The sequence below is a fragment of the Mesorhizobium sp. M1348 genome, from assembly GCF_040317925.1.
In the GTDB taxonomy this organism is placed as follows: Bacteria; Pseudomonadota; Alphaproteobacteria; order Rhizobiales; family Rhizobiaceae; genus Mesorhizobium.
Map to the genome: position 1 here is coordinate 1 of NZ_JAMYLH010000019.1, position 55550 is coordinate 55550.

Genomic DNA, 55550 nt, shown 5'->3' on the forward strand with positions numbered 1-55550 from the left:
CGCCACATCGGCCACCTCGTTGCGACGATCGAACCCGGCGAATGCAAAAACTACTTCGCAAACGCCGGATACGCTTCCGTCAAAACGTGAAAGACTCTAGGACAATTGGAGGAGCGGGATGCACGGTTCAATTCGACCGCATCCCGCTCACTGTGCAGGACAACGGACATGAGCGAGATTCATGCAGGCGGATCCGCCGGCGATGCGAGCCCGGCCGGCCATAGTGCAGCCGATTGGCTGTCCTTTGCGGCCGCGCCGACCTTCGCAACCATGGCGCTGCTGACGCTTCTCGGCGGAGCGCCGGATATGATGTGCTCGACCGGCCAAGAGGCGTCACCGCTGGGCGGCATGGTCCCGATGTACCTGCTGATGAGCGCCTTTCATTTGGGACCTTGGCTGAAGCGGGTTTCCGGCCCGCGACGCCGCCGCAAATAGAGCTGTACCGGCCGACAAAGGCCCGTTCTGGTCGGGAAGACATCCCTCACCAGATCCACTCGCCCCTTCCCAAAACCGCTACCGCATCGACAATCCGGGTAAAGCTCGAGCGGGCGCGGCCGGCCGTGTGCCTGGCGCGCAAATAGCCGTGCACCAGTCCCGGCTCCTCGAACCACCAGGCGCGCCCGCCTGCAGCAACGATGCGATCGCGATAGGCTTCGCCGTCCGACGACAGCGGGTCGCATTCGGCGGTGATCACGATGGTGGGCGGCAGATTGGCAAAGTCGGCGTCGGCGAGCGGCGACAAGGTGAGATCGCCGGTGCGGTCCTCGCCACCGGTCCTGATGTCCTTGTAGAAAACGAGGTCGCGCACGTTAAGCATCGGCGCTTCCGCGTGGGTGACATAGGAACCGGCGGAGCTGTCGCCGCCAAGGCCGGGATAGACTAGGATCTGGCCGATCGGCTTGCGCGCATGGCCGCGCGTCGCGTGGCTGACGGACGCGGCGAGATTACCGCCGGCACTGTCGCCGCACAGCAGGATAGGCCGTTCGTAAGTGGTCGACGCCCATTCGAAGGCGCTGATGGCATCGTCGAAGGCGGCCGGATGAAGGTGTTCCGGCGCCAGCCGGTAGTCGACCGAAACCACTTCGTAGCCGGTGCGGCTGCAAAGCTCGGCGCAGAGGTCGTCATGGCTGTCGAGCCCGCCGAGCATAAAACCGCCGCCATGGAAATAAAGCACCATCGCCGCCGTTTCCGGCGCCGGAGCGCGGTAGATGCGGATTGGAACCGGATGCCATGGCGTGGCAATGGCGGTGGTTTCCGCCGTGACGCCTTGGGGATAGCCGGCAAAGAACTCGCGGCACATCCGGTTATAGATCTCGCGCTGCTCGGCGATAGTGTAGTCGATCGTATCGGGCGGATAATAGGAATTGGTCCGCTCGATGAAGGACCAGGTCTCGGCGTCGATGAGCTTTTTGTAGTCGGTCATGGGCGCTGAATGGATCGCAAAGAATCCGCCTGAACACCCTTGCGGGGGAGATGCCCGGCAGGGCAGAGGGGGGTGTGAAGGATCGCCATCATCTCCTCAGCGTCATTTCCCCTTCCACACCGGATCGCGTTTTTCGGCAAAGGCGCGAAAGCCCTCGAGATTGTCCTCCGAGCCGTAGAGCGCGTCAACCGTCGGCAGTTGCCGGCGCGTCACCCGGTTCATGGCGTCCTGGAAGGTCAGCGATTCTGCGACCCGGGCCGTTTCCTTGATCGCAGCGAAGACCAGCGGCGGGCCGCTGGCAAGCAGCCGGGCGATCTCCCAGACGCGGTCCTCCAGCGTGTCCTTGGGCAGCACTTCGTTGACCAGGCCCCAGCGATGCGCCTCGGCGACATCCATCCAGCGGCCGGTGAGCAAAAGGTCCATGGCGACGTGATAAGGGATGCGCTTCGGCAATTTGATCGTCGCCGCATCGGCCAGCGTGCCGGCGCGGATTTCGGGCAGGGCGAAGGAGGAATGATCCGACGCATAGATGAGGTCGCAGGACAGCGCCAGTTCGAAGCCGCCGCCGACCGCCATGCCATTGACGCAGGCAATCACCGGCTTGTTGAGATCGCGCAGTTCCTGCAACCCGCCGAAGCCGCCGACGCCATAATCGCCGTCGACCGCGTCGCCGCCGGCCGCGGCTTTCAGATCCCATCCGGCGCAGAAGAACTTGTCGCCGGCGGTCTTGACGATGGCGACGCGCAGGTCGGGATCGTCGCGAAACGCCTTGAACGTCTCGCCCATCAGCCGCGAGGTCTTCAAGTCGATGGCATTGGCCTTCGGCCGGTCGAGCGTCACTTCGAGGATCGTGCCCTCGCGGCGGGTGGTGATGATTTCAGCCATTCTTCTTGTCTCCCAGCACCAGCAGCGCATCGGCGATCCAGGCGCCCTTGCCCTCGGTGCAGACGATCAGCGGATTGATGTCGAGCTCCTCGATTTCGCCGGCATTTTGCTGCACGAAGCCGGCAATGCCTGATATCGCATCGATTGCCGCCGCGACGTCGGCCTTCGGCCGACCGCGATAACCGTCGAGCAGCGGGAACAATTTCAGCCCGCGCAAAGCGGCCTCGATATCGTCGGGGGTCGCCGGCAGCATCAGCGTGACGCTGTCGCGCAACAGCTCGACCAGCACGCCGCCGGTGCCGAGCGTCATCACCGCGCCGAACATCGGGTCGCGGGTGAAGCCGACCAGCAGCTCGGCGACGCCATCGCGCACCATGCGCTCGACATAAAGCCCGGTGCCGAGCGGGCCGAGGTCATGCGCCGCGGTGCTGACGGATTCGGCATCCCTGAGGTTGAGCCGGACCGCATCGAGCTCGGATTTGTGGATGACGCCAAGGGCCTTCAGCGCCACCGGGAAGCCGAGCGCCATCGAGGAGATCACAGCCTCGACCGCATTGCCGGCGCGCTCGCCCTTCGGCACGGGGAGCCGGGCCTCGATGAGCCGCGCCTTCGCCTCGGCCTCGTCCGGCGTGACATGGTCGCCGGCCGGCGCGCCGGACGCCGAGGTGTCGATCGGCTGCGCCTGCGGCTCGCGCCACGCCCAGCCGATGAAGGCTGCCGCCTGGGCGGCGTCCATGGCCTCGGAAATGCCGAACAGCGGCACCATGCCCCGCGCCATCAGCCCGGCGGTGTATTCCTCGGGGAGGTTCTCCGGCAGCGAGGAGACGATCGCGCCTTGCGCGCGGTTGGTCTTCAGCGCCGCTTCGAAGGCGCGCAGCGTCGCCCACCAGTCGGTGTCCGAGCAGCGGTCGGGGCGCGGGAAATCGAGCACCAGCATGTTGAGGTCGAAGCCGCCAGACACCATGGCGGTGAAGGTGGCGGTCATCGCCGGCTCGTTGTTCCAGATGAAGGTGTGGTAGTCGAGCGGGTTGGCCACCGCGACCAGCGGCCCGAGCGTCGATTTGACATGCGCGCGGTGCTCGGGCGTGAGTGGCGGAAACGTCACCCAGCGGCCTTCGGCGCTGTCAGCCATCACCGACGCCTCGCCGCCCGAACAGCTCATCGACGACAGCCGGTAGCCGGGCAGGGGTCCGGTGACGTGCAGCAGCTTCAGCGCCTCGATGAAGGCCGGGATCGAATCGATACGGGCGATGCCAAGCCGCTTCAGGAACGCGCCGGACGCTGCGTCCGAGCCGGCCAGCGACGCGGTATGCGAGACGGTCGCCTGCCGCGCCTGCTCGGAGCGGCCGACCTTCATGGCGATAACAGGCTTTTTCAGCTCGCGCGCCCGTGCCGCCAGCCTTTCGAAGCCGGCTACCGAATCGAAAGCCTCGATATGCAAGCCGAGCGCGGTGACACGGTCGTCCTCGATCAGGCCGAGCGCCATTTCGGAAAGCCCGGTCTGCGCCTGGTTGCCGGCGGTCATCAGAAAGGCGATCGGCAGGCCGCGCTTCTGCATCGTCATATTGATGGCGATGTTCGACGACTGGGTGATGATGGCAACACCGCGACCGCCTTCTGGCAGCCTGATGCCGCCATGCTGGTCGGGCCACAAAAGCGCGCCGTCGGTGTAATTGATCAGCCCATAGCAGTTCGGCCCGATGATTGGCATCCGGCCCGCCGCCGCGACCAGCTCGGCCTGCAGCCGCTCGCCGTCCTCGTCATAGGCCTCGGTTTCGAGGAAGCCGGCGGCGAAGCAGACCGCACCGCCGGCGCCGCGCTCGGCCAGCGCCTTGACCACTTCGATGGTCAAGTGCCGGTTGACGCCGATGAAGGCGGCATCCGGCGCACCGGGCAACTCGGCCACCGAGCGATAGGCCTTGCGGCCGGCGACTTCGTCCTTGCTCGGATGCACCGGCCAGATCTCGCCGGCAAAGCCCATCTTGATCGATTGTGCGACGACGGCAGCCGCCTGCGCACCGCCGAACACTGCAATGGAGCGTGGACGCAGGAGACGTTCAAGTCTGTGCATCGATCAGCCCCCGAACGGGCGCAGCAGCGCCCGCGAAATAATGTGGCGCTGGATTTCCGACGTGCCTTCCCAGATGCGCTCGACACGGGCGTCGCGCCAAATGCGTTCCAGCGGCAGGTCGTCCATCAGCCCCATGCCACCATGGATCTGGATCGCCTCGTCAGCGACGAAGGCAAGCATTTCGGTGGCCTTCAGCTTGGCCATGGCCATGTCCTGATCGGTGACGGTGCCCTGATCGTACTTCCAGCCGGCTTCGAACACCATCAGGTCGGCGGCTTTCAACTCGGTCGCCATGTCGGCGAGTTTGAACGACACGCCCTGGAACTTGCCGATCGGCTGGCCGAACTGCTGGCGCTGCGCGGCATATTCGATGGCGTGGCCGAGCGCCCGCTCGGCACGGCCAAGGCAGGTGGCGCCGACTTGAAGGCGGGTCGCGCCGAGCCAGGAATTGGCAACGTCGAAACCCTTGTGGACCTCGCCGAGGACCTGGCTTGCGGGCAGCCGGCAATCGTCGAATTCGAGTATGGCGTTGGTGTAGCCGCGATGCGAGACGTTGCGGTAGCCGTCGCGCACGGTGAAACCCTTGGTGCCCTTGTCGACGAAGAAGGCGGTGATCTTCTTGCGTTTTCCACGCGAAGACTCTTCCTCCCCCGAGGCCATGAAGACGATGGCGAAATCGGCAATGTCAGCGTGGCTTATGAAATGCTTGGTGCCGTTCAGCACCCAGTCGTCGCCGTCTTGCACGGCGGTTGCCTTCATGCCGCGCAAATCGGAGCCGGCGCCCGGCTCGGTCATTGCCAGGCAATCCCATTTTTCGCCGCGAATGCACGGGAACAGATACTTCTCGCGCTGCTCCGGCGTGCCGGCAAGAAGGATGTTCGAAGGCCGCGCCACGCAGGTCCAATGCAGCGCGTAATTGGCGCGGCCGAGTTCCTTTTCATAGAGCAGCCAAGTCACCGTATCGAGCCCGGCGCCGCCGACAACGGCCGGCATGTTGGCGGCATAAAGGCCGGCTTCGATCGCCTTGGCCTTGATCTCCTCGATCAGCTCGCGGCGCAGCACGCCGGTGCGCTCGACCTCGCGCTCATGCGGGTAAAGCTCGTTCTCGACGAAGGCCCGCGTCGTCTCGACGATGAGCTTCTGCTCCTCCGAAAGACCAAAATCCATGGTCTCAGCCTTTCTTCCTTTTCTTCGGCTTTTCAGCCTTGGCCTTCTCGGCCGCCTTGGAGGCGGTGGGCTTCTTGGCCGCAAGCTTGGCCAGCTGCCTGGTGTAGTCCTTATGCAAGGCGCCGGCGCCCCAGCCTTTGCCTTTGTTCTGCTTCGACAGTGCCTCCATGATGGAGACCAGATTGTCGTCGCGGATCTTTTCGAGCTCGCGGATCGACAGACCGTGCGCCTGGTCGTCCGACTGGGTCGCGATCAGCTCGACCAACTCGTCGTTGAACTCCGGCACGTCCATCAGCTTGGTCCACGGCCATTTCAGGCACGGGCCGAACTGCGCCATGAAGTGGCGCATGCCGGCCTCGCCTCCGGCGACGCGATAGACCTGGAACATGCCCATCTGCGCCCAGCGCAGGCCGAAGCCATAGCGCATGATGTCGTCAAGCTCCTCGACCGTGCAGATTCCGTCCTTGACCAGCCACAGCGCCTCGCGCCAGGCCGCTTCGAGCAGGCGGTCGCCGACGAAGGCCTCGATCTCCTTGCGGATCACCACCGGCTTCATGCCGATCGAGGCATACATCTCCTTGGCGACTTCGATCGCCTCGGGAAAGGTCTGTTCGCCGCCGACGATCTCGACCAGCGGCAGGAGATAGACGGGGTTGAACGGATGGCCGACGACCAGCCGCTCCGGATGCTTCTTCATCGCCACCTGCATGTCGGTCGGCTTGATGCCGGAGGTGGAGGAGCCGACAATTGTGTTGGCCGGGGCATAGAGGTCGATCTCGGCCAGAACGCGGTGCTTGAGGTCGAGCCGCTCCGGCACGCTTTCCTGGATGAAGTCGGCATCGGCCACCGCCTCGGCGATCGTCTTGGCGAAGGTGAGCTTGCCCTCTTTCGGCAGACCTCCGGGCAGCATCTGCTTGTAGGCGCGTCGCGCTCCCTTCATCACCTCGCCGACCTTGCGTGACGCCTCGGGATCTGGATCGAAGATCGACACGTCGATGCCGTTGAGCAGCAGCCGCGCCACCCAGCCGGCGCCGATGACGCCGCCGCCGATGGCGGCCGCCTTGTTGATGATGCTCATGCGGAGGCTCCGGTTCTTGTCCTGGCTGTTGCGGGGTCGGTGAGGGCGACACGCTCGCCGGCACGGATCACGGACGCGTCATAGGCCTTGCGCGCGAACACTTCGAGCACGAAGGGCCGGAAGAAATCGATCGGCAATGTCTCGTAATCCGGGTCGAAGCTCGACTGATCCCAGCGTTCGCAAAACTCATCGCAATCGTCGAAATACATGTGCCCGGCGAAACGGTCGCGGGCGTGCGGATTGCCGCCGAGGTGGTGGGCGTAATAGAGGCGCTGGAAGTCGCCGTGCTTCTCCACCACCCAGGTGCATTGCTCGCGCACAAAAGGCTTCAGGATGGCGGCTGCATACTCGTCGTGATTATAGGGCGCGTAGATGTCGCCGATATCGTGCAGCAGGGCGCAGGCAATCCAGTCGGTGTCGGCGCCGTCGCGCCAGGCCCGCGTTGCCGCTTGCAGCGAATGGCCGAGCCGGGTGATCTTGTAGCCGGACAGGCCTTCGTCGAGCTGGATCAGCGCGTCGAGCAGACGCTCACCGGTCTTTGCCGCGTAGTCGATCTCATGCTCGGTGAGGAAGGCATAGTCCTCGCGGTCGCCGTCCTTCATGGCAGTGAATTTCACGGTCTTCATCGGCGGCTCCTCCCAACCGGCTAGCGGCTTTTCAAAGCGGTGCGCGCTTCGTCAGGTTCAGCTTTTTGCGCACCTCATCCGGGCCGATGACCCTGGCGCCCATATTCGACACGATGCTGACCGCCCGCTCGACCAGCTGCGCATTGGTCGCCAGCACCCCCTTGTCGAGCCAGAGGTTGTCCTCCAGCCCGACGCGGACATTGCCGCCGGCCAGCACCGCGGCCGCGACATAGGCCATCTGGTTGCGGCCGATGGCAAAGGCCGACCAGTTCCAGGTTGGCGGCACATTGTTGACCATCGCCATGAAGGTGTTGAGGTCGTCCGGCGCGCCCCACGGCACGCCCATGCACAACTGCACCAAGGCGTCCGGCTTCAGCACTTCTTCCTCGACCAATTGCTTGGCGAACCACAGATGGCCGGTGTCGAAGGCCTCGATCTCCGGCTTGACGCCGAGCGCCGTCATTATGCCGCCCATGGCGCGCAGCATGCCGGGCGTGTTGGTCATGACATAATCGGCCTCGGCGAAATTCATGGTGCCGCAGTCGAGCGTGCAGATTTCCGGCAGGCACTGGCGCACATGCTCCATGCGGTTTGTGGCACCGCCCATGTCGGTGGCTTTTTCGTTCAGCGGCAGCGGGTTCTCCGGCGGGCCGAACACCATGTCGCCGCCCATGCCGGCGGTCAGGTTCAAAACAACGTCGACATCCGCCGCGCGGATGCGCTCCGTTACTTCGCGATAAAGGTGCACGTCGCGTCGCGGCTTGCCGGTCTCGGGATCGCGCACATGGCAGTGCACGATCGCCGCACCTGCCTTTGCTGCCTCGATGGCCGAATCGGCGATCTGCTTGGGCGAACGCGGCACGTGCGGGCTGCGGTCCTGCGAACCGCCGGACCCGGTCACGGCACAGGTAATGAAAACCTCACGGTTCATCGCTAACGGCATCGGACACTCTCCCAATAGAACGTAGGGCAAGAATGCCTGACTTGCCGGAAACTGTTTTGCGTTTTACGAAGATCGTGTGACCAAAACCGAAAAACCGACGATCTTTCGTGCCGAACGTTTGCCGCTCAAGGTGACGCTGCTGGTATTCTCCGGCTCGTCGATCATGTGCGTCGCGTCGGCCGTCGATCCGTTGCGCGCCGCCAACCGTATTGCCGGTGAGACGCTGTTCGATTTCAGGCTGGTCTCGGTCACAGGCGAGGCGCCGGTCACCACATGCGGCCTGCCGGTGGCGGTCAGCGGCCGCTTCGATGCGGCTGACACAACCGACATGCTGGTCGTCGTCGCCGGCTTCGGCACGCAGAACTATGCCACATCGGCTCTGCTGTCCGGACTGCGCCGGGCGGCGCGCGCGGCGCGCGCCTGCGGCGGCGTCGAGGCCGGCACCTGGCTGGTGGCGCGCGCGGGCTTGCTGGAGGGGCGCAGCGCCACCACCCACTGGGAGGACATGGAGGATTTCTCTTCGGCCTTTCCCGGTGTCGACGTGCGCCCCGACCGCTACGTCATCGACGGCCCGGTGTTCACCTCCGGCGGCGCCTCACCGACCTTCGACCTGATGCTGCATCTGATCCGCACGCGGCTCGGCATGGCCGTGGCGCTCGATGTCGCGAGCGTCTTCATCTATGACCAGGCGCGCGCCGCGACGGACGCGCAGCCGCTGGTCTCGCTCGGCCGTCTTGACGGCTACGATCCCAGGCTGGCGCAAGCCATCCGGCTGATGGAAGCGCATGTCGACCAGCCGCTGACCATCGCCGCGGTGGCAAAGCGCGCCGGGGTGACGGCACGGACGCTGGAAAGCATCTTTCGCAAGTCGATCGGCGAAACGCCCGGCGCTTATTACCTCAGGCTGCGCCTCGGCGCCGCGCGCCGCCTGGTGGTCGACACGCGCATCGCCATGGCGGACATTGCCGGGCGAACGGGGTTTTCGTCCGCCGCGGCATTTTCCAGAGCGTTTTCAAGAGCGTTCGGCGAAGCGCCGGTCAGGCTGCGCCAGAGATAGTAGGGGTCAGGCAGCGTCCTGGCGGACGCTGTTGCCGTCGATCTGCGAGCGCATCTGTCTCGCAAGATGGGTCTCGAAGCGGCTGGCGACCGCGCGATCCCATTCGTTTGCACTCAACGCACCTTGCTTCGGGTACGGCAGCGCCATCAGCCGGTCGATGATCGATCCGGCCTCGCCAGATGAGAGCAGGGCGTCGATTTCGCGTTCGTGCTGCATATCGTTTCGCCTCCTTCTTTCTGTTCCCGCCACGAACCACATATACGAGATTCGTGACGGCTGTTTGAAGGCAAGAGCGAGGCGATTGAGGGGCGATGCCGGGCAAAGTTTTGTCCGCCGCCGCCCATCTTGGGCACGATCGTTCCGGCAGTCAGGCAGTGCTTCAGCCAAGCCGCATCGACAGTTCAACATCCTCGCCGAACGGCGTGGACATGTAGCCACTCCCGGTCGAGCGCACCCGCTCGAGGTATTCGGGGCAAAGATCGGCGTTGTCGGCAGCGACGAAGGCGCCCGGCCTGAGGCGGTTTTCAACCAGACTCAAGATCTCGGGATAGAGCGCTTTGGCGCCGTCGAGCAGAAGCAGGTCGACGGTTTCGGGAAGATCGACGCTTAATGTTTGCAGCGCGTCTCCTTCGCGGATTTCCACCATGTCAATGAGACCGCCTGCTGTCAGATTACTCCTGGCGCGCGTCACCTTGGATGGCTCGAACTCGCTGGTGATCAGGCGGCCGCCGCCATTGTCCCGCAAGGCTGCGGCAAGGTGCAGGGTCGAGATGCCGAACGAGGTTCCAAATTCGACGATCGTCCGTGCGCCGCTGCCTCGTGCCAGCATGTAGAGCAGCGTGCCGGTCTCTCGCGAAACGGGAAGCCAGAGGTCCCTTAGCCGCCCATAGAGCTCGACGTATTCGGTCTTGCTTCGAACCAGGCGCATCCGCTCCTCGGCGGAGAATTCTGCCACTGCAGGGCTCGTTGCCGCAGCGGCTTCCTCGAACAGGCGGTCCAGCAGGGGCGCGAGCGGCTTTGTCGTCAGTGTGGTCATAGCGGTCTCCAGTCAAAATTGAATGCGTTCTTGTGCGGCATTCAAAATACGACTAATCATTCGCATTCACTAATCGCATTGGCGCGCCTCGCAATGAGCGATCACCGAAGTCCGCGGATTTCCTCGCGAAAACAGCCCAAGCAGGTCCGCTCGGCGGAGCTCGTCGCTGCGATTTTGCAGGCTGCTGTTCAGGTTTTGGCGAAAGAAGGCGCACAGCGCTTCACCACGGCACGGGTGGCCGAGAAGGCCGGTGTCAGCGTCGGATCGCTGTATCAGTATTTTCCGAACAAGGCGGCGATCCTGTTCCGGCTCCAGAGCGACGAATGGCGGCAGACGACCGATTTGCTGCGCGACATCCTCGAGGATATCAGGAAACCGCCGCTTGAACGGCTGCGCGGCCTGGTCCACGCCTTCCTCCGCTCGGAGTGTGACGAGGCCGCGGTGCGTGTGGCGCTCGACGACGCCGCACCGCTTTACCGCGATGCGCCTGAGGCGCAGGCGGCAAGGGCGTCCGGAGACCGCACCATCCAGATCTTCATGCAGGAGGCGCTGCCCAACGCCGCGCAAGTGACTCGCGAATTGGCCGGCGACTTGATCGTGACGACGCTCAGTACGGTGGGGAAGCAGTTCTCGGAGGCGCCCCGAACTTCCGCGGAGATCGAAGCCTACGCCGACGCCATGGCCGACATGTTTTGCGCCTACCTGACAGGCCTCGATCACGACTAAGACCTTGTCGTCGGTCTCAGCCCCGCGGAAAGTGCTCTTTATCCCGCGGCCGCTGAACAATGCGGCCGCGAACGGGGTACGCCTCAGACGTACCGGTTGACGATATTTTCGAGCAGTTCCTGGCGGCCGGATCTGGGCTGCGGCTCGATCTTTTCCTTGACGACGCGCTCGGCGATTTCCTCCAGCGTGCGCTTGCCGGCAAGCATCGCCTTGGCCTCGGCCGCATCCCAGCCGGCATAGCGCTTGGCGAGCGGGGCGGACAGCGCCTTGTCCTCGACCATGCGCGCTGCCGCCTTGAGACCGCGTGCGCAGCAATCCATGCCGCCGATATGGCCGATCAGCAGATCCTGCGGATCGAGCGACTGGCGCCTGAGCTTGGCGTCGAAATTGGTGCCGCCGGTCTTGAAGCCGCCGGCCTGCAGCACCTGGTAGTAGGCCAGTGCCATCTCCGGCACATTGTTGGGGAACTGGTCGGTGTCCCAGCCCGACTGGTAGTCGTTGCGGTTCATGTCGATCGAGCCGAAAATGCCGAGCGCATTGGCCAGCGCCAGTTCATGCTCGAACGAATGGCCGGCCAGGATGGCGTGGCCCTGCTCGATGTTGAGCTTGACCTCATTCTCCAGTCCGAAACGCTTGAGGAAGCCATAGACGGTGGCGACGTCATAATCATACTGGTGCTTGGTCGGCTCCTGAGGCTTCGGCTCGATCAGGATGGTGCCTTCGAAGCCGATCCTGTGCTTGTAGTCGACGACCAGATTGAGAAAGCGGCCGGCCTGTTCCTGCTCGCGGCCAAGGTCGGTGTTGAGCAGCGTCTCATAGCCCTCGCGGCCGCCCCACAGCACGTAGTTCTCGCCGTTCAGCCGCTTGGTGACGTCGATGCAGTGTTTCACCGTCGCCGCCGAATAGGCAAAGACGTCCGGATCGGGATTGGTGGCGGCGCCCGACATGAAGCGGCGGTTGGAGAACAGGTTGGCCGTGCCCCACAACAGCTTGACGCCGGTCTGCTTCATTTTTTTAGCAAAATAGTCGGCGATCTCGTCGAGCCGCGCCGCACTTTCGGAAAAGTCCCGGCCCTCCGGCCGCACATCGGCATCGTGGAAGCAGAAATAAGGCGCGCCCAGCAGCGAAAACATCTCGAAGGCGATGTCGGCCTTGAGCTTGGCCAGTTCCATCGTGTCGACACCGCCGGCTTTGGGGAACCATGGCCGGTCAAACGTCTGGCCGCCGAACGGATCGCCGCCCGGCCAGGCAAAGGAATGCCAATAGGCGACGGCAAAGCGCAGATGGTCTTCAAGCCGTTTGCCGGCGACGATCTCGTCGGGATTGTAGAACCGGTAGGCCAGCGGATTGGTCGAATCCGGTCCCTCGTATTTGATCTGCTGGATATCGCCGAAAAAACCGCTGGTCATGTTCTTTTCCTCTCGCATGGTTCGGCCTGATTACCTCAGGCGTAATTGGTTTCGCGTTGGTGCTGGGTGAAAGGCACATGTCAAAGCCACTCAACGAAGGAGACAGACCATGACCGACCTCAACACCATTGCCGAAAACTACATCGCCGCCTGGAACGAGAGCGACGCCGCGCGCAGGAAAGCCTTGCTCGAGGCGACCTTCACCGAGGACGTCGGCTATCGCGATCCGATCATGCAGGGCGACGGCCATGACGGCATCGCGGCGCTGATCGACGGCGTGCAGCAGCGCTTTGCCGGCTTCAGGTTCTCGCTGAAAGGCAAGCCGGACGGCTTCGCCGATACCATCCGCTTCTCCTGGAACCTCGGGCCGGACGGCGTCGAGTCCATCATCGAAGGCACCGATATCGGCGTCATCGAAAATGGCCGGCTGAAAAGCATCACCGGCTTTCTCGACAAGCTGCCGGCGCAGTGAGGCCTTTTCGGCAGGCCGCGGCGAGGGCGGGAATCCGCTCACGCCGTGGCGCTCCTGATCGCCGGATAAAGCGCCCGGTAGCGCTGATAAGCATCCGCGTAGGCATCGCCGAGGGCGGCGACCGGCTCGACCGTGGTGTCCGTCGCCGGCGCCGTGCACACGGCGCGCGGATCGGCACCGGTCGACGCAATCAGGCCAAGCCGGGCCGCGCCGAAGGCGGCGCCGAAATCGCCGTCGGCTGGAATATCGATGGGCAGGCCAAGCGCTGTCGCGATGGCCTTCAGCCAGTAGCGCGAACGCGAGCCGCCGCCGATCGCCGTCACCCGGGTCAGCGTCGTGCCGGCTTTGGCCAGCGCGTCGAGGCTGTCGCGGAAGGCGAAGGCGACGCCTTCGAGCACGGCCTGGGTCAGCGCGGCGCGGCCGGTCTCGTGTGCAAGCCCGGTAAACGCGCCACGAATGGCGGAATCATTGTGCGGCGTCCGTTCGCCCGAGAGATAGGGCAAAAAGGAGACGCCGGTCGGCGCCTGCAGCGCATCGCCAAGTTCGGCGGTCAACTCGCCGGCGCTTTTTCCAGCTATCCCCGACAGCCAGTTGAGTGAATCGGTTGCCGACAGGATGACGCCCATCTGGTGCCAGGTGCCGGGCAGTGCGTGGCAGAATGTGTGCACCGCGCTTTCCGGATTGGGAAGATAGGACGCGTTGGCGGCGAAAAGCACGCCTGACGTGCCGAGCGAGACGAAAGCCTGGCCAGCGCCGACCGTGCCCATGCCGCAGGCCGAGGCCGCGTTGTCGCCGGCGCCGCCGGCGATCGGGATGCCGGCCTGCATGCCCCATTTCGCGGCCAGTTCGCCGCGCAAGGCACCGGCCTTTGCCGTGCCTTCGACCAATGACGGCATCTGCCTTTCGTCGAGCGACGTGGCGGCGAGCAGTTCGGCGGACCAGGCTCGTTTGCCGACATCGAGCCACGACGTGCCGGCCGAATCCGACATTTCCGAAATGTGCTCGCTGGCGAGCCAGAGCCGCAAAAAGTCCTTCGGCAGCAGGACCTTTGCCACCTTGGCGAAAACAGCCGGTTCGTTGTTTTTCACCCAGGCCAGCTTCGGCGCGGTGAAGCCGGGAAAGACGATGTTGCCGGTCAGCTTGCGAAAGCGCGGGTCGGCATCGAGTACAGCCGCCTCGGCGTGGCTGCGTGTGTCGTTCCACAGGATGCAGGGACGCAGCACCTGGTCGGCGGCATCGAGCAGGGTGGCGCCATGCATATGGCCGGAAAGGCCGATGCCTTTGACCGCCGCGAGTTCCTTCGCATGCATGGACCTCAGCTCGGCGATCGCCGCTTCGCAGGCGCGGGTCCAGTCGGCCGGGTTCTGTTCGGACCAGCCGGGATGCGGACGCGACACGTCGAGCGACGCATGGCCGGAACCGACGATGCCCTGCGCCGCATCGATCAGCAGCGCCTTGACGCCCGACGTGCCGAGATCGAGGCCGAGATACATGTTTCCTCCCATGTCCGTCATGCCTGGCGGCGACGGTCTTCCTTGCTTCTCGTCCCGGTCTTGCGACACGGGCGGTGAAGATATCCCGGCAATCGTGCCGCCGGACAAGCTCCGGTCAACACGCGAAGATTTTTTCGACACTCGAAAAAATCTGGCCGGGGCAGTTTTTAAGGCAAGATTTAGTCTTGGTCAATTCGCCGCGAGAGCGGTTGCACGCCGTGAAAACAGTGCTGACAACGGGCTGTCCGGCCGTGCCAGTGCACGTTCCGACGCAAGCGCCCTCGCCAGCGCGCCATCATCGGAACGCAATGCCGCCTCGATCAGGGTCAGGTCGATGACGTCGCGTTGTGCGTGGCTGCCGCCGAAGCGATGGGCGATTGCCCGGATCGGCCGGATCAGGCGTATCGTCTCGGCATAATGGCCCTCGCCGAATGCCTTGATGGCGAGCGTCAGGGGATGGCCGACATCCCGGGTGAAACCGGCGTTGTCGTCTTTGCCCTGCATCGCCTCGCGCTGCGCCTCGAGCAAGCCGCTGGCCGGCGCTTCGAAGCCGGCGCCGACAAACGCCATCATTGCGTGGGCGTCGTTGAAGGCATAATGGCCGGCGCTGGCCTTGGGCGCCCAATTGGCGGCGAGTGTTGTCCAGCGCTCGCCGACATCGACGCCGCCGAGATGCAGCCGCCACAGGATCGCCGAGGCATCGACCATGTTGAGCGCCAGCGTCGAGCGCTCGCCATAGATCGGCCCGTCATAGAGCGCCAGCACCTCGTCGGTCTCGCCGAGATCATAATGGAACAGCGCCAGATGCCACCAATTGTGCACCTGCAGGAAGCTTTCCCGCGTCCACGCCTCGGGATTGGCGCGCATCCACAGAATGCCGTCCTTCTGCCGGCTCTGCATCTCCATGACATGGGCCACCGCATGCTGGGCCCAGCCGTCGCGCGGCTCGATGTCGACCGCCGTGCGGCCAAGCTTTTCGGCGCGCGCGTAGTCGCCCATCTCCTCCAAGCCAAAGGCCTGCATGCCGAGTATGGCGTGGTAGCCCGGCATGCCGCTCTGCCAGAACGGCAGCGCGCGGCCGATGCGGTCGCGCAGCATGCGCGCATTGCCGGTGAAGAAGTCGATCTGGTGGCCGGTCTGCAGCGCCAGCGCATCGAGCGGAAACTCGATGGCGATATCCTCCAGCACGCGGGCGGCCTCGTGCCAGCGTCCCTCCGCAAGGTGGCCAAGGGCGGCGACATGCGCCTGCTCGCGCGTCGTCGCGGCAAGCGGCAGCGCTGCCTCGTGACATGCCTTGGCCAGCGCCGTCGCTTCGCGCTCTGTGGCAAGGCCAAAGAGATAACCTTTGAACACATGCGCCATGACGAAGCCGGGATCGTCGGCGATTGCCCGGTCAACTGTACCGACCGGATCGCCGATGAAGCACTGCAACTCGCGCGCAGCCCGGCTGTAGGACGAGAGCCCGGCCTCCGTCGCGCCGGACAGTGTCAAGCCGAATGCATCGCTGACCGCCATGGTCTGTCCTCAGTTGCCCGATCGCATCGCCACCGTCGCGATCCCGGCGCCGACCAGCAGCGTGCCGCCGGTGCGATTGAAGATGCGGATCGCCTTCGGGTTGCGCACCACGTTGCGCGCCCTTGCCGCGATCAGCGCATAACCGAAGGCATTGGCGAAGGCGAGCGCCAGGAAGGTCATCTCGAAGATCAGCATCTGTGCCCAGAAATCCGCATGCCGGTCGAGGAACTGCGGCAGGAAGGCGACGAAAAACGTGATGCTTTTCGGATTGAGCGCGGTGACCAGCCAGGCATGCGCCGTCATTTTCGCCGACGATACCGCATCGGTGCGCGGTTCGGCCCTGAGCGCACCGCCGGCGCGAAACAACTTTATGCCGAGATAGATCAGATAGCCGGCGCCGATCACCTTCAGCACGGTGAACACGGTGGCCGACGCCGCCAGCAGCGCGCCGATGCCCAGCATCGACAGTGTCATCGCGGTGAAGTCGCCGAGCGCCACGCCGACTGCCATCGGCAGCGCGGTGCGCCAGCCCTGGCCGAGCGCATAGGACACCACCAGCAGGATGGTCGGGCCCGGAATGACCAGAAGGACTGCCGAGGCGGCGGCAAACGCGGCCCAGTTTTCGAAGGACATTTTCTTCTCCTTGAGCTCAAAGAAGAGGATAAATCCTTGGCCTCGCGAAGATGTAAAGAGGCAAAAATCGAAAAAGCCCCTCGTTAACGCGAGGCGGCCGGCCTTCACGCTTTTTCAACCATGATTGGTGAAAATGCCTGCGATCCGGCCGGACCGTGTTTCCCGCCGATAGCGTAGGGTTTGGGTAAATGCGTGAGTTGCCGCACGGTCTGTCGCTGCCGCATAATGGCGACGCAATCGAAACCGAAATACAGCTTTCCCGCCGCACGGTGCTGTCCGGCGCCGGTGCGCTGGCGCTGCTCGGCGTCGCCGGCTGCAGTCAGACGCTGGATCTGCCGTCGCTCCAGCTCGACGACGTGACCACCGGCTCGATCCGGCCGGTCCGTCCGAGCATCAGCGTCGACAAGAACATCACCAGCCCCAACGTGATGTACGCTTCGCTCACCGACGGTGGCTTCAATGTGCCGGAAGTGCCCTATCTCAAGGTCAAGCCGGAGTTCCGCCGCCAGATCGTCGTCGATCCGACCGGCGAGCAGCCCGGCACCATCGTCGTTCACTCGCAGGAGCGGCTGCTCTATCTGGTGCAGCCCGGCGGCGAGGCGATCCGTTACGGCGTCGGCATCGGCAAGGACGGATTCCGCTGGTCCGGCCGCGCCAACATCCAATACGGCAAGGAATGGCCGGTCTGGACCCCGCCGCCCGAGATGATCGCCCGCAGGCCGGAGCTGGTGAAATGGCAAAGCGGACAGCCGGGCGGCCTCGACAATCCGCTCGGCGCGCGTGCCCTCTACATCTATCAGAACGGCAGCGACACCGGTTATCGCATCCACGGCTCGCCCGAATGGTGGAGCATCGGCCAGGCGATGTCGTCGGGCTGCGTGCGCCTGATCAACCAGGACATCATCGATCTCTACAGCCGCGTCTCCAAGAAAAACCCGGTCGTCGTCTTCTGAACGGCGGCTTCGCTTTCAACGATCACTCTGCCGTTGCGCGATGCCGCAAGACAGGCGAATGTGCCTGCGATTTTCATTGCCCGGGAGACGTGAACAATGGCCGGAACTTTTGTCATCGCGCAAGGCGGCGGCCCGACCGCCGTCATCAACCAGACCGTGGTGGGCGCTGCGCTCGAAATCCGCAAGCGGCATCCCGGCGCCAAGGTCCTTGGTTCCATCCACGGCGTGCGCGGCATTCGTGACGGCAATTACGTCGATCTTTCCGCCATCCCCGAGGACCGCCTGCGGCTGATCGCGGCGACGCCGAGCGCCGCGCTTGGTTCGACGCGCGACAAGCCGGATGCCGCCTATTGCGATCTCATCCTCAATGGCTTGAAGAAAGCCGGCGCCGATGCCTTCATCTATATCGGCGGCAACGACACCTCGGGCACGCAGCAGATCCTGACCGACGCCGCCGGCGGCAAGATCGCCTTCGTGCACGCGCCGAAAACCATCGACAACGATCTCGAGGAGAACGATCACACGCCCGGCTTCATGTCGGCGGCCGAGTTCGTCGCTGGAGCATTCCTTTCGGTCGATCTCGATTTCCGCGCTCTGCCGGGCATCTATGTCGGCATCGTCATGGGGCGGCATGCCGGTTTCCTGACGGCCGCGTCCGCGGCATGGCAGCTCGATCAGGACAGCGGCCCGCATCTCGTCTACGTGCCGGAGCGGCCGTTCTCGGCGGCAGCTTTCATCGACGACGTGCGTGCCACGCTCGACCGCCACAAGCGCTGCATCGTTGCCGTCTCCGAAGGCGTCAGCACCGCCGACGGCAAGGCGCTGGTCGAAAGCCTTGTGCCGCCGGAAAAGCTGGAGCGCGACCAGCACGGCAATGTCAAGCTGTCGGGCAGCGACCTGCCGGCAGCCTTGGAGCGCGCGCTCGCCGAAGGATTGCCGGGCAAGCGGGCGCGCGTCGATGCGCTCGGCTATATGCCGCGCGGCTATGTCGGCGCCATCAGCGCGGTGGACGCGCAGGAGGCCTTCGACGCCGGCGCCTTCGCGGTCACGGTGGCCGACGAGGGCGGCGGTTCGGTGGCGCTGCAATATGACGGCAAGAAAACCGTGCTGAAGAAGGTGCCGCTGAAGAACGTCGCCGGCAAAACGCGCCATATGCCGGATGATTTCATGCTGCCCGATGTCAACCGGCTGTCCGATGCGGGGATGGCCTATCTGAAGCGGCTGGTCCCGCAAAAGTACAAGATCGGCAAGCCGTTCGTCTGATGCCGGCCTTGATCTGATGGACAGCTGGTTCAGCAAAACCATCGTCGATGCCAAGACGACGATGCTGACCGAGCCCTTGGTGCATGAATTCGTGCGCGCCAACATCTGGCATTTGCGCGGCCGCGATGTCGACCTGCTGGTCGACACCGGCATGGGGATCTGCCCGCTGGCGCCGCAGATCGACACGCCGGCCGGCAAGCCGCTGCTGGTCGTCGCCACGCATATCCATCTCGATCATGTCGGCTCGCTGCACGAGTTTCCGTTGCGGGCAGGGCCGAGCCACAGCGCCGCGCAGTTCGACAGCATGGATGAAGCGGTGACCTACGCCTACATGTTCCATGATCTGGAAGGCGCCGTCTCCAGGCTGCCGGCAAAGGGCTGGAAAGCGGCCGATTACAGGATTCAGCCGGCGCCGCTGACTAGGACCCTGGACGAGGGCGATAGGATCGACCTCGGCGGCCGCCAATTCCGCGTCCTGCATCTGCCCGGCCACTCTCCGGATTCGATCGCGCTGTTCGACGAGGCAGACGGCCTCTTCTTCGCCGGCGACGCCATCTACGACGCCATGCTGATCGACGACCTGCCGGATTCGGATCGCGTCGCCTATCGCCGCACCATGCAGCGCCTGCTCGACCTGCCGATCCGCATCGGCCATGGCGGCCATGGACCGAGCTTCGACGGCAGGCGAATGCGCGAGATCGCCACCACCTATCTCAGCCGGACCGACGGGAAAGGCGAATAGGAGGCCTCTGCTGAAGCGGCGCAAATCTGAAGCGATTTGTCTTGGGTAGCTATTTTGTTCTTGCTTTGTGCCGGCAGCTATGCTACTAATCTGGGTATGGTGCTGATTCGCCCCAACGATCCGCCGCAAGGCGGGTTTTTGTTTTCGGGTTTCGGCGCCAGCCCGGCACGGCGGTTGCCAGCCGGAAATTAAATCTTCGTAATATTATCTGGAAACGACGATCGGTGCCCTAAATGCGGGGCTGTCGATCCGGTCGGCTGCCGTGACAGGCGAGACAGGCAAGGCCGACGACCGACGCGCCGGTGAATCGTTCCGGTGACGGAACGTTGTGGCTTCACCAATCTCTCGCCCGGACAACGGCCATGTCACCAATCCAGACCCTTCGCAGACATCGCGTCGCCGCTCTGCTGGGCGCCGCGCTGGTTGTCAGCCCCTTCGCCCTGCCTCTCGCTCCCAGGCTGAATGATGTCCTGGCGGCAACAGTCACCCCTCCCGTCACCGGCATGACGGCGCCGAGCGGCTCGTTCGCGCCGGTCGTGGCGGCGGACAAACCGGCGGTGGTGACCATCACGACGGTCATGAAAGCTCAACAGCCGGACACCATGAGCGACGCCTCGCCGTTTGGCGGAACCTCGCCTTTCGACGACTATTTCCGCCATTTCTTCGATGACCAGGGACAGCCCGCCCCCAAAACACCGCCGGAGCAGGCGCCGCGCACCGAGGCCCTCGGCTCAGGCTTCATCGTCGGCGCCGACGGCACCATCGTCACCAACAATCACGTCGTCGACGGCGCCCAGTCGATCAAGGTGACGCTCGACGACGGCACCGAGCTTCCCGCCAAATTGATCGGCCATGACGCCAAGAACGATCTTGCCGTGCTCAAGGTCGAGGCCGGCAAGCCCTTGCCGACCGTCAAATGGGGCGATTCCGATAAGCTCATGCCGGGCGACCAGGTGCTCGCCTTCGGCAATCCTTTCGGCCTTGGCACCACGGTCACGGCCGGCATCGTCTCGGCGCGCGGCCGCGACCTGCACAGCGGGCCGTTTGACGACTTCATCCAGATCGACGCGCCGATCAACCGGGGCAATTCCGGCGGCCCGCTGACGGATGTGAACGGCAATGTCGTCGGCATCAACACGGCGATCTTTTCGCCGAATGGCGGCAGCGTCGGCGTCGGCTTCGCCATCCCCTCGGACCAGGCGCAAAAGGTCGTCGCCAAGCTGATGAAAGGCGGCTCCATCCAGTACGGTTATCTCGGCGTCCAGATCCAGCCGGTGACGCCTGACATGGCGAGCGCCATCGGCCTCGATCACCCCGCCGGCGTGCTGGTCGCGCAGGTCAGCGACGGATCGCCGGCCGCCAGGGCAGGCATCGAGACCGGCGACGTCATCACCAGCTTCGCTGGCCAGGACATAAAGGATCCAAGGGATCTGTCGCGCGCCGTCGCCGACGTTGCGCCCGGCACGAGGGAAACCCTCAGTGTCTGGCGCAAGGGGCAAAGCCTGCAGATCTCCGTCGAGGTCGGGCGCAACGAAGACGACATGGCAACGGGATCGGTGACAGGCGATCAGGGTCAGCCGTCGACGGAGCAGGGCTTTCGCGCACCGGCGCTCGGTCTCGGCCTGATGGACGTCACCCCGGATGTGCGCCAGGCAATGAACCTGGCAGGCAACCAGCACGGCGCACTGGTCGAGCGCGTCGACCCGAACAAGGCGGCATCGGCTTCCGGCATCCAGCCCGGCGACATCATCGTCACCGTCGACCAGCATCCGGTGAGGAGCGCCAGGCAGGCTAACCAGGCGATTGTGCAGGCTGCCAAATCTGGCAAGAAATCGGTGCTGCTGCTTGTCGAGCGTGGCGACGCCCAGATGTTTGTCGCCGTGCCCTTCGCCAGTGGCTGAAGCAGACGGCGCGCTGCCAAGGTCGATGTAGAGCATTGCCGCCAGGCCGGAGCCAAGATTTCGGTTGCCCGCGGGCGCGTCTTCGAGAAAACTGACAAAGGTCGATTGGACCTTGCGCAAACGGATATTCTCGATGGTTACCCGAGGCTTCTCTTCCGGACGAAAGCCGCCGACGGATACGGATGCACGTATCCCGCCGGGGCAATATCTCGAGCAAGGTTTCCCGGTCCTGTCGGCCGGCCCGACGCCGCATGTGCGCACCGAGGATTGGTCGTTCACGCTTAAGCATGGGCCGCGGCCAATCAAGAAGTGGCACTGGGCCGAGTTCAACGCGCTGCCCTTGACCAAGATGACGCGCGACATCCATTGCGTCACCGCATGGACCAAGTTCGACACGGCGTGGCAGGGCGTGCTGGTCGACGACATCCTTGCCGACGCCGGCATCGAGCCGCCCACTGCCTTCACGCTGGCGCTGGGTTTCGACGGCTATTCCACCAATGTGCCGACGAAGGATCTCACCGGCGGCAAGGCGATGGTGGCGCTGCTTTACGAGGGCAGGCCGATCACCCCCGACCATGGCGGCCCGGCACGGCTGCTCGTTCCGCATCTCTATTTCTGGAAATCGGCCAAATGGCTGAACGGGTTGCAGTTCACCGAGCGTGACGAGCCGGGTTTCTGGGAGTTGCGAGGCTATCATATCTATGGCGACCCGTGGCGCGAGCAGCGCTACACGAACGATCCATGAGCGGCGACGCACCGGCGGCGCAGTCGCCCTGGCAGACGGTCACCATCACCCGCATCCAAAAGCGTACGCCGCGCGTCACCAGCTTTTTCCTGCAGCCCTCGCGGCCCTTCGCTTACCGGGCCGGACAGCATGTCGACGTCAGGCTGACTGCACCTGACGGCTATCAGGCGCGCCGCTCCTACTCCATCGCCTCGGCGCCGGAGACCGGCGAGACCATCGAGCTGGCGATTGAAAAACTCGAGGACGGCGAGGTCTCGCCATTCTTTCACGAGATCGCGGCGGTGGGCGACGAGGTCGAGTTGCGCGGGCCGCTCGGCGGCCATTTCGTCTGGTCCGACGGCGATGGCGGACCGCTCCTGCTCGTCGGCGGTGGGTCGGGCGTGGTGCCGCTGATGTCGATGGTCCGTCACCGGGCGATGCGGGGATCGCTGGTCGCCGCCGCCCTGGTGTTTTCGGCGCGGGTCTGGGACGAGGTGGTCTTTCGCGACGAGTTGATCGACCTCGCCGAGCGCCGGGATGGTTTCGACCTGGTGCTGACGCTGACGCGCGAGCCGGCCCGCCGTCCGGCGGATTATGCGCGGCGGATCGACGCCGCGATGATGGTGCAAGCCATGACGAGGCTGCCCGCGCCGCTGAAGCTCGCCTTCGTCTGCGGCTCGAACGCATTCGTGACGGCCGCCGCCGAGGCACTGATCGATGCCGGCGTGCCGGCGGCACTCATCCGCACCGAACGCTACGGGGTCTGACCCGGTTCTGCTTGCCCGGTTGCTGCCTTCGCCGGCCGGCATAAATGGGCCGAAAACAGGCAGAACGGCGAGGCCGCGTTTGGCTGAAATGGTTAACGATTCCATAAACAACCCCTGCTGCTACTTTTATCGGTTTTAAAAAATCGAACCGAACGGTTCGTTTCTGTTGACAATGCGTGCAGGACGCTGTGAACGCTGCCTCTCCAAGTCACCTTGCAGCCAGACCGATGCTACGGGCTATCCACCTGATATTTATAAATAAAATTGTGGCGAAGGGAATCTCTGGCACAATTTCAAGGTGTAGATTCTTGGTCCACACCAAACAACTTCGTGATTGGAAACTGGCCATTGGCTTTCCCACATCGGGGCTGTCCGAACGACGCGAATTCCTCCCAAGACACGCCGCTAGACGGACCGAAAACTAAGATACTGGAGTACTAAAATGAAAAAGATCGCTCTTGCCGCCGTCGCCGTTTTGGCCATCACCGGCAGCGCCTTCGCTGGCAGTGACAACTTTGGTTCCAATGGTGCGAACCAGCCTGCCGCTTCGGTCGACAGCTCGTACACGGCTTCCATTCAGAAGCCGGTTCATGCTGACAAGCAGCCTGTCCAGGGCGCCGACCGTAACCTCTTCGGCAACAACTAACAGCCGATCCCAGTATCAGGGCGGCGGGCATATCCGCCGCCCGGGATCTGAAAAAATTCAGGAGTATTAAAATGAAAAAGATCGTTCTTGCTGCCGCCGCCGTTCTGGCCATCACCGGCAGCGCTTTCGCCGCTAGCGACAATTATGGTTCCAACGGTGCCAACCAGCCTACCGCTTCTGTCGATAGCTCGTACACGGCTTCCGTCAAGACGTCGGACCAGGCTGAAAAGCAGCCGGTCGTCCAGGGCGCCGACCGCAACCTCTTCGGCAACAACTAACAGCCGATCCCACCATCAAGGCGGCGGCATGCCCGCTGCCGGGACCCGAGAAATTCAGGAGTATTAAAATGAAAAAGATCGTTCTTGCTGCCGCCGCTCTCTTGATTGCCGCCGGCAGCGCCTATGCCCGCAACGACAATGTTGGCGGCACCGACATCAACAAGCAGACGACCGTCAACGTCGACAAGACGCAGACGTATTCGGTGCGTGACAGCAACTCGCCGATCTACAAGCTGCTGAATTCGTCTGGCGATGTGCCTAAGTCCGCGCCTCAGGGCGCCGACCGCAACCTCTTCGGCAACAACTAACAGCCGAACTGGAATTAAAAACAAGAGCGGCGGGCCATGCCCGCCGCTCTTGTCTTTTGCATGGCGGAAAAACGCCTGCTTCAAGCCGCCTTTGCTTCTGCTTCATGGAGCGCGAAAGAGCGCCCGTCCGCGTCGAAAATATGCAGGTCGCCGGCGTCAGCCGTCAGCCGCAGCGTCGCTCCGCGCTTGACCTCGACATTGCCCGGCAGCTTGGTCACCAGCGGCAGGTCGGCGCGGCCGATGTCGACATAGACGAGTTGGACCTCGCCGAGCTGCTCGACATAATCGACCGTGCCTTCGAACAAATAGTCGGCGCCAGTGGCAATCATCAGATCCTCCGGCCGCACGCCGAAGCTCACCGCAGCGCCTTTCGCCGAGACAGGCGTTGCGATCGGCACCGTCGCCTTGCGGCCGCCGACATGGCTGACGACGGTGGGGTTGCCGGTCCTGTCGATCGTTGCCGGCAGGATGTTCATCGCCGGCGAGCCGATGAACTGGGCGACGAACAGATTGCCGGGCCGCTTGTAGAGCTCCATCGGCGTGCCGACCTGTTCGATATGGCCTTCCTTCAGCACTACGATGCGGTCGGCCAGCGTCATCGCCTCGACCTGGTCGTGGGTGACGTAGATCATCGTTGTCGCCGGCATCGATTCCTTGAGCTTGGCGATCTCGATGCGGGTGGCGACACGCAGCGCCGCGTCGAGGTTGGATAGCGGCTCGTCGAACAGGAAGACCTTGGGATTGCGCACGATGGCGCGGCCGATGGCGACGCGCTGGCGCTGGCCGCCCGACATCGCCTTGGGCAGACGGTCGAGATATTTGGTCAGCTGCAGGATCTCGGCCGCCTGGCGCACCCGCTTGTCGATCTCGGCCTTGCTTTCCTTGCCGATCTTCATCGAGAACGCCATGTTGTCGTAGACCGTCATGTGCGGATAGAGCGCATAGGACTGGAACACCATGGCGATGCCGCGTTTCGACGGCGGCACGTCATTGACAATTTCGCGGTCGATCTTGAGCTCGCCCGAGGTGATTTCCTCCAGCCCGGCGATGCAGCGCAGCAAGGTCGACTTGCCGCAACCAGACGGACCGACGAAGACGATGAATTCGCCCGACTTTATGTCGAGGTCGACGCCGTGCAGAATGTTGAGATTGCCGTATGATTTCTTCACTTGCCTTAGCGTGACATCGGCCATGGTACGTACCCTCCAGTTCTTCCTTGAATTCAGTCGATACGCCCGAACCAGGCGCCGTAGCCGCCGAGGCGGATAGTGCCGGCGCCAGTCTGTCCCGAAAACCCGTGTCCCGGCAAGGGCTGCAGTGAGCGGCCGCCAAGATCGACTTCGGCCGGCTTTGCGCCGAGATTGAAGGCGCAGACGATCTGCTCGTTGCCTTCGCGGCGCGTGAAGGCGACGGTGTCACCGTCGCTTTCGATGAACTCGATATCGCCCTTGGCCAGTGCCGGATGAGCGCGGCGGAAAGCCAGGAAGCGCCGGTAGTGCTCGAGCAGCGAGCCGTCGTCGCCTTGCTGCACATTGACCGCTTGCGCAAGGTGCTTGCTGGGCACCGGCAGCCAGGGCTTTGCCGTCGAGAAGCCGCCATTGCGGGCAGCGCCGTCCCAAACCATCGGCGTGCGGCAGCCGTCGCGGCCCTTGAATTCCGGCCAGAAGCGGATGCCGTATGGGTCCTGCAGATCCTCGAAGCTGAGTTCAGCCTCGCTGAGCCCGAGCTCCTCGCCCTGATAGATACAGACCGAGCCGCGCAACGACATCAGCAGCGCCGAGATCACCTTGAGGTAGGCGGTCGGGTCGGGCTCGCCGGCTGCCCAGCGCGAGGCAGGGCGCATCACGTCATGGTTGGAGAAGGCCCAGCACGACCAGCCGTCGCTGGCCACCTTGCCGAAGGTTTCCAGCACCGAGCGTACCTTTGCCGCGCTGATCTTCTCCGGCGCCAGGAAGTCGAAGGAGTAACACATATGCACGCGCTTGCCGCCTGCCGTGTAGGCCGCCACTACTTCCAGCCCACGCTGCGAATCGCCGACCTCGCCAACCGCGGCCGTCGCCGGATATTCGTCGAGCAAGGCGCGGAAGCGTTCAAGGAAGCCGAGGTTTTCAGGCCGGCTCTTGTCGTAGAGATGGTCCTGGTAGTTGTAGGGGTTGACGGCAGGCGCCGTCTGGTCGTTGCGCTGCTCGGGCGGCAGCGGCGGATTGTCTTCCAAGCCTTGGCTGTGGAAATAGAAATTGATGGTATCGAGGCGGAAGCCATCGACGCCGCGCTCCAGCCAGAAGCGGGTGACGTCGAGCAGCGCGTCCTGGACCGCGCGGCTATGGAAATTGAGGTCGGGCTGCTCGGCCAGGAAATTATGCAGATAATATTGCTGGCGGCTGGTGTCCCACTGCCAGGCCGAGCCGCCGAAGATCGACAGCCAGTTGTTGGGCGGCGTGCCGTCCGGCTTGGCATCCGCCCAGACGTACCAGTCGGCTTTTGGATTGCTGCGGCTCGAACGGCTTTCCTTGAACCAGGGATGGATGTCGGCGGTGTGCGAGAGCACCTCGTCGATCATCACCTTGAGACCAAGCCGGTGCGCCTCGGCGGTCAGCGCGTCGAAGTCGGCCAGCGTGCCGAACATCGGATCGACGTCGCAATAATCCGACACGTCGTAGCCAAAATCCTTCATCGGCGATTTGAAGAATGGCGAGATCCAGATCGCGTCGACACCGAGCGAGGCGATGTAGGGCAGCCGGCCGATCATGCCCCTCAGGTCGCCGATGCCGTCGCCGTTCGAATCCTGATAGCTGCGCGGGTAGATCTGGTAGATCACGGCACCTCGCCACCAGTCGCGATCTGTAGCGAGATCGGGCTTCGGGGTGGCCTTCAAAGCGGATTGCATGATCTCAACCTCCTTTCACCGAGCCGGCAAGCAGCCCGCGGACGAAATAGCGCTGCAGCGAGAAGAACACGATCAGCGGCACGATGATGGTGACGAAGGCCGATGTCGTCAGGATCTCCCAGTCGCCGCCGCGCGAACCGAGCAACGCATTGAGCTTGGCGGTCAGCACGATCTGGTCGCCCTCGGTACCAAGGAAAACCATCGCCACCAGCAGATCGTTCCACACCCAGAGAAACTGGAAGATGGCGAACGAGGCCAGCACCGGGAACGACAATGGCAGCACGATCTTGACGAAGATCTCGAAATCGCTGGCGCCGTCGATGCGCGCCGATTCCATGATCTCGCGTGGCAGGCCGGCGATATAGCTCCTCAGGAGATAGATGGCGAAAGGCAGGCCGAAGCCGGTATGCGCCAGCCAGATGCCGAGATAGGTCTTCGACGGCACGCCGAAGAAGCTGCCGACGCCGTTATAGAGCTTCAACAGCGGGATCAGCGACATCTGCAGCGGCACGACCAGGAGGCCGATGATGACGGCGATGAGCAGGGCCCGGCCGGGAAAGCGCATCCAGGCCAGCGCGTAGGCGGCGAACGCGGCGATCAGGATCGGGATGACGGTCGCCGGAATGGTGACGGTCAGCGAGTTCATGAAGGAGCGACCGATGCCTTCCGAAAACAGCACCGTGTCGTAATTGTCGGTGGTGAATTTCGGCGGCGCCGACGAGGCGTAATAGACGCGCTGGCCGCGTTCGCCTTCGAAAGCCTTCGGCGAGGTCATGACGAAACTGCCGTCGGCATTGAGCTGCAAGGTCACGCCGTCGCCGAGATCGGCTGTCGTGCTGGCGGGATATTGCGTCGGCGCTGCCGACTTGACGCCGAAGGCGCTGATGTTGCGGGCCGGGCCGTCGCCGAAGATATTGCCTTGCAGGACGAACTTGCCGTCCTTCTCGACCTGCGCCGAGGCGGGCGGCAGCCGTCCGGCTTCCGTCTGGCTGGAACTGGTGAACGAGTTCCACCAGCCCGAAGCGATGATCTGGTCCTTGTCGCGCAGCGACGAGACCAGAATGCCGAGCGTCGGGATCGTCCAGATCGCGACGAAGATGAAGACGGCGATATGGACGCCGAAACGGCTGAAAAAGGACTTTCCGGTCGACGCGGCCATCTCAATGTCCTTCCGTCTCTTTGTTCGCCTGGCGGATGTTCCAGACCATGATCGGAATGACCGCGATCATGATGATGATGGCGATGGTGGCGCCGCGACCGAAATCGCCGCCGCCGCGGAACATCCAGTCGAACATCAGATTGGCCAGCACCTGGCTGTTCCACTGGCCGTTGGTCATGGTCAGCACAATGTCGAAAACCTTCAGCACCAGGATGGTGATGGTGGTCCAGACGACGGCGATCGTCCCCCAGATCTGCGGCACCATGATCTTCCAGAAGATCTGGAAAGGGTTGGCGCCGTCGATGACGGCGGCTTCCAGCGTCTCTTCCGGAATGCCGCGCAAGGCCGACGACAGGATGACCATGGCAAAGCCGGTCTGGATCCAGATCAGGATGACCATCAGGAAGAAGTTGTTCCAGAACGGCAGCGATATCCAGACCTGCGGCTGGCCGCCGAAATACTGGATGATGGCGTTGAGCAGACCGATCTGCGTCTGCCCGTCGCCGCGATACTCGTAGATGAATTTCCAGATGACGCTGGCGCCGACGAAGGAGATGGCCAGCGGCAGGAAGATCAGGCTCTTGGCGATGGTGCCCCACCAGATCTTGTCGGTGAGCACGGCGATTATCAGCCCGAGGAAGGTGCAGGCGGCCGGCACCACCGCCAGCCAGATGATGTTGTTGAGGATCGAGTTGCGGAACTCGCGGTCGCCGAACGCCCATTGATAGTTGGCCAAGCCGACGAAATGGCCGCCGCCGCGATCGAGGAACGACAGCCTCAGCGTCTCCACCACCGGGTAGATCAGGTAGATGGTGAGGATGATCATCGCCGGCCCGACGAACAGCCAGGGTCGGATCACCCCCTGCCGGCGCAGATTGTTAATCGCCGCCTTGCCGGAAACGCCGCGTGCCGGAAAGATTGTGTCGAGTGCCTTGTTGGCGCCCCAGAAATAGGCGACGCAGCCGCCCACGCCGATGATGATGACGAATATCGCCGAAAAAATCTGAGCCGCCATGGGTCCCTCCCCCTGCGCACGGATCCGCCAGTCGAGAATGGCTTTGGCGACGGGATCATGCGCCGATTCAGTTGTCTGGAGCGCGACCAGCCGAAAAGCAGGTCACTGGGCGCGCGTCATGCCGGAATGCGTTGTGCTCACGACAATCGACGCGACGCCAAGCACCGGATAGGATCCGGGCCGTTTGAGGCCCGGACCGCATCAGATTGGGAACTCAAGCCGGCCGCTTACTTGATCGCGTCCCAGCTTTTCTGGATGTCGGTGGCGACGTCCTGGGCGGACTTGCCGCCGACCAGGTCGATCATGCCGGTCCAGAACGCGCCGGCGCCGATCTTGCCCGGCATCAGGTCGGACCCGTCGAAGCGGAAGGTCGAGGCGTTGGCCAGGATCTCGCCCTGCTTCTTCAGCGCGTCGCTGGCATAGGCGTCCTTGTTGACCGACTTGAACGGCGTCACGAAGCCGCCCTGTGCCATCCAGATCTCATGAGCGAGCGGCAGCTTCAGGAATTCGATGAAGGCGCGCGCTGCCTTGGAGTCCTTGGTGATCATGGCCAGCGTGCCGGCGCCGAGCACCGGAGTGCCGAGCTCGGGCTTGGAGGCGTAGGGCGGGTAATAGAAGAAGTCGGCATCCTCGCCGATCTTGGTGCCTTGCGGGAAGAAGGTCGGGATGAACGATGCCTGGTGGTGCAGATAGCATTTCGGCGGCACCGAGAAGAGGCCCTTCGGGCTGTCGCGGAAATCGGTCGCCGCAACCGCCTTGGCGCCGCCCTCGACCATCTTGTCGTCGGTCGCGATCTTGCCGAAAATGTCGATGGCGTTGACCACGGCCGGATCGTTGAACGGAATTTCGTTCTTCACCCATTTGTCGTAGGTCTCGGGCGTCTGGGTGCGCAGCATGATGTCTTCGACCCAGTCGGTCGCCGGCCAGCCGGTGGCGCCGCCCGAACCAAGCCCGATGCACCATGGCGTGCCGCCGTCGGCGATGATCTTCTTTTCGAGCTCGGCAAGCTCTTCCTGCGTCTTCGGCACCTTGTAGCCGGCTTCCTCGAAATTGTCCGGCGAGTACCAGACCAGCGACTTCACGTCGGCCTTATAAGGAAAGGCGAAGAAGCCGGGCTTGCCGTCCTTGTCCTTGAAGGTGCCGAGGTCGACCCAGGATTGGCCGGCGCCGTAATTGTCCTTGACCCAGTTGGCGGTGTCGTCGCCGAGCGGCGTCAAAAGGCCCTTCGATGCCAGATCCTGGATCAGGCCCGGCTGCGGCAGCACGGCGATGTTGGGCGGGCTGCCGGCCTGCGTGTCGATGACGATCTGCTGCTCGTAATTCTCCGACGAGGAGTACTTGATCTCGGCGCCGGTGGCTTCGGAGAAGTAATCGAGGACGGTGCGGATAAGCCCTTCGTCCTCGCCGCGCCACGGTCCGAAGATCGTCAGCGTCTCGCCCTTGAGGTCGACCTTCTTGAGCTCTTCGTAGTTGGCCCAGTTGAAACGGGGATCTTCGCCCGGCTTGAACTTCAGTTCGGCTTGCGCGGGCATGGCCAGGGCTAGCGTGGCAAACGCGGCGCCCAGCAGAAGCATTTTCTTCATCGGTATTCCCTCCCAGTGGTGACAAACACCGAACGAAACCTCCATTCCGTCCGCCGGCGCTGCAGGACTGTGACTCAGTCGGAAAGGAACTGCAACCTTTCGCAGAGTCTTCCAAAGCGCTTTGGTCATTTTGATCTCGCCACTGAATTGATCGCGAGTCAAGAGGAAGCCGGCTTAATCGATTTAATTTCTGCAGTCGAGTGCCGGCGAAAGTGCGCTGCAGCACAGTTTTCTGGCGGTGCAGCAGCAAATTCGGCTTCAAACCGGTCCGAACCGTGCGTATGGTCATCACGCTCGGCAACTCGGTTCGTAGCGGCCAGATCGATTCAGATTAGAAGCGCTTTGAGGTTGGAGGCCTCCGGTGAACCTCAAGCAGCTCTCCCACATGCTGGCGCTTTCGCAGACCACGGTGAGCCGCGCATTGAACGGCTACCCGGAAGTCAACGAGGAAACGCGCCGGCGGGTGATGGATGCCGCCAAGCGTCACGGCTATCGCCCCAATCCGAGCGCGCGCCGGCTGGCGACCGGCAAGACCGGCATGATCGGCTATGTGCTGCCGACGGGAACGACCGTCGATATCGACCCGCATTTCGTCGAGTTCCTGTCCGGCCTCGGCGACTATGCGCGTTCGCACGAGCTCGACCTGGTGCTGTCACCGGCCGATGCCGACGACCAGGAGACGACCTACCGGCGCATTGTCGCCAACCGGCAGGTCGACGCGGTCTATATCTCCTCGCCGAGGCCGGCCGACCGGCGGGTGGCACTCGTCAATACGCTCGGCATTCCCTTCATCGTCCACGGCCGCAGCGAAGGCTTCGATTTCGACTACCCCTTCACCGACATCGACAATGAGGGCGCCTTCCACGAGGCGGCGCGGCTACTCGTCCAACTCGGTCACAGGCGGCTGGCACTGATCAATGGCGATGATCGCGAGACCTTCGCCATCCATCGCGAGCGCGGCGTGCGGCGCGCGCTTGCGGCAAGCGGCCTTGTGCTTCGTGATCAGCATGTCTGTTCCCTCACCATGACCGAGGAGAACGGCTACCGCGCCGCCAGGCGTCTGCTGGAACAAAGCGACGCGCCGACGGCGATCGCCTGCTCCAGCCTGATCATGGCGCTCGGCGTGGTGCGGGCGGTGCGCGATCTCGGCCTGACCATTCCGGGCGACCTGTCGCTGATCGCCCATGACGACGTCTTTCCCTGGCTGAAGCCGGAAAATTTTTCGGTGCCGCTGTCGACGACACGTTCGTCGATCCGCCTGGCCGGCGCACGCATCGCCGAACGGCTGGCGGCGCGGATTTCCGGTCTGGAGGAGGGCGCTCGCGGCGAGGTCTGGCCGGTCGACCTTGTGGTCAGGGGATCGGTCGCCGGCGCGCCTGCCTAGGGGCATAACTCAATCACTCTGAACGACCAAAGTCGCCGTTGGGTGGCTGTTGGCCAGCACAGGCAATCGCCATGCGTCATGTCTCAGGCCGCGGACTTGAGGTGATCGATAAAGACGCGCAGCTTCGGCAGGACTTGGCGCTTGCCAAGATGGTAGAGAAAGACGCCCGGCGTCGTCGCAGCGATGTCGTCCAGCACCGGTCTGAGTTTTCCTTCGGCTATCGGACCTTCGGCGACGGGTCGAGGCGTCTGCGCCAGCCCAACGCCCTTTGTCGCAGCCCCGAGCAACGTTGGATAGTCGTGCGCGATCAGTGGGCCTGAGACGATCGCCTCGATAGCACCGTTGCCGTCGGCGAAGGTCCAGGGCGCGATGGCGCCGTTCGAGCGGCGCAAGCGTAGGCAGGCGTGGTGGCGCAAGTCGTCGACACGTTCGGGGTAGCCGTGGCGCTCGAGATAGTCAGGGCTGCCGACGACCACGAACGTGAACGGCGGCGTAAGCCGCACTGCAACCATGTCGGGCGCGATGAGCTGGCCGAGGCGGATGCCGGCATCGAACCCCCCGATCGCGAGATCGACCATCTCGTCGCTCGCGGCGATCTCCAGTTCGATCTCAGGATAGGCTTGGCAGAACGACGCGATCATCGGCTCCAGGATCAATGGCACGACGGCGCGGGGCACGGACAGGCGCAGCAGCCCGGTCGGCCGTTGGCCGACGTCGCGCGCAGCCTCGCCGGCCGCGGCGATCTCCTCGAAGGCAGGGCCGGCGCGCTCGAGGAAGCGCTGGCCGGCCTCGGTCAGACCGACGCTCCGCGTCGTGCGGGCGAACAGCGCCGCACCCATGCGGGCTTCCAGCGTGCGCACCGCCTGGCTCACGGCGGACGGCGTCACGCCGAGATCGGCGGCGGCACGGCGGAAATTGCGGTGCCTGGCGACAGCCAGGAACACCTCGACGCCCTCCAGTGCACCACGCCGGATTGTGTAGTCCTGCTTCATAGGTTGTTCTGATTACAGCGGATAGTCGGATTATGGAAGCGGGCTTAGGTAAGAGCTGCAAGCCAGGAGACATCTTGCCCAGGAGATATATTGCAATGACCGATGAACTTGATGGCGTGCGCGACCATTATCGCGCGACCGGCCTGACCGAGCGGCTGAAGATGGTACTGGCTGCCCTCGGCCCGGAGGATCAGCTTCTTACGCCCCAGCAATTGGGCACCCTCGACCAGTTTCACACCCGTGGGCTTGCCTCGACCGCCGAGATTGCCCAATTGGCGGGGATCGCGGCCGGCACGTCGGTTCTGGACGTCGGCTCGGGCGTCGGCGGGCCGGCGCGCTTTCTGGCTGCGACCTATGGCTGCCGGGTTACCGGCGTGGACCTCAGCGAGCCTTTCGTGGATGCTGCGCGCTATCTGACCGAGCGCACGGGACAAAGCGGGCAGCTGTCGTTTCAGACCGCCAGCGCATTGGAGCTTCCATTCGATGATAGCCGTTTCGACGTCGTGCTGCTGCAGCATGTGGCGATGAACATCTCCGACCGGGCGCGGCTCTACGGCGAGATCCGGCGCGTGCTGAAACCAGGCGGCAGGTTTGCCACCTTCGACGTCGTCTCGGCCATTGGCGAGCCGCACTATCCGCTGCCTTGGGCGCGAACGCCGGCGACGAGCTTCCTCCTCACAGCCGAAGCGACGGGCGAGGCGATCGAACCGGCCGGCTTCCGCGTGCTGGCGTGGCAAGACGACACCGAGACCGCCAAGGCCTGGTTCGCGCAACTGCGCGCATCCGGGCCGCCGCCTTCACCAAATCTCGGCGTGGTGATGGGACCGGACTTCGCTCAGCTTTCGACCAACCTGGGACGAAATCTCATGCAAGGCCGGCTCGGCGTCCTGACCGCGGTGTTCGAGGCCGTGTGAACCAACTGTTGGGAGGACGTCAGATGTCCACGGAAGTACTGTTTCAAACCCATCTCGTTCTGGGCTATGTCGCGTGGCTGCTCTGCTTCGGGGCGTATGTCTGGCCGTGGCTCAGGTCGATGGACCGGGTCGCGGCGCAACGCGCTATCGCTACGTTGCACAGCTTCCGCTTCTTCGGGCTCGTCTTCATGGTTCCAGGCGTCGTAAGCCCCAATCTGCCTGCCGATTTCGCCGTGTTCGCCGCCTACGGCGATTTCGCGACTGGCGTGCTGGCCATGCTGGCGCTGCTCACGGTGAGGATACGCCCGCTCTTCTGGTCGTTGGTCGTCGCCTTCAACGTCGTAGGGACGGTCGACCTCATCGTCGACTATTATCACGCCATTCAGATCGGCCTTCCTGCCCGCGCGGGGGAACTGGGCGCAACCTACGCGATCCCGATCATCTACGTACCGCTGCTGATGATCACGCACATCGCCGCGTTCTATTTTCTGGCACGTCCTCGGCAAAACGCGACTTGAGCGGGCTATTCTTTGGCCGCCTCGGCCGCCTTGGTGTCCAGCAGGCCAAAGCCGAAATCATTGTCCTGAAGCCGGAAAATTTTTCGGTGCCGCTGTCGACCACACGTCCGTCGATCCGCCTGGCGGGCGCACGCATCGCCGAACGGCTGGCGGCGCGCATTTCCGGCCTGGAGGAGGGGGCTCGCGGAGGTCTGGCCGGTCGACCTGGTGGTCAGGGGATCGGTCGCCGGCGTGCCTGCCTAAAGGTCAAAACTCGATCACTCCGGGCGACCGAGTTCGACCCAGAGCGGCCGTCCGACCCTGCGAGCCCGATGACGCGGGCCGACCCTTAGCAGGGAACGGACTGAAGAACAGCCGCGCTGCAGCAGCAAAGGAGATCGATCGCTTCCCCCATACCACAACCGCTATCGGCGGAGTACCGAATCGGCCGGCTGAGCCGTCGTTATCGGATCGGCATGACGATGCACAATCTTCCACAGACCATCTTCTGGGCGAAAGACGCTCGTCGCGCGTAACGCAAGAGGCGTGACATCGCTCCGACCGCCAACCTTGGACCTGAGCCGCTCCACTTCGACGATGTATGCCAGCTCAGACGTCACACACTTCGCTATGTTCTCGAAGCCGGTAGCGTCGCCGTCCCTGTAGTTCGATGCCGCTTGCTCCATCGTCTCAATGACCTGTTTCCATCCATGCGCGAAAGGGCCAAACGGATTGCCCAGTGTTACATCGTCTCGTTGGGAAAAGAGCTTCTTCGCTGGCGCGGGGTTTCCTTTCATGAACTCATCCAGAGCCAGGTGGTATTCTTCAACTGCTTGATCGAAGTCACTGGCGTCGAGGGACACGTCATCCTCCCTGTCGTTTCTATTTCTGATCAGGACTGGCGACCACAGGTCTACATTCTGTGTGCCCGCGGTGAAGCATTTTCCCTACTGCGGCGTAGTGCAGGTTGGCTTGGTCATTATAGCACGGCGTGAGACAAGTTTCGCGACAGCGTTGTGAGACGGCTCGGTAAATGGCCGCTCTCCACCGAGGCCGGTGGAAACCCGTCGCGATATCCTGAGCGTAGAATTCTGTCCTCGAATAATGCTGCTGCCCTTGAGAGCGTCGGCCAGAGTCGAGTTTTTACACGGCCTCCACCCTTCTCGGCCATTTGCGACAACCAACTGATTGAGCTTTGATAAGGCAGAAGCTTCAAACACGAGACTTAGTTCTTCGCCGCCTCGGCCGCCTTGGTGTCCAGAAGCCCAAAGCCGAAATCATTGTCGCGCCCCTTGGGCCCGAGATCCTTTGCCGTGGCGGCGAGTGCTTTCTCGACCCAGTCGGCGGAGCGGTCGGGCGCGGCATGCAACAGATTGGCGATCGCGCCGGTCACGATCGCCGCTGCAAAGGAGGTCCCGGTCACCACATCCGAGCCGGCGCCGCTCGGCGCCACCATCTCGACGCCGGGAGCGGAGATGAAGACGTAGGCGCCGCGATTGGCCTGCGGCATCAGCCCGTCCTTGGCATCGGTGGCCGTCACCGCGATCACGCCGTCGAAGGCGGCCGGATAACCATAGGGCGCCTTCGGCCCGTTATTGCCGGCGGCCGCGACCAGCACGGTGCCAAGCGCGCGCGCATTGCGGCAGGCGATGCCGAGCAGGTCGTTCTTCGGGCCGACGAAGCTCATATTGATGATGCGGACATCCTGCTCCGCCGCCCAGTCGAGCGCCGAAAGGATCACGTCCATGGTCGACTTGCCGCCCTCGAAGGCGCGGGCGTGATAGATCCTGGCGCCCGGCGCCATGCCTTTGAACGCGCCGGTGCCGGCGATCAGGCCGTCCACCGAAGTGCCGTGGTCGCGGGCCTTGATCGGCACGTCGGGCATGGCATCGAACTGCCCGGCAATAACGCCGGAAAGCGCCGGGTTGCTGTCGTCGATGCCGGTGTCGATGACGCCGACGCGGACATTCTCGCCGCTGGCCGCGTTGGCGTCGAGTGCGATGCGCTCGAACGCATAATTGACGATGCTGGCCGCCTGCTGCAGCGCATAGACATGGTTGGCCTCACGCCGCAAAATGCGGCCGTTGGCGGCAAGTTGCGCCAGCACGACGCCGACCGGGCGGCCATCGGGTATGCCGAAGCGCACCAGCGTGTTGCCGAGCAGCCGCGACTGCCGCTGCGAGCGTATTTCGAGGCCGAACGAGGCGGCGATCTGCTGGACCGCACCGGCATCGCCATTGATCGTGACCAGCACCTCGTCGGGCACGAAATCGCCGATCACGGCGCGCCGCGGCTCGGTTGCGACAAGATCGGTCGGCGCAACCACCGGACCGCCCGGCGCGGCAGCCTGTGTTGCCGGGGCGCCCGAAGGCGGAGCAGACGGCGGGGCCGCAGTATTGCCAGGAGGTATCGGCGCCCCGGTGACTGCGGTAGGATTGGGGAACAGGTCGACAATCAAGCCCGGAAGAAACACCGCGCCCGTCGTTCCAGGAGCCGGCGCTTTGCCGCCATCCTTCACGCCGCCGCCATCCTTGGCGCAGTCGGCGTTGGCAGCACTTCCCCGGTTCAGGCAGTCGATCTCAGCCTGGGTGAGGTTCGGGTCGTTGGTCTGGGCCATTGCGGACGCGGCGAAGATTGTGATCGCCGCCGTCAATCGAATGACCGCCTTAGCCGCCATCAGCCGGTTTCCTTCCCTCCAGGGCAGCTTCGGTGAAAGGCTGGGCGGCAATAAGGCCAAGCAGCTTCTGATAGTCGGCGGCGGTCTTGGCCGGAACGCCAAGGCGGAAGACGCCGTCGGCGGTCGGCCCGCCGGCGATCTTCAACTGGTTCTGGTCGAGAAAAGCGACGATGTCGGACAGCTTCGCATCCGGTTTGAACTTCACCAGTGCAAACGGCATTTTGGCCAGATCGTGCTCCGATCCGGCAATCTCGAAATCGCCACCTCTGTTGCCGGTCTGCACAAAGGATTGCGCGACGACCAGGGCCAGCAGCACCGTGGCCGCCGCCCAGGCGACGCCGGCGGGCACCGCCATGAAGCGGCTCCAGGCCTGCGCCAGCCAGGACGATGCCGCAGGCGCGCGGGCCGGGCCGGCCTCGGCGTCGAGCGCCCTGGCAAAGCGGCTGAGCGCATCGGCCGGCGGGCGGATTGCCTCGTTGGCGGCAGCGGTGCCGGAGAATTCGGCCTCGGCCTCGCCAAGTGCGGCCATCGCCGCCGGATCGCTCGCCAGCCATTCCTCGATGGCTTCGAGCTCGGTGCCCTCCAGCGAGCCGTTCAGATAAAACGGCAGCAGCATTTCCATTTTGTCGCGGCGCGACATTTTTTCAGCGGCGCTCATGGCCACCCCCTGTCGTAACCGGCGGCCTTGAGGGCTTCGCCGAGTTTCTTGCGGGCGTAGAACATCCTGGTCTTGACCGTGGCGACCGGGATGCCGAGTACCTCGCCGATCTCGCTCACCGATTGCCCGTGATAATAGGCAAGGTCGATCACCGTACGGTGCTCTTCCGGCATGGCATCGATGAAGCGTCGCAAGGCAGCGGCCTTGTCTTCCTTCATTGTCACGACTTCCGGCGTGTCGGCGCCGTCGGCGACCTGGGCCGCGTCATCGTCGTCGATCCAGTCTTCCTTCTTCTTGCGTAGCAGGGACAGCGCCTTGAAGCGGGCAATGCCGAGCAGCCATGTCGAGACCTCCGAGCGGCCCTCGAAGGCCGGCGCCTGCCGCCAGAGTTCGAGGAACACCTCGTTCGCGATATCGTCGGCCATCAGTTCCGATCCCGTCTGGCGTGCCACGAAGCGGTAGACCCGCGCGTGGTGGCGCATGAACAGGAGCCGCACGGCGGCACGGTCGCCCTTCGCGACCCGCTCGACGAGCGCGCGATCGGTCTCCGCGGCAGTCATCGCCGGTCGAGCCGCCTGGCTCCTGCCTTCTCTGTCGCTGATCGGCCCAAAAAGGTTCACCGCATCCGCCCGAGGAATTTTGCGGAGGCTAGCCGAAGAGCGGGAACGTTGCCAGAGGGGAGAAGAGGGCGCGCGCTCAGCTCAGAAATGGCTCGGCCTTCATTGTCGCCGGCACCGGCACGCCGAGACGCGCAAGCACCGTCGGCGCGAGTTGCAGCTGATCGAGCAGCGTATTGGCTTCCGGACCCTCGCCGGATCCGAAGTAGTAAAGTGCGAAATCCTGCATCTCCTCGTCGTGGCCGCCATGATGGCCGCGATTGGTCTGGCCATGATCGGCGGTGACGATCACCTCGTAGCCGGCCTCCCGCCAGCGCGGCAGGAAGCCGGCGAGCATGGCGTCCATTGCATAGACGGCATGATCCATCTCGTGGCAGTCATGGCCGAAGCGGTGGCCCATCGAGTCCAGCGTGCAGCTGTGCAGGATGCCGTAGTCGATGCCGTAGCGCCTGGTCAGCATGGTCAACGTCGCGAACAGGTCGACGTCGCTCGGCGTCATCTGGTTGCTGTCATTGTAGCCGGTCATGGTGTGGAACCGGCCATGGCTGATCGGCCCGCCCGGCTCGTCGAACTCCATGTCCTCCACCAGGTCGAACGGATAGCCCCGGAAGAATTCGGACCAGTAGGAATGGGTGACCGCACCCGTCTTGCCGCCGGCCTTCGTGACTTCGGAAAAAACGTCCGGCTGTTCGACGCGAAACCGGTTTTCGTTGGACAGGATGCCGTGCACTTGGGGCGGCACGCCGGTGTGGATTGAGGCATAGCAGGATGCCGAGGTCGACGGCAGCACGGAGCGCATCTTCCACACGCGCGCGTCGCCGGATTGCACCCAGCCTTCGAGATTGCCCATCAGCCGTCGCCAGTTCCGGTAAGGCACGCCGTCGAGAATGATGAGCAACAGTTTTGTGTCGAGCGCCATAGGCGGCTCCATGCGGTTTAGTCGGATAAGTCGGATCGTGCGCCTGGGGCCTGCCGTTCAATCCACGCCCGGACAGGATCGTCACGCGCAATGGCCGGCCCGCTAGTTCCCCGCGCTAGCCATGCGGCGTCCCTTGATCGCCTTTTCCAGCCAGCCGATCTCCATTTCGGGCACCGACGACAGCAAAAGATCGGTATAGGCATCGAAGGGTGGCGTCAGCACGGTGCTCTTGGCGCCGTAGCGCACCACTTCGCCGCGATACATCACGGCGATCGAATCGGCGATCGACTTGACCGTGGCCAGGTCGTGGGTGATGAACAGATAGGCGACGTTTTCCTCTTTCTGCAGCCCGAGCAGCAGCTCCAGTATGCCGTGGGCGACCAGCGGATCGAGCGCCGAGGTCACCTCGTCGCAGATGATCAGCTTCGGCTTGGCGGCGAGCGAGCGGGCGATGCAGACACGCTGTTTCTGGCCGCCGGAAAGCTCGGCCGGGTAGCGGTCGACAAAACCCTTGCCCATCTCGATCTTGTCGAGCAGTTCCGCGACACGGGCGTCACGTTGCCTTCCGCGCAGACCGAAATAGAATTCCAACGGCCGGCCGATGATGGTGCCGACCGTCTGGCGCGGGTTCATCGCCACGTCGGCCATCTGGTAGATCATCTGCAGTTGGCGAAGATCCTCTTTCGGCCGGTCGGCAAGCCGGTTGGCGAGCGGCCGTCCGTCGAAGGTGACGGTGCCTTGTTCGGGCGGCAAGAGGCCGGTGATGGCGCGCGCCAGTGTCGATTTGCCGGAGCCGGACTCGCCGACCACCGCCAGCGTCTGGCCCGGGAAAATATCGACCGAGACGTTCTTCAGCACCTTGATGTGACTGCGGCCATAGGCGGCGGTGATGTTCTTGACCGACAGGAACGGGCTCGTGCCGGGCTTCTGCTCCTGGTGTTCGATCTCATGCACCGAAACCAGCGCGTTGGTGTATTCCTGGCGCGGCTCCTTGATGATCTGGCGGGTGCCGCCCCATTCGACCAGCCGGCCATGGCGCAGCACCATGATCTCGTCCGAGACCTGCGCGACGACAGCAAGGTCATGAGTGATGTAGAGCGCCGCGACATGAGTGTCGCGGATGGCGTCCTTGATCGCCGCCAGCACGTCGATCTGCGTCGTCACGTCGAGCGCCGTGGTCGGCTCGTCGAAGACGATCAGGTCGGGCTCGGAACACAGCGCCATCGCCGTCATCACACGCTGCAGCTGGCCGCCGGACACCTGGTGCGGAAAGCGTTCGCCAATGCTTTCGGGGTTCGGCAGGCTGAGCTTCTTGAACAGCGCGACGGCGCGTTTTTCGGCCGCGGCCCGTGTCGCCCTGCCATGCAGCAGCGTCGCTTCGACCACCTGGTCCATCAGTCTGTGCGCCGGGTTGAAGGCCGCCGCCGCCGATTGCGCGACATAGCAGACCTCGCGACCGCGCAGCTTGCGAAAGCCCTCCTTGCCGCCTTTGAGGATATCCCGGCCGTTGAGGATGACCTCGCCGCCGGTGATGCGCACGCCGCCGCGGCCGTAGCCCATCGACGACAGGCCGATGGTCGATTTGCCGGCGCCGGACTCGCCGATCAATCCGAGCACCTTGCCCTTCTCCAGCGTCAGCGAGACATCGTGCACCAGCACGATGTTCTTCGGCGCCTCGCCCGGCGGATACACGGTGGCCTCGATGCGCAGATTGCGGATGTCGAGCAGCACGCCGGACTTCGGTTGCCCGGGCTTCGGTTGCTTGTCAGCCATTACCCGCGTCCTCCCTTCAGGCTTGTCGTGCGGTTGAGCACCCAGTCGGCGACAAGATTGACGGAAATCGCCAGCGCTGCGATCGCTGCCGCCGGAATGAGGGCGGCGCCTATGCCGAAGACGATGCCATCCTTGTTTTCCTTGACCATGCCGCCCCAATCGGCGTCCGGCGGCTGCACGCCAAGCCCGAGGAAGGACAGCGTCGACAGGAACAGCACGGCATAGATGAAGCGCAGGCCGAGTTCCGAAACCAGCGGCGACAGCGCATTGGGCAGGATTTCGCGGAAGATGATCCAGCCGCTGCCTTCGCCACGCAATTTGGCCGCCTCGACGTAATCCATGACGTTGATGTCGACGGCGACCGCCCTCGACAGGCGGTAGACGCGGGTCGAGTCGAGAATGCCCATGACCAGGATCAGTGTCACCAGATTGGATGGCAGCACCGAAAGCACGACAAGGGCCATGATCAGTGTCGGGATCGACATCAGGAGATCGACAAGCCGTGACAGCAGCGTGTCGAACCAGCCACCGAAAACCGCTGCCGAAAAGCCGAGGATGGCGCCGAGCGAGAACGACAGCGCGGTCGCCAGCACCGCGATGAACAGGGTGATGCGGGCGCCATAGATCATGCGCGACAACAGATCGCGGCCGAGATTGTCGGTGCCCAGCCAATGCGCCGCCGACATCGGTTCCCAAGGGACGTCGCTGACGATCTCTGCATTACCGTGCGGCGCGATCCACGGCGCGAAGATTGCCGCCAAGACGAACAGTGCCGTCAGCACGATGCCGATCAATGCCGGGATGGGGATGCGTTTGATGACGAGCATGCCCGACCCCTTCATTTCGGATGTCTGAGGCGCGGATTGGCGACAATCGCCGCTATGTCCGCGATGATGTTCAGGCTGATGTAGACGGCGGCGAAGATCAGCCCGACCGCCTGCACAACCGGCACGTCACGCTTGGTGACGTGGTCGACGAGGTATTGGCCCATGCCTGGATAGACGAAGATAACTTCGACCACGACGACGCCGACGATCAGGTAAGCGAGATTGAGCATCACGACGTTGATGATCGGCGCAATGGCATTGGGGAAGGCATGCCTGCGGATGACCGCGAAGGCCGAAAGCCCCTTGAGTTCGGCGGTTTCGACATAGGCCGACTGCATGACATTGAGGATCGCGGCGCGCGTCATGCGCATCATATGGGCGAGCACCACCAGGGTCAGCGCCGCCGCCGGCAGTGCGATGGCCTGAATGCGTTCGCCGAAAGGCATCCCGTCATAGACAGTGGAAATGGCGGGAAACCATTGATGTTGCACCGCGAAGAAAAAGACGAGAACATAGCCGACGAAGAATTCCGGGAAGGACGTCGAGGCCAGCGCCAGTCCCGAGATCAGCTTGTCGACCCAGCCATTGCGGTAGCGCACCGCGATCAGCCCGAGGATGATCGCCAGCGGCACCGCGACGACCGCCGCCCAGAAGGCGAGGAACAGCGTGTTCCACAGCCTTCCCTTGATCGAGGTTGCGATATCCTGACCGCTCGACATAGCCGTACCGAGATCACCGGTCAGGATGCCGCCGAGCCAACGAAAATAACGGATGTAAGCCGGATCATTGAGGCCGAGCTGCTCGCGCAGATTGGCGAGCGACTCCGGTGTCGCCGACTGCCCGAGAATGGCTTGTGCGACGTCGCCGGGCAGGATCTGGGTGCCGGCGAAGATCAGGACCGAAACGGCCAACAGAAGGATGATGCCCAGCGCAATGCGCTGGGCCACCAGTTTCAAGATGGGTGAGGACATATCCGCAAGGCCGGGCTCAGGCTTCGAGCCAGCACTTCGCGAGAGCATATCCGTTCATCAACTCCTGATGCGGATCATCCACCCAGCCGGCAACCTTGGCGCCCGTCGCGTCGATGAACTGATTGAACATCGGCAGGATCAGGCCGCCCTCGTCGCGCACCATCACAGCCATGTCGTGGTACATTGCCTTGCGCTTGGCCTCGTCGAGCTCGGCGCGAGCCGCCAGCACCATCTTGTCGAAATCCGGACGCTTGAACCGTGTGTCGTTCCAGTCGGCCGTCGACAGATAGGCGGTAGAGTACATCTGGTCCTGCGTCGACCGGCCGCCCCAGTAGGAGGCGCAGAAGGGCTGCTTGTTCCAGACTTCCGACCAGTAGCCGTCGCCCGGTTCGCGCTTGATCTCCAGCTTGATGCCGGCCTTGGCCGCGCTTTGCTGGAACAGCTGTGCGGCGTCGACGGCACCGGGGAAGGCGACGTCCGACGTCCGGAGCAGGACGGCACCGTCATGGCCCGATTTCTTGTAGTGGAACTTGGCCTTGTCGGGATCGTATTTGCGCTGCTCGATCTCGGTGAATAGCGGGTACGATGCATTGATCGGGAAGTCGTTGCCGAGCGAGCCATAGCCACGCAGCACCTTGTTCAGCATCTCCTCGCGGTCGATCGCCAGCTTCAACGCCATGCGCAAATCGTTGTTGTCGAACGGCGCGGTGTTGCAGTGCATGATGAAGACGTAGTGGCCGGGTCCCGAATGGTTGCGGATGGTGACGCCGGGCACGCGCTTGATCAGATCGACGATCTTCGGCTCGACGCGGTTGATCATGTGGACCTGGCCGCCCTGCAGGGCCGCCGTACGCGCCGTGGCGTCGTTGATGACGATGATCTCGATCTGGTCGGCATGGCCCATCTTGTCGCCCTGCCAGTAGTTGGCGAAGCGCTCGCCGCCATGGCGCACGCCGGGCTCGTTGGTGGTGACCTTGTAAGGACCCGCCGAGATGCCGGCATCGGCCTTGTCCTTGCCGCCATTCGGCTGAATGATCAGGTGATAGTCGCTAAGCAGGTAGGGCAGGTCGGCATTCGGCTCCTTCAGCGTCAGCACCACTTCCTTGCCGCTGGCCTTGATGCTCTCGATGCCTTTCATGTAACCGAGCGCGCCGGACTTCGACTTCTCGTCCGAATGGCGTTCGAGGGTGGCGGCCACGTCCTCTGCAGTCACTTTCTTGCCGTTGTGGAACTCGACGCCATCGCGGATCTTCAGCGTCCAGGTCTTGGCGTCGTCCGACGAGCCGATCTCCTCGGCAATGCGGTTCTCGAGCTTGCCTTCGGGAGACAGCTCGACGATCAGTTCGCCCCACATCTTGCCGAAGGCGAACGGCACCTGCGTCATGAACAGCGCCGGATCGAGGCTGTTGGTGGATTCGCCACCGACCAGGCCGGCCTTGAGCGTGCCGCCCTTGACCGGACCCGCCGCGCGGGAAGCGCTGGAAAGCAGCGAATTGGCGAAGGTTGCGGTGACGCCGAGCGCTGCCGCCCGGCCGAGAAAATCACGACGGCTCAGTTTGCCGGACGCAACGCGCCGGCTCAGATATTCCAGTTCGTTAGACATGTTGAGTTCCTCACTCTGTTGGTCCGACCTTATGGTCGTTTTTCTCATTTTCAATTGGGAGAATAATGACCGTAAGGGAAAGCGGTAAGCAAGACCGAATGCGACATGCCGTGGCGTAAATCGTGCGTCGCAATTGGACCAATCGTTATAAGCGCTCAAAGCAGTGCGCGCGGGATTTTCTCCACGAAGTTGCGCTCGAAGACCAGTTTCTCGCCTTCATACGCTTCAATTCTGGCGCTAACCATGAAGCTTTGCACGTCGGAGCGCATTTCGGCGAAGGTTTCGGTGCGCACCGACCATCCATTTCGCGACAGCGTCTGGGTCCAATGCGTCTTGCCCGACGCTGACAGCGGATTGTCAGGATGGATCGCCCATGTCTCTCTGGCGATGTTGCCATTGGCAAGGCTGTGTTGCAGATCGCGCACTTCGCCGAAATCGTCGACGATGGAAAGCGTGATCATTCCGGTCTTTTCGTCGCGATCGACATGACGCTCGGAATTGGCGGCGCGGACCGTTTCGGTTGCCCAGGGCGTGGCGCCTTCGGGGGCGGGGAAGGTGACCTCGTCGCCTTTCGCCGGCGGGCGCAGCGGCAGCGTCAATGTCGCGGCCGACAATTCCAGCCGGACCGGCTCCGGCGACGGCCAGATCATCGGCCAATAGCTGTTGGAGATGGCAACACGCAAGCGGTGGCCGGCCGGCACGCTATAGGCGCATTGATCGAGCACCACCCGGGCGCTGACGGTTTCGCCGGGCACCAGCGCTTCGGGAAATTCGTGCGAGTTGCGATGCGTCAGGTTGAGCACGCCGTAGGAAATCAGCTCCGACGCTCCGTCCGGATGGACGTCGCACAGCCGAAGCGCGATGTTCGCCTGGCACCGGTCCGACGAAACCCTGACCAGAACTTCGGGAGCACCGACGATGTCGACCGCTTCGGTCAGCACCGGCTGGTCGAAACACACCGACAGCGCGTCGTCGGGGCGCTGGTCACCCGGCAGTTCCGGTCCAAAGGTGAAGGGGAAATATTCGCCACCGGCAAGGCCGCAGCTTTGCGGCGAAGCGACGATAGCGTAGTTGCCTTCAGCGATAAGCTCAACCTCTTGCGTCTTGATGTTGGGTGACGGCCATTCCGATTCAGCGACCCAGCGGCCCGGCCGCTCGGGATGCCAGCGCGCCGGACGCACGCTGTCCATGACATAGGCGCGGTAGGCGGGGTCGGCCTCGACGCCGGTGTCGAGGTCCTTCAGCCAGCGGTCCCACCAGCGCAACGCCTCCTGCAGGAAGCCGATGCGCGGTTCGGGCGCGGCGTAATGCGGGTATTTGTGGATCCACGGGCCGACGATGCCCTTGACCGGCGCCTCGATATTGGCGGCGAGATGGGAAATCGTATTGCGATAGCCATCATGCCAGCCGCCGATCGACAGCACCGCGGCATGGATGGCGGAATAGTCCTCGCAGATCGAGCCGCGCTTCCAATAGGCATCGCGATGCTGGTGCTTCAGCCACAGCGGTGCCAGGAAGGGCTGGTTCTCCAGCCTGGTCAGCCACAGGTCGCGCCATTTGTTGTCGCCGGCCAGCAACGGATCCGGCGGCCGTGACGAATAGGACAGCATGGTCGAGGCCCAGCCGAAATTCTCGATCAGCAAGCAGCCGCCCTTGTAATGGATGTCGTCGGCATAGCGGTCGACCGTCGAACAGAGACTGATGACCGCCTTCAGCGCCCCCGGCTGCTTGGCTGCTACCTGCAGGCAGTTGAAGCCGCCCCACGAAATGCCCATCATGCCGACATTGCCGTTGCACCAGGGCTGCGCCGCCGCCCAGGCTATGACGTCGCAAGCGTCCTGCAATTCCTGCTCGGAATACTCGTCGTCCATCAGCCCTTCGGAATCGCCATTGCCGCGCATGTCGACGCGGATCGAGGCGTAGCCGTGGCCGGCAAAATAGGGATGCGTCAGCTGATCGCGGTAGATCGTGCCGTCGCGCTTTCGGTAGGGCAGGTGCTCGAGGATCGCCGGCACCGGATCGTCGGCAGCATCGGCCGGCATCCATACCCGCGCCGACAGGCGGCAGCCGTCCGGCATGACGATCCCCATGTCCGGAAATTCGACAACCTTGCGGGGAAATTCAGTGACGGTTTTCATGCGGGGCATAACGCCCCGCAGCGAGGCGACTTTCAATCGCTATTCGCGACTGGAGCAGCAAATTATGCGACCTGTCAGAGAGGCCGCGCGGCTACCGCAACTCGTCCACCAACTCCGGGTGTTTTTCCAACAGCGTCATCAGCTGAATGGTTGGGCCACTCGGCTCGATCAGACCCCGTTCGTATTTGTCGAAAGCGTTCTCGCCGACCTTGAACAGGGATCCTGCCTCGCGTTGCGAAAGTTTCAGCTTTGTGCGCACGCGACGGATGGTGGCCGGTGCCGGAACGCCGTCGATCTTTTCTTTGAGGATGCGGAGCGCTGCATCGACGACGGTCATGTCGTCTCCGACATGCACGCCCTCACTTCCCGAAGAGGGATAATAACCCGGCAGGTCGACGATCATGCTCTCGCCCTTGTAAGTCACAGTGAACGGACGCACCCCACGCGTCAGCGTTTCTCCTGTTTTGGGGGAGATCATGCTATTCGTTTCGTTATTTTCTTTCATCGCCATGGTCACTTTTCCTTGAACGACATGACTGTGAATTCGGTCACGACGTCCGCCTGAAATTTCACGTAAAGAACCAGGTCGCGTGCTGGCACGTAATTGACATCTTGCCAGACACGATGGTCGGCGAACGTCGTCATCGACTTTACAAACATCTTCCGCGTGATGCCGCCGATCACCTCGACAATACCGGCGCGATCAAAGCCCAGCCCAATGGCATCCCGCAGGGCGGACGTCGTGATTACCAGCGTGTCGACAGAACCCAGCTCGGCCTGATTGCATCAAGATCGTAAGTGGGTCTGCGTTTCTCCATAACGCAATATGCCACCATAAAGGTGGCAATTCAAGCCATTGAACTTTGCTGCATTCAATTCAACGGGATGTCGTTTTCGTCCTTGCCGGCCTGATAGGCGCCGGACAGTTCGTCATAGCGGGCGGAAATTGTGCCGATCCGTGCTTCCAGCCGCTTGCGTTGGGTCTCGGGCAGCGATCGTACGAGTCTGCGAATCGAAAAGCTCTTCCAGTAGGCATTCTCGGCATTGTAGCCGCCGGGATCGAGGGTGAAGACCTCCTTCAGGATCTTCAGATCGTGCGGAATGTCGAAGTTGTCGCGCGAGTCCTCATGGCTGAACAGATAGTAGAAATTGTCGAAGCCGGTCCAGGTGATCGCCGACAGGCAGAGCGAGCAGGGTTCGTGCGTGGCAAGAAAGATCGCGTCCCTGGTGTCGACGCGCTCGGCTTTCGGCAGTTCGTAGAAGCGCTTCAGGCAATGCACCTCGCCATGCCAGAGCGGGTTTTCCGTCTCGTTGTTGGTTTCGGCAAGCACCAGCGAGCGGTCGTCCTTGCGCAGGATCGCCGCGCCGAACAGCTTGTTGCCATGCGCGACGCCTTCGGCGGTCTTCGGCAAGATGTCGTGCTCGATGACGTCGAGCAGACGGTCGATCAGCGAAATGTCAGCCATCACCGGCTCCCATCGGGAAGATGAATCTCATAGGCGTGCGAGAAGTGGCACTCTTCGAGGTTGGAGCCGTCGCCGCCACGGTCGACGACCAGGAAGTCCTGCGGCTCGCCGATCGGCGTCAGCACGCCGTGCCACAAATTGCGCGGATAGTTGACGCCTTGCCCGGGCGCGGTGATGAACGCATGCGGTTCGCCCGGGCCTTCCTCGCCATCATGGCAGACGACGACCAGGAACGGCCGTGGCGACAGCGGGATGAAGGCTTGGCTGCCAAACGGATGGCGCTCCACCATGGTCAGCTTCAACGGCAGCTCATAGGGCGTGCCGCGCACCATCGAGATCAGCACGCGCGCATTCGGCCCTCGTGCTTCAGCGGTGGCGAGATCGTGATAGCGCTCGGCCTTGCCGCCATTGATCGAATAATGATTGTCGCCGCCCATATCGATGACGTCGCCGAATTCGGCGAAATTCTCGCGGGTCAGCGGCCGCGCGACGATGCGGGTCATGGTGTAGGTCTCGCGACGCCGGCGCTGCCAAGCTTGGCGTGGCGGTTGACGTCCTTGTAGAGGAGATAGCGGAATTTGCCTGGCCCGCCGGCATAACAAGCCTGCGGGCAGAAGGCGCGCAGCCACATATAGTCGCCGGCCTCGACTTCGACCCAGTCCTGGTTGAGACGGTAGACCCCCTTGCCCTCCAGCACATAGAGCCCGTGCTCCATGACATGCGTCTCGGCGAAGGGAATGACCGCGCCAGGCTCGAGCGTGACGATGGTGACATGCATGTCGTGGCGCATGTCGGCCGGATCGACGAAGCGCGTCGTCGCCCATCGGCCTTCGGTACCCGGCATCGGCGTCGGCGCGATGTCCTGTTCGTTGGCGAAGAACGCTTGCGGCGTGTCGATGCCGTCAACTGCATCATAAGTCTTGCGGATCCAGTGGAAGCGGACGGCGGCGTCGCTTTCATTGCGCACCGTCCATCCGCTCGCCGGCGGCAGGAAGGCAAAGCCGCCCGGCCTTAGGCTATGTTTCTTGCCGGCAAGCGAAACGCTTAGCTCGCCTTCGACCACGAACAGCGCACCTTCGGCGGCGGCGTCAAGCTCAGGGCGGTCGCTGCCGCCGCCAGGCGCGAGCTCGACGATATATTGCGAAAACGTCTCGGCAAAACCCGACAGCGGCCGCGACAGCACCCAGACGCGTGTCCCGTCCCAGAACGGCAATGCGCTGATGACGATGTCCTGCATCACGCCCTTGGGGATGACGGCATAGGCCTGCGTGAACACGGCGCGGCCGGTCAGCAATTCGCTCTGGCCGGGATGTCCGCCCTGCGGCGCATAATAGGTTCGCTCGGCCATTTTCATCATATCCATAAATTCAAGCCTGTTGCGGAAGCCAGGGCCTATCGCGGCAGCCAAAGCCTATTGCGGAAGCATGTCCTTGAGACGAAGCAGCGCGATGCGCTCGACCTGTCTGCAGGCGGTTTCGAATTCGACATCGCGACTATTGGCGATGCGCGCCTCGAGCTCGGCCAGGATCTCCTCCTTGGCCTTGCCTTTCACCGCGATGATGAAGGGGAAACCGAAACTGGTGACGTAGGCGGCATTGAGTTTTGCGAACAACTCGCGCTCCTTATCGGTCAGCGCGTCGAGCCCGGCCGAAGCCTGTTCCCTCGTCGATTCCGCCGTCAGCCGCTTGGCCTGCGCCAGTTTTCCGGCAAGATCGGGGTGGGCATTGAGCACGGAAAGCCGCTCGGTCTCGCTTGCCGCGCGAAACACGCGGCAAAACGCGTTGTGCAGGCCGCCGGCACTGTCATGCGCCGGGCCGAGCTCCAGCTCATAGGCGCGCTCGGCAATCCACGGCGAATGCTCGAACACGCCGCCGAATGCCTGGACGAAGGCCTCGAATTCCATTTTCGACGGGCGTGGCGCCGGCAACCGGAACGGATGCGTCTCCTGCCAATGTTTTGCAATGTCGATGCGCCGTGCCAGCCAGACCTTGTCGTGTGACTTGACGTAGTCGATGAAGCGCTTCAGTGCCGCGACCCGGCCCGGCCGCCCAACCAGGCGGCAGTGCAGGCCGATATTCATCATGCGCGGCCGCCCTGCCTTGCCCTCGGCATAGAGCGTGTCGAAACTATCCCTGAGATAGGCAAAGAACTGGTCGCCCGAGTTGAAGCCCTGCGGCGTGGCAAAGCGCATGTCGTTGGCGTCGAGCGTATAAGGGATGACCAGCTGCGGCTTCGCCGACCCGTCCGGTGCCACATGCTCGAACCAGTAGGGCAGTTCGTCATCATAGGTGTCCGACACATAGTCGAAGCCACCCTCTTCCGCTGCCAGCCGCACCGTGTTGATCGAGGTGCGGCCGGTGTACCACCCGGTCGGCCGCGCACCTGTGACCTCATAATGCAGCCGGATCGCCGCTTCCATGTCGCGGCGCTCGTCTTCCGGGGCGTGGTCGCGGTAGTCGATCCATTTCAGCCCGTGCGAGGCGATCTCCCAGCCGGCCTCCTGCATCGCCGCAACCTGGTCGGGCGAACGCGCCAGGGCCGTGGCGACGCCGTAGCAGGTGACCGGCACTTGCGCCGCGCTGAACAGGCGCAGCAATCGCCAGAAGCCGGCTCGGGCGCCGTATTCGTAGATCGATTCCATGTTCCAGTGGCGCTGGCCGGGCCAGGGCGCGGCGCCGACGATCTCCGACAGGAAAGCCTCCGAAGCCTTGTCGCCGTGCAGGACGCAATTCTCGCCGCCCTCTTCGTAATTGACGACGAACTGCACCGCGACATGCGCCCCGCCGGGCCATTTCGGATCCGGCGGATTGGCTCCGTAGCCGCGCATGTCTCGTTCGTAACGCATTCTCGCTCCTGCCGGAAAGTGTGATCAGGATAGTCGAAAGGAGTGCCTGCGCATTCCCCCGAAATTTTTGAAAGTGTTTTTGTCGCGCTCCGCTCGACCGGGACTTATGCATCGCCTTTAATTGGCGCACAATTCATGAATAGTGTTCGACTGTGCAGGGAATGGAGCAGCCAGTGGCGGAAACGTCGAAAGCCGAAGGCGGGCGCCTGACGACCCATGTCCTCGACACTGCGGCCGGCAAGCCGGCGGCCGGTCTGTCGATCGAGCTCTATCATCTTGACGGCCAGGCCCGAACGCATCTGAAGACGGTCGTCACCAATGATGACGGCCGCTGCGATGCTCCGCTGCTTGCCGGTGCGGAATTCCGTACCGGCGAATACGAGCTGATCTTTGCGGCCGGCGATTATCTGCGCCGGCAAGGGACAAAACTGCCGGAACCGGCCTTCCTCGACCATGTGCCGATCCGCTTCGGCATGGCCGAGCCGGTGCACTATCATGTGCCGCTGCTCCTATCGCCCTACGGCTATTCGACCTACCGGGGAAGCTGAGATGGCCGGGATCAAGACACGCGACGAAATCCGCTTCATCCTCAATGGCGAGGACGTCGCGCTCGGCACGGTTGCACCCGACCAGACCCTGCTCGATTGGCTGCGGCTCGACCGCTCGCTGCGCGGCACCAAGGAAGGTTGCGCCGAGGGCGACTGCGGCGCCTGCACGGTGCTGGTCGGCAGGCTCTCCGGTGGAACACTGGTCTATGAAAGCGTCAATGCCTGCATCCGCTTCCTTGGCTCGCTAGATGGCACGCATGTCGTGACCGTCGAGCATCTGCGCGGCGACGCAGGAAAACTGCACCCCGTGCAGCAGGCGATGATCGATTTCCACGGCTCGCAATGCGGCTTCTGCACACCGGGTTTCGTCATGTCGCTTTATGCTCTGTGGATGCGGTCGCCGGAGCCGTCGGACGCCGCCATCGAAAAGGCGCTGCAAGGCAATCTCTGCCGCTGCACCGGCTATGAGGCGATCATGCGCGCCGCACGTGCCATCTCCAGCTACGGCAAGGCGGCAAAGGATCCGTTGGCGACGGAGCGCAAGGCAGTCACGGCCAAGCTCGAAGCGATGAAGGACGGTTCGCGCATCGAGATCGGCTCCGGCAACAAGCGGCTGATCGTGCCAGCCAATGCCGATGATCTGGCCAGCGTGCTGGTCAAGGAGCCGGGCGCCACTATCGTCGCGGGTTCGACCGATGTCGGCCTTTGGGTGACCAAGCACATGCGCGATATTGCGCCGGCGGTTTTCATCGGCAATCTCGATGGATTGTGCGAAATGTCCGAGGACAAGGGCATCATCTCGATCGGCGCCGGTGTCACCTATAGCGAAGCCTTCGCGACGCTGGCGAAACGCATCCCGACGCTAGGCCCGCTGTTCGATCGCATCGGCGGCGACCAGGTGCGCAACATGGGCACAATCGGCGGCAATATCGCCAACGGTTCGCCGATCGGCGACACGCCGCCGCCGCTGATCGCACTCGGTGCCCGCCTGACACTGCGCCGCGGCGACAAGCGTCGAACGATCCCGCTCGAGAAGTTTTTCATCGCCTATGGCAAGCAGGACCGGCAGCCCGGCGAATTCGTCGAGGCCGTGCATGTTCCGGTGCCGGGCAGCGAGACGAAATTTGCCGTCTACAAGATCACCAAGCGCCGCGACGAAGACATCACAGCAGCCCTAGGCGCGTTTTTCCTGAAGCTCGCCGGTGATGGCACGGTGGCGGATGTGCGCATCGCTTATGGCGGCATGGCGGCAACGCCGAAGCGAGCCTTTGGCGTCGAAAAGGCATTGCTTGGCAAGCCCTGGACGGAAGCGACGGTCGAGGCGGCGATTGCCGCGTACGCCGGCGATTTCACCCCGCTAACCGACATGCGGGCAAGCGCCGAATACCGGGCGCTGGCGGCACGCAACCTGCTGCTGCGCTTCTTTGCCGAAACCACCGGCACCCGGGCGCCGATCCAGGTATCACGGCACGAGGCGGCATGATGAACAAGCACGCCACCCCAAACCTGAAGGCGCAAAAAATCGCCGGCGGCGTCGCCACCGACCAGCGCCATGATTCCGCGCACAAGCATGTCAGTGGCACGGCCGTCTATATCGACGACATGCCGGAACCGGCCGGCACGCTGCACGGCTGCCTTGGGCTTTCGACGGCGACGAGTGCCACCATCACCAGCATGGACCTTTCGGCGGTGCGCGCCGCACCCGGCGTCATCGATGTGCTGACGGCGAGCGACGTGCCAGGCGAGAACGACATTTCGCCGACCGGCCGTCACGACGAGCCGGTGCTGGCTGACGGCAAGGTGCAATTTTTCGGTCAGCCGATCTTCTGCGTCATCGCAGAAACCCGCGAGCAGGCGCGCCGCGCGACGAGGCTGGCCAAGGTCGAATACAAGGAATTGCCGTTCGTCGCCGATATCGGCGAGCTCGATCCCCGGAAAGACAAGCTGGTCACGCCGCCGCTGACGCTGAAGCGCGGTGATGCAGCGGCTGCGATCAACGCGGCGCCGCGCCGGCTGAAGGGAAAAATGCGCATCGGCGGCCAGGAGCATTTCTATCTCGAAGGCCATATCGCCTTGGCCATCCCTGGCGAGGACAACGACGTCACCATCTATTCCTCGACCCAGCACCCGAGCGAAATCCAGCACATGGTCAGCCATGCGCTCGGTGTTCCGAGCCACGCGGTGACGGTGGAAATCCGCCGGATGGGCGGCGCTTTCGGCGGTAAGGAAACGCAAGGCAATCAGTTTGCGGCATTGGCCGCTATCGCCGCGAAGAAACATCATCGGGCCGTGAAAATCCGGCCCGACCGCGACGACGACATGATCGCCACCGGCAAACGCCACGATTTCCTCGTCGACTACGAGGTCGGCTTCGACGACGAGGGCAATATTCTGGGCGTAGATTTCATGTTCGCGGCGCGCTGCGGCTTCTCGGCCGACCTCTCCGGCCCGGTCACTGACCGCGCGCTGTTCCATTGCGACAACACCTATTTCTGGCCGGCGGTGCATGCGCAATCGGCGCCACTCTACACCAACACGGTATCGAACACCGCCTTTCGCGGCTTCGGCGGCCCGCAAGGCATGGTCGGCGCCGAGCGCGTCATCGACGAAGTCGCGTTTGCCGTCGGCAAGGACCCGCTCGAAATCCGCAAGAAGAATTTCTACGGCACCAGCGACCGCAACATCACGCCCTACCACCAGACGGTCGAGGACAACATCATCTACCGCATCGTCGCCGAGCTGGAGGCGAGTTCCGACTATGCGAGGCGCCGCCGCACCATCGATGCTTTCAATGCCAACAGCCGCTTCATCAAGCGCGGACTGGCGCTGACGCCGGTCAAGTTCGGCATCTCGTTCACCGCCACCCATTACAACCAGGCCGGCGCGCTGGTGCATGTCTATACCGATGGTTCGGTTCATCTGAACCACGGCGGCACCGAGATGGGGCAGGGCCTCTACGTCAAGGTGGCGCAGGTTGTGGCGGAAGAGTTCCAGATCGACCTCGATCAGGTCAAGATCACCGCGACGACGACCGGCAAGGTGCCGAACACCTCGGCCACCGCCGCGTCTTCCGGCTCCGATCTCAACGGCATGGCGGCGCAGAACGCCGCCCGCCAGATCAAGGACCGGCTGACCAATTTCGCCGCCGAGAAATACCAGTTGCCGCGCGACCAGGTGCTGTTCTTGCCCAACCGCGTGCGCATCGGCAACCAGGAGATCGCCTTCGCGGATCTCGTCAGGCAGGCCTATATGGCGCGCATCCAGCTTTCGGCGGCGGGTTTCTACAAGACGCCGAAAATCCATTGGGACCGCGACAAGGGCGAGGGCCACCCCTTCTACTATTTCGCCTATGGCGCCGCGTGCTCGGAAGTCTCGGTCGATACGCTGACCGGCGAATATATCGTCGAGCGCACCGACATCCTGCACGAAACCGGCCGCTCGCTGAACCGCGCCATCGATCTCGGCCAGATCGAGGGCGGCTTCATCCAGGGCATGGGCTGGCTGACGACGGAGGAACTGTGGTGGGACGACAAGGGGCGGCTGCGCACCCATGCGCCATCGACCTACAAGATCCCGCTCGCGTCGGACCGGCCGAAGATCTTTAATGTGACTTTGGCCGACTGGGCGCAAGCAGGCGAGCCGACGGTGCACCGCTCCAAGGCGGTCGGCGAGCCGCCCTTTCCGCTCGCAATGTCGGTGCTGCATGCGCTGTCGGACGCAGTGGCGAGCGTTGCCAGCCACAAAATCTGCCCGCGCCTCGACCCGCCGGCCACGCCGGAGCGTGTGCTGATGGCGATCGAACGGCTGAAGCGGGAAGCCAAGACCGGCACTTGAATCCCGGAAAACGTGCAATTCAGGCCGAAAAACTCTATATTTCCCAATAGGGAACGCGAATGATGAACGCGAAAGTGCAGAGCCTGAAAGCCTTTCTTGCCGGTGCCGGCCTGGTCGCCTTGGTTGA

The 55550-nt window shown here is 63.5% G+C and carries 55 protein-coding genes and 1 pseudogene (1 of these 56 running past the window's edge); 21 read left to right on the plus strand and 35 right to left on the minus strand.

Features of this window, described 5'->3' with window-relative positions; all coding sequences use genetic code 11:
• Window positions 1–168 precede the first annotated feature (168 nt).
• Window positions 169–435 (plus strand): hypothetical protein, encoded by a 267-nt coding sequence (locus NKH13_RS25110; protein ID WP_352915079.1) that lies wholly within the window; start codon window positions 169–171, stop codon window positions 433–435.
• Window positions 436–481: 46 nt separating this feature from the next.
• Here NKH13_RS25110 and NKH13_RS25115 read toward each other — a convergent pair whose 3' ends face one another.
• The 7 genes from NKH13_RS25115 to bcoG all read right to left on the minus strand — a co-directional run bounded on the left by NKH13_RS25115 (window position 482) and on the right by bcoG (window position 8193).
• Complete coding sequence (locus tag NKH13_RS25115) at window positions 482–1423, minus strand: alpha/beta hydrolase (RefSeq protein ID WP_352717237.1); 942 nt, start codon at window positions 1421–1423, stop codon at window positions 482–484.
• Between the two features lie 102 nt (window positions 1424–1525).
• Window positions 1526–2308, minus strand: coding sequence for a carnitinyl-CoA dehydratase (locus NKH13_RS25120; RefSeq protein ID WP_352717239.1), 783 nt, complete (start codon window positions 2306–2308; stop codon window positions 1526–1528).
• Window positions 2301–4379 (minus strand): acetate--CoA ligase family protein, encoded by a 2079-nt coding sequence (locus tag NKH13_RS25125; protein WP_352915082.1) that lies wholly within the window; start codon window positions 4377–4379, stop codon window positions 2301–2303. Before NKH13_RS25125 ends, NKH13_RS25120 begins: the two co-directional genes overlap by 8 nt.
• Before the next feature lie 3 nt (window positions 4380–4382).
• Complete coding sequence (locus NKH13_RS25130) at window positions 4383–5546, minus strand: acyl-CoA dehydrogenase family protein (protein WP_352915084.1); 1164 nt, start codon at window positions 5544–5546, stop codon at window positions 4383–4385.
• A gap of 4 nt (window positions 5547–5550) precedes the next feature.
• Entirely contained in the window at window positions 5551–6624 is a 1074-nt protein-coding gene (locus tag NKH13_RS25135; protein WP_352915087.1) for a 3-hydroxyacyl-CoA dehydrogenase NAD-binding domain-containing protein, read from the minus strand.
• Window positions 6621–7250 carry an HD domain-containing protein gene (locus NKH13_RS25140; protein WP_352915090.1) on the minus strand — a complete coding sequence of 210 codons (630 nt, stop codon included), beginning with the start codon at window positions 7248–7250 and terminating at the stop codon, window positions 6621–6623. The genes NKH13_RS25135 and NKH13_RS25140 overlap by 4 nt, the downstream gene beginning before the upstream one ends.
• Window positions 7251–7281: 31 nt before the next feature.
• On the minus strand, window positions 7282–8193 hold the full coding sequence (bcoG, locus tag NKH13_RS25145) for a 3-dehydrocarnitine:acetyl-CoA trimethylamine transferase BcoG (RefSeq protein WP_352915093.1): 912 nt from the start codon (window positions 8191–8193) through the stop codon (window positions 7282–7284).
• A 76-nt stretch (window positions 8194–8269) separates the two neighbouring features.
• Here bcoG and NKH13_RS25150 point away from each other — a divergent pair, with 76 nt between their 5' ends.
• The gene (locus tag NKH13_RS25150; protein ID WP_352516932.1) at window positions 8270–9250 is read left to right on the plus strand and encodes a GlxA family transcriptional regulator; all 981 of its coding nucleotides are present in this window, start codon (window positions 8270–8272) and stop codon (window positions 9248–9250) included.
• 6 nt (window positions 9251–9256) lie between these two features.
• On the opposite strand, the gene NKH13_RS25155 is transcribed toward NKH13_RS25150, so the two are convergent.
• Window positions 9257–9466, minus strand: coding sequence for a hypothetical protein (locus tag NKH13_RS25155; RefSeq protein ID WP_352915096.1), 210 nt, complete (start codon window positions 9464–9466; stop codon window positions 9257–9259).
• Between the two features lie 163 nt (window positions 9467–9629).
• A complete protein-coding gene (locus NKH13_RS25160; RefSeq protein ID WP_352915099.1) occupies window positions 9630–10286 on the minus strand; it encodes an O-methyltransferase in 657 nt (218 codons plus the stop codon).
• A gap of 93 nt (window positions 10287–10379) precedes the next feature.
• On the opposite strand from NKH13_RS25160, the gene NKH13_RS25165 reads away from it, so the two are divergent.
• On the plus strand, window positions 10380–11012 hold the full coding sequence (locus tag NKH13_RS25165) for a TetR/AcrR family transcriptional regulator (protein ID WP_352915102.1): 633 nt from the start codon (window positions 10380–10382) through the stop codon (window positions 11010–11012).
• 83 nt (window positions 11013–11095) lie between these two features.
• On the opposite strand, the gene xylA is transcribed toward NKH13_RS25165, so the two are convergent.
• Complete coding sequence (gene xylA, locus NKH13_RS25170) at window positions 11096–12421, minus strand: xylose isomerase (RefSeq protein ID WP_352915104.1); 1326 nt, start codon at window positions 12419–12421, stop codon at window positions 11096–11098.
• 109 nt (window positions 12422–12530) lie between these two features.
• Here xylA and NKH13_RS25175 point away from each other — a divergent pair, with 109 nt between their 5' ends.
• Window positions 12531–12893 carry a nuclear transport factor 2 family protein gene (locus tag NKH13_RS25175; protein ID WP_352915107.1) on the plus strand — a complete coding sequence of 121 codons (363 nt, stop codon included), beginning with the start codon at window positions 12531–12533 and terminating at the stop codon, window positions 12891–12893.
• 38 nt (window positions 12894–12931) lie between these two features.
• Here the strand turns inward: NKH13_RS25175 and xylB are convergent, their stop codons facing one another.
• The 3 genes from xylB to NKH13_RS25190 all read right to left on the minus strand — a co-directional run bounded on the left by xylB (window position 12932) and on the right by NKH13_RS25190 (window position 16534).
• Window positions 12932–14386: a xylulokinase gene (xylB, locus tag NKH13_RS25180; RefSeq protein ID WP_352915243.1), complete on the minus strand. Its 1455-nt coding sequence runs from the start codon at window positions 14384–14386 to the stop codon at window positions 12932–12934.
• 189 nt (window positions 14387–14575) lie between these two features.
• Window positions 14576–15901 (minus strand): tetratricopeptide repeat protein, encoded by a 1326-nt coding sequence (locus NKH13_RS25185; RefSeq protein ID WP_352915110.1) that lies wholly within the window; start codon window positions 15899–15901, stop codon window positions 14576–14578.
• Between the two features lie 9 nt (window positions 15902–15910).
• The gene (locus tag NKH13_RS25190; protein WP_352717259.1) at window positions 15911–16534 is read right to left on the minus strand and encodes a LysE family translocator; all 624 of its coding nucleotides are present in this window, start codon (window positions 16532–16534) and stop codon (window positions 15911–15913) included.
• 188 nt (window positions 16535–16722) lie between these two features.
• Here NKH13_RS25190 and NKH13_RS25195 point away from each other — a divergent pair, with 188 nt between their 5' ends.
• The 9 genes from NKH13_RS25195 (at window position 16723) to NKH13_RS25235 (ending at window position 24116) form a co-directional block, all read left to right on the plus strand.
• Window positions 16723–17487, plus strand: coding sequence for a L,D-transpeptidase (locus NKH13_RS25195; RefSeq protein WP_352915113.1), 765 nt, complete (start codon window positions 16723–16725; stop codon window positions 17485–17487).
• A gap of 96 nt (window positions 17488–17583) precedes the next feature.
• Window positions 17584–18750, plus strand: coding sequence for a diphosphate--fructose-6-phosphate 1-phosphotransferase (locus NKH13_RS25200; RefSeq protein ID WP_352915116.1), 1167 nt, complete (start codon window positions 17584–17586; stop codon window positions 18748–18750).
• Window positions 18751–18766: 16 nt separating this feature from the next.
• Entirely contained in the window at window positions 18767–19492 is a 726-nt protein-coding gene (locus NKH13_RS25205; RefSeq protein WP_352717263.1) for an MBL fold metallo-hydrolase, read from the plus strand.
• Window positions 19493–19854: 362 nt separating this feature from the next.
• Window positions 19855–21393: a DegQ family serine endoprotease gene (locus NKH13_RS25210; protein ID WP_352915119.1), complete on the plus strand. Its 1539-nt coding sequence runs from the start codon at window positions 19855–19857 to the stop codon at window positions 21391–21393.
• 133 nt (window positions 21394–21526) lie between these two features.
• On the plus strand, window positions 21527–22138 hold the full coding sequence (locus NKH13_RS25215) for a molybdopterin-dependent oxidoreductase (protein ID WP_352915121.1): 612 nt from the start codon (window positions 21527–21529) through the stop codon (window positions 22136–22138).
• Window positions 22135–22884 carry an FAD-binding oxidoreductase gene (locus NKH13_RS25220; protein WP_352915124.1) on the plus strand — a complete coding sequence of 250 codons (750 nt, stop codon included), beginning with the start codon at window positions 22135–22137 and terminating at the stop codon, window positions 22882–22884. Before NKH13_RS25215 ends, NKH13_RS25220 begins: the two co-directional genes overlap by 4 nt.
• Window positions 22885–23326: 442 nt before the next feature.
• Window positions 23327–23530, plus strand: coding sequence for a DUF680 domain-containing protein (locus NKH13_RS25225; RefSeq protein ID WP_352717268.1), 204 nt, complete (start codon window positions 23327–23329; stop codon window positions 23528–23530).
• A 71-nt stretch (window positions 23531–23601) separates the two neighbouring features.
• Window positions 23602–23808 carry a DUF680 domain-containing protein gene (locus tag NKH13_RS25230; protein ID WP_352717269.1) on the plus strand — a complete coding sequence of 69 codons (207 nt, stop codon included), beginning with the start codon at window positions 23602–23604 and terminating at the stop codon, window positions 23806–23808.
• 68 nt (window positions 23809–23876) lie between these two features.
• Window positions 23877–24116 (plus strand): DUF680 domain-containing protein, encoded by a 240-nt coding sequence (locus NKH13_RS25235; RefSeq protein WP_352915127.1) that lies wholly within the window; start codon window positions 23877–23879, stop codon window positions 24114–24116.
• Between the two features lie 80 nt (window positions 24117–24196).
• Here the strand turns inward: NKH13_RS25235 and NKH13_RS25240 are convergent, their stop codons facing one another.
• From NKH13_RS25240 to NKH13_RS25260, 5 genes are all read right to left on the minus strand, one after another.
• A complete protein-coding gene (locus NKH13_RS25240) occupies window positions 24197–25309 on the minus strand; it encodes an ABC transporter ATP-binding protein (protein WP_352717271.1) in 1113 nt (370 codons plus the stop codon).
• A gap of 29 nt (window positions 25310–25338) precedes the next feature.
• Window positions 25339–27003: a beta-galactosidase BglA gene (gene bglA, locus NKH13_RS25245; RefSeq protein WP_352915130.1), complete on the minus strand. Its 1665-nt coding sequence runs from the start codon at window positions 27001–27003 to the stop codon at window positions 25339–25341.
• A 4-nt stretch (window positions 27004–27007) separates the two neighbouring features.
• Window positions 27008–28162 (minus strand): carbohydrate ABC transporter permease, encoded by a 1155-nt coding sequence (locus tag NKH13_RS25250; protein WP_352717274.1) that lies wholly within the window; start codon window positions 28160–28162, stop codon window positions 27008–27010.
• Window position 28163: 1 nt separating this feature from the next.
• Window positions 28164–29177, minus strand: a complete 1014-nt coding sequence (locus tag NKH13_RS25255) for a carbohydrate ABC transporter permease (protein ID WP_352717276.1) — start codon at window positions 29175–29177, stop codon at window positions 28164–28166.
• A 227-nt stretch (window positions 29178–29404) separates the two neighbouring features.
• Window positions 29405–30760, minus strand: coding sequence for an ABC transporter substrate-binding protein (locus tag NKH13_RS25260; protein ID WP_352915135.1), 1356 nt, complete (start codon window positions 30758–30760; stop codon window positions 29405–29407).
• Window positions 30761–31121: 361 nt separating this feature from the next.
• Between NKH13_RS25260 and NKH13_RS25265 the strand changes: the two genes are divergently transcribed.
• The gene (locus NKH13_RS25265) at window positions 31122–32144 is read left to right on the plus strand and encodes a substrate-binding domain-containing protein (protein ID WP_352915137.1); all 1023 of its coding nucleotides are present in this window, start codon (window positions 31122–31124) and stop codon (window positions 32142–32144) included.
• Window positions 32145–32227: 83 nt separating this feature from the next.
• Here the strand turns inward: NKH13_RS25265 and NKH13_RS25270 are convergent, their stop codons facing one another.
• Window positions 32228–33136: a LysR family transcriptional regulator gene (locus tag NKH13_RS25270; RefSeq protein ID WP_352717280.1), complete on the minus strand. Its 909-nt coding sequence runs from the start codon at window positions 33134–33136 to the stop codon at window positions 32228–32230.
• Between the two features lie 95 nt (window positions 33137–33231).
• Here NKH13_RS25270 and NKH13_RS25275 point away from each other — a divergent pair, with 95 nt between their 5' ends.
• The 3 genes and pseudogenes from NKH13_RS25275 to NKH13_RS25285 form a co-directional block, all read left to right on the plus strand.
• On the plus strand, window positions 33232–34050 hold the full coding sequence (locus NKH13_RS25275; RefSeq protein WP_352717281.1) for a class I SAM-dependent methyltransferase: 819 nt from the start codon (window positions 33232–33234) through the stop codon (window positions 34048–34050).
• A gap of 23 nt (window positions 34051–34073) precedes the next feature.
• Window positions 34074–34568: a DUF8737 domain-containing protein gene (locus NKH13_RS25280; RefSeq protein WP_352717283.1), complete on the plus strand. Its 495-nt coding sequence runs from the start codon at window positions 34074–34076 to the stop codon at window positions 34566–34568.
• Window positions 34569–34633: 65 nt separating this feature from the next.
• A pseudogene (locus tag NKH13_RS25285) lies at window positions 34634–34811 on the plus strand (transcriptional regulator); the annotation flags it as partial.
• 161 nt (window positions 34812–34972) lie between these two features.
• On the opposite strand, the gene NKH13_RS25290 reads toward NKH13_RS25285, so the two are convergent.
• The 16 genes from NKH13_RS25290 to puuE all read right to left on the minus strand — a co-directional run bounded on the left by NKH13_RS25290 (window position 34973) and on the right by puuE (window position 51041).
• A complete protein-coding gene (locus NKH13_RS25290; protein WP_352717284.1) occupies window positions 34973–35410 on the minus strand; it encodes a YybH family protein in 438 nt (145 codons plus the stop codon).
• Between the two features lie 362 nt (window positions 35411–35772).
• Complete coding sequence (locus NKH13_RS25295) at window positions 35773–37224, minus strand: S8 family serine peptidase (protein WP_352915142.1); 1452 nt, start codon at window positions 37222–37224, stop codon at window positions 35773–35775.
• The gene (locus NKH13_RS25300) at window positions 37214–37882 is read right to left on the minus strand and encodes an anti-sigma factor (protein WP_352915145.1); all 669 of its coding nucleotides are present in this window, start codon (window positions 37880–37882) and stop codon (window positions 37214–37216) included. The genes NKH13_RS25295 and NKH13_RS25300 overlap by 11 nt, the downstream gene beginning before the upstream one ends.
• Window positions 37879–38442: a sigma-70 family RNA polymerase sigma factor gene (locus NKH13_RS25305; RefSeq protein WP_352452243.1), complete on the minus strand. Its 564-nt coding sequence runs from the start codon at window positions 38440–38442 to the stop codon at window positions 37879–37881. Before NKH13_RS25305 ends, NKH13_RS25300 begins: the two co-directional genes overlap by 4 nt.
• Before the next feature lie 136 nt (window positions 38443–38578).
• On the minus strand, window positions 38579–39418 hold the full coding sequence (locus NKH13_RS25310; RefSeq protein ID WP_352717288.1) for an alkaline phosphatase family protein: 840 nt from the start codon (window positions 39416–39418) through the stop codon (window positions 38579–38581).
• Between the two features lie 102 nt (window positions 39419–39520).
• Window positions 39521–41191: an ABC transporter ATP-binding protein gene (locus NKH13_RS25315; RefSeq protein WP_352717290.1), complete on the minus strand. Its 1671-nt coding sequence runs from the start codon at window positions 41189–41191 to the stop codon at window positions 39521–39523.
• Entirely contained in the window at window positions 41191–42018 is an 828-nt protein-coding gene (locus tag NKH13_RS25320) for an ABC transporter permease (protein WP_352717291.1), read from the minus strand. The genes NKH13_RS25315 and NKH13_RS25320 overlap by 1 nt, the downstream gene beginning before the upstream one ends.
• A gap of 11 nt (window positions 42019–42029) precedes the next feature.
• On the minus strand, window positions 42030–42989 hold the full coding sequence (locus tag NKH13_RS25325; RefSeq protein ID WP_352464556.1) for an ABC transporter permease: 960 nt from the start codon (window positions 42987–42989) through the stop codon (window positions 42030–42032).
• 16 nt (window positions 42990–43005) lie between these two features.
• The gene (locus NKH13_RS25330) at window positions 43006–44592 is read right to left on the minus strand and encodes an ABC transporter substrate-binding protein (protein ID WP_352464554.1); all 1587 of its coding nucleotides are present in this window, start codon (window positions 44590–44592) and stop codon (window positions 43006–43008) included.
• A gap of 155 nt (window positions 44593–44747) precedes the next feature.
• Entirely contained in the window at window positions 44748–46730 is a 1983-nt protein-coding gene (locus NKH13_RS25335; RefSeq protein ID WP_352915148.1) for a CocE/NonD family hydrolase, read from the minus strand.
• Between the two features lie 91 nt (window positions 46731–46821).
• The gene (locus tag NKH13_RS25340; protein ID WP_352915151.1) at window positions 46822–47241 is read right to left on the minus strand and encodes a type II toxin-antitoxin system MqsA family antitoxin; all 420 of its coding nucleotides are present in this window, start codon (window positions 47239–47241) and stop codon (window positions 46822–46824) included.
• 2 nt (window positions 47242–47243) lie between these two features.
• Complete coding sequence (locus NKH13_RS25345; RefSeq protein WP_352915245.1) at window positions 47244–47501, minus strand: type II toxin-antitoxin system MqsR family toxin; 258 nt, start codon at window positions 47499–47501, stop codon at window positions 47244–47246.
• Between the two features lie 101 nt (window positions 47502–47602).
• On the minus strand, window positions 47603–48196 hold the full coding sequence (locus NKH13_RS25350; RefSeq protein WP_352915154.1) for a nucleoside deaminase: 594 nt from the start codon (window positions 48194–48196) through the stop codon (window positions 47603–47605).
• Window positions 48196–48699, minus strand: a complete 504-nt coding sequence (locus NKH13_RS25355) for an ureidoglycolate lyase (RefSeq protein ID WP_352915156.1) — start codon at window positions 48697–48699, stop codon at window positions 48196–48198. The genes NKH13_RS25350 and NKH13_RS25355 overlap by 1 nt, the downstream gene beginning before the upstream one ends.
• Window positions 48696–49544, minus strand: coding sequence for a bifunctional allantoicase/(S)-ureidoglycine aminohydrolase (locus NKH13_RS25360; protein ID WP_502908303.1), 849 nt, complete (start codon window positions 49542–49544; stop codon window positions 48696–48698). Before NKH13_RS25360 ends, NKH13_RS25355 begins: the two co-directional genes overlap by 4 nt.
• A 63-nt stretch (window positions 49545–49607) precedes the next feature.
• Window positions 49608–51041, minus strand: a complete 1434-nt coding sequence (puuE, locus tag NKH13_RS25365) for an allantoinase PuuE (protein ID WP_352717298.1) — start codon at window positions 51039–51041, stop codon at window positions 49608–49610.
• 173 nt (window positions 51042–51214) lie between these two features.
• Between puuE and uraH the strand changes: the two genes are divergently transcribed.
• From uraH to xdhC, 4 genes are all read left to right on the plus strand, one after another.
• The gene (gene uraH / locus NKH13_RS25370; protein WP_352717300.1) at window positions 51215–51589 is read left to right on the plus strand and encodes a hydroxyisourate hydrolase; all 375 of its coding nucleotides are present in this window, start codon (window positions 51215–51217) and stop codon (window positions 51587–51589) included.
• A 1-nt stretch (window position 51590) separates the two neighbouring features.
• Window positions 51591–53072 (plus strand): xanthine dehydrogenase small subunit, encoded by a 1482-nt coding sequence (gene xdhA / locus NKH13_RS25375; protein WP_352915161.1) that lies wholly within the window; start codon window positions 51591–51593, stop codon window positions 53070–53072.
• Window positions 53072–55423, plus strand: a complete 2352-nt coding sequence (gene xdhB / locus NKH13_RS25380) for a xanthine dehydrogenase molybdopterin binding subunit (RefSeq protein ID WP_352717302.1) — start codon at window positions 53072–53074, stop codon at window positions 55421–55423. The genes xdhA and xdhB overlap by 1 nt, the downstream gene beginning before the upstream one ends.
• A 62-nt stretch (window positions 55424–55485) precedes the next feature.
• A protein-coding gene (gene xdhC, locus NKH13_RS25385) for a xanthine dehydrogenase accessory protein XdhC (protein WP_352915248.1) crosses the window boundary here: on the plus strand, window positions 55486–55550 show its start. It continues 1030 nt past the right edge of the window; 65 of the gene's 1095 nt are visible here — the first part of the coding sequence; its start codon is at window positions 55486–55488; its stop codon lies off the right edge, out of view.

What these genes read in the sequence shown, in the direction of transcription:
- NKH13_RS25110 (WP_352915079.1), top strand. Translation starts at nt 169, where the DNA reads ATGAGCGAGATTCATGCAGGCGGATCCGCCGGCGATGCGAGCCCGGCC.
- NKH13_RS25115 (WP_352717237.1), bottom strand. Translation starts at nt 1,423, where the DNA reads ATGACCGACTACAAAAAGCTCATCGACGCCGAGACCTGGTCCTTCATC.
- NKH13_RS25120 (WP_352717239.1), bottom strand. Translation starts at nt 2,308, where the DNA reads ATGGCTGAAATCATCACCACCCGCCGCGAGGGCACGATCCTCGAAGTG.
- NKH13_RS25125 (WP_352915082.1), bottom strand. Translation starts at nt 4,379, where the DNA reads ATGCACAGACTTGAACGTCTCCTGCGTCCACGCTCCATTGCAGTGTTC.
- NKH13_RS25130 (WP_352915084.1), bottom strand. Translation starts at nt 5,546, where the DNA reads ATGGATTTTGGTCTTTCGGAGGAGCAGAAGCTCATCGTCGAGACGACG.
- NKH13_RS25135 (WP_352915087.1), bottom strand. Translation starts at nt 6,624, where the DNA reads ATGAGCATCATCAACAAGGCGGCCGCCATCGGCGGCGGCGTCATCGGC.
- NKH13_RS25140 (WP_352915090.1), bottom strand. Translation starts at nt 7,250, where the DNA reads ATGAAGACCGTGAAATTCACTGCCATGAAGGACGGCGACCGCGAGGAC.
- bcoG (WP_352915093.1), bottom strand. Translation starts at nt 8,193, where the DNA reads ATGCCGTTAGCGATGAACCGTGAGGTTTTCATTACCTGTGCCGTGACC.
- NKH13_RS25155 (WP_352915096.1), bottom strand. Translation starts at nt 9,466, where the DNA reads ATGCAGCACGAACGCGAAATCGACGCCCTGCTCTCATCTGGCGAGGCC.
- NKH13_RS25160 (WP_352915099.1), bottom strand. Translation starts at nt 10,286, where the DNA reads ATGACCACACTGACGACAAAGCCGCTCGCGCCCCTGCTGGACCGCCTG.
- NKH13_RS25165 (WP_352915102.1), top strand. Translation starts at nt 10,380, where the DNA reads ATGAGCGATCACCGAAGTCCGCGGATTTCCTCGCGAAAACAGCCCAAG.
- xylA (WP_352915104.1), bottom strand. Translation starts at nt 12,421, where the DNA reads ATGACCAGCGGTTTTTTCGGCGATATCCAGCAGATCAAATACGAGGGA.
- NKH13_RS25175 (WP_352915107.1), top strand. Translation starts at nt 12,531, where the DNA reads ATGACCGACCTCAACACCATTGCCGAAAACTACATCGCCGCCTGGAAC.
- xylB (WP_352915243.1), bottom strand. Translation starts at nt 14,386, where the DNA reads ATGTATCTCGGCCTCGATCTCGGCACGTCGGGCGTCAAGGCGCTGCTG.
- NKH13_RS25185 (WP_352915110.1), bottom strand. Translation starts at nt 15,901, where the DNA reads ATGGCGGTCAGCGATGCATTCGGCTTGACACTGTCCGGCGCGACGGAG.
- NKH13_RS25190 (WP_352717259.1), bottom strand. Translation starts at nt 16,534, where the DNA reads ATGTCCTTCGAAAACTGGGCCGCGTTTGCCGCCGCCTCGGCAGTCCTT.
- NKH13_RS25195 (WP_352915113.1), top strand. Translation starts at nt 16,723, where the DNA reads ATGCGTGAGTTGCCGCACGGTCTGTCGCTGCCGCATAATGGCGACGCA.
- NKH13_RS25200 (WP_352915116.1), top strand. Translation starts at nt 17,584, where the DNA reads ATGGCCGGAACTTTTGTCATCGCGCAAGGCGGCGGCCCGACCGCCGTC.
- NKH13_RS25205 (WP_352717263.1), top strand. Translation starts at nt 18,767, where the DNA reads ATGGACAGCTGGTTCAGCAAAACCATCGTCGATGCCAAGACGACGATG.
- NKH13_RS25210 (WP_352915119.1), top strand. Translation starts at nt 19,855, where the DNA reads ATGTCACCAATCCAGACCCTTCGCAGACATCGCGTCGCCGCTCTGCTG.
- NKH13_RS25215 (WP_352915121.1), top strand. Translation starts at nt 21,527, where the DNA reads ATGGTTACCCGAGGCTTCTCTTCCGGACGAAAGCCGCCGACGGATACG.
- NKH13_RS25220 (WP_352915124.1), top strand. Translation starts at nt 22,135, where the DNA reads ATGAGCGGCGACGCACCGGCGGCGCAGTCGCCCTGGCAGACGGTCACC.
- NKH13_RS25225 (WP_352717268.1), top strand. Translation starts at nt 23,327, where the DNA reads ATGAAAAAGATCGCTCTTGCCGCCGTCGCCGTTTTGGCCATCACCGGC.
- NKH13_RS25230 (WP_352717269.1), top strand. Translation starts at nt 23,602, where the DNA reads ATGAAAAAGATCGTTCTTGCTGCCGCCGCCGTTCTGGCCATCACCGGC.
- NKH13_RS25235 (WP_352915127.1), top strand. Translation starts at nt 23,877, where the DNA reads ATGAAAAAGATCGTTCTTGCTGCCGCCGCTCTCTTGATTGCCGCCGGC.
- NKH13_RS25240 (WP_352717271.1), bottom strand. Translation starts at nt 25,309, where the DNA reads ATGGCCGATGTCACGCTAAGGCAAGTGAAGAAATCATACGGCAATCTC.
- bglA (WP_352915130.1), bottom strand. Translation starts at nt 27,003, where the DNA reads ATGCAATCCGCTTTGAAGGCCACCCCGAAGCCCGATCTCGCTACAGAT.
- NKH13_RS25250 (WP_352717274.1), bottom strand. Translation starts at nt 28,162, where the DNA reads ATGGCCGCGTCGACCGGAAAGTCCTTTTTCAGCCGTTTCGGCGTCCAT.
- NKH13_RS25255 (WP_352717276.1), bottom strand. Translation starts at nt 29,177, where the DNA reads ATGGCGGCTCAGATTTTTTCGGCGATATTCGTCATCATCATCGGCGTG.
- NKH13_RS25260 (WP_352915135.1), bottom strand. Translation starts at nt 30,760, where the DNA reads ATGAAGAAAATGCTTCTGCTGGGCGCCGCGTTTGCCACGCTAGCCCTG.
- NKH13_RS25270 (WP_352717280.1), bottom strand. Translation starts at nt 33,136, where the DNA reads ATGAAGCAGGACTACACAATCCGGCGTGGTGCACTGGAGGGCGTCGAG.
- NKH13_RS25275 (WP_352717281.1), top strand. Translation starts at nt 33,232, where the DNA reads ATGACCGATGAACTTGATGGCGTGCGCGACCATTATCGCGCGACCGGC.
- NKH13_RS25280 (WP_352717283.1), top strand. Translation starts at nt 34,074, where the DNA reads ATGTCCACGGAAGTACTGTTTCAAACCCATCTCGTTCTGGGCTATGTC.
- NKH13_RS25295 (WP_352915142.1), bottom strand. Translation starts at nt 37,224, where the DNA reads ATGGCGGCTAAGGCGGTCATTCGATTGACGGCGGCGATCACAATCTTC.
- NKH13_RS25300 (WP_352915145.1), bottom strand. Translation starts at nt 37,882, where the DNA reads ATGAGCGCCGCTGAAAAAATGTCGCGCCGCGACAAAATGGAAATGCTG.
- NKH13_RS25305 (WP_352452243.1), bottom strand. Translation starts at nt 38,442, where the DNA reads ATGACTGCCGCGGAGACCGATCGCGCGCTCGTCGAGCGGGTCGCGAAG.
- NKH13_RS25310 (WP_352717288.1), bottom strand. Translation starts at nt 39,418, where the DNA reads ATGGCGCTCGACACAAAACTGTTGCTCATCATTCTCGACGGCGTGCCT.
- NKH13_RS25315 (WP_352717290.1), bottom strand. Translation starts at nt 41,191, where the DNA reads ATGGCTGACAAGCAACCGAAGCCCGGGCAACCGAAGTCCGGCGTGCTG.
- NKH13_RS25320 (WP_352717291.1), bottom strand. Translation starts at nt 42,018, where the DNA reads ATGCTCGTCATCAAACGCATCCCCATCCCGGCATTGATCGGCATCGTG.
- NKH13_RS25325 (WP_352464556.1), bottom strand. Translation starts at nt 42,989, where the DNA reads ATGTCCTCACCCATCTTGAAACTGGTGGCCCAGCGCATTGCGCTGGGC.
- NKH13_RS25330 (WP_352464554.1), bottom strand. Translation starts at nt 44,592, where the DNA reads ATGTCTAACGAACTGGAATATCTGAGCCGGCGCGTTGCGTCCGGCAAA.
- NKH13_RS25335 (WP_352915148.1), bottom strand. Translation starts at nt 46,730, where the DNA reads ATGAAAACCGTCACTGAATTTCCCCGCAAGGTTGTCGAATTTCCGGAC.
- NKH13_RS25340 (WP_352915151.1), bottom strand. Translation starts at nt 47,241, where the DNA reads ATGGCGATGAAAGAAAATAACGAAACGAATAGCATGATCTCCCCCAAA.
- NKH13_RS25350 (WP_352915154.1), bottom strand. Translation starts at nt 48,196, where the DNA reads ATGGCTGACATTTCGCTGATCGACCGTCTGCTCGACGTCATCGAGCAC.
- NKH13_RS25355 (WP_352915156.1), bottom strand. Translation starts at nt 48,699, where the DNA reads ATGACCCGCATCGTCGCGCGGCCGCTGACCCGCGAGAATTTCGCCGAA.
- NKH13_RS25360 (WP_502908303.1), bottom strand. Translation starts at nt 49,544, where the DNA reads ATGGCCGAGCGAACCTATTATGCGCCGCAGGGCGGACATCCCGGCCAG.
- puuE (WP_352717298.1), bottom strand. Translation starts at nt 51,041, where the DNA reads ATGCGTTACGAACGAGACATGCGCGGCTACGGAGCCAATCCGCCGGAT.
- xdhA (WP_352915161.1), top strand. Translation starts at nt 51,591, where the DNA reads ATGGCCGGGATCAAGACACGCGACGAAATCCGCTTCATCCTCAATGGC.
- xdhB (WP_352717302.1), top strand. Translation starts at nt 53,072, where the DNA reads ATGAACAAGCACGCCACCCCAAACCTGAAGGCGCAAAAAATCGCCGGC.